The organism is Streptomyces sp. NPDC005931 (assembly GCF_042871235.1).
GTDB lineage: Bacteria > Actinomycetota > Actinomycetes > Streptomycetales > Streptomycetaceae > Streptomyces.
In genome coordinates, this window is sequence record NZ_JBIAIG010000001.1 from 564,934 (window position 1) to 622,604 (window position 57,671).

General features: G+C 73.6%; 47 protein-coding genes and 1 pseudogene. 34 read left to right on the forward strand and 14 right to left on the reverse strand.

The features are described 5' to 3' along the window. Positions 1–157: 157 nt before the first annotated feature. Complete coding sequence (locus ACFYOV_RS02570; RefSeq protein WP_389081833.1) at positions 158–652, reverse strand: DUF3145 domain-containing protein; 495 nt, start codon at positions 650–652, stop codon at positions 158–160. Positions 653–946: 294 nt separating this feature from the next. On the opposite strand from ACFYOV_RS02570, the gene ACFYOV_RS02575 reads away from it, so the two are divergent. Continuing rightward, on the forward strand, positions 947–1,855 hold the full coding sequence (locus ACFYOV_RS02575; RefSeq protein WP_389081836.1) for an SGNH/GDSL hydrolase family protein: 909 nt from the start codon (positions 947–949) through the stop codon (positions 1,853–1,855). A gap of 593 nt (positions 1,856–2,448) precedes the next feature. Further along, entirely contained in the window at positions 2,449–3,714 is a 1,266-nt protein-coding gene (locus ACFYOV_RS02580) for a pyroglutamyl peptidase (protein WP_389081838.1), read from the forward strand. Here ACFYOV_RS02580 and ACFYOV_RS02585 read toward each other — a convergent pair. Both ACFYOV_RS02585 and ACFYOV_RS02590 read right to left on the reverse strand, forming a co-directional pair. Then, positions 3,686–4,300: a LysE family transporter gene (locus ACFYOV_RS02585; protein ID WP_389081841.1), complete on the reverse strand. Its 615-nt coding sequence runs from the start codon at positions 4,298–4,300 to the stop codon at positions 3,686–3,688. The two genes, ACFYOV_RS02580 and ACFYOV_RS02585, sit on opposite strands and share 29 nt — an antisense overlap. Continuing rightward, positions 4,297–5,091: an EI24 domain-containing protein gene (locus tag ACFYOV_RS02590; RefSeq protein WP_389081843.1), complete on the reverse strand. Its 795-nt coding sequence runs from the start codon at positions 5,089–5,091 to the stop codon at positions 4,297–4,299. Before ACFYOV_RS02590 ends, ACFYOV_RS02585 begins: the two co-directional genes overlap by 4 nt. 127 nt (positions 5,092–5,218) lie before the next feature. Here ACFYOV_RS02590 and ACFYOV_RS02595 point away from each other — a divergent pair, with 127 nt between their 5' ends. Further along, positions 5,219–5,812, forward strand: a complete 594-nt coding sequence (locus tag ACFYOV_RS02595) for a hypothetical protein (protein ID WP_389081846.1) — start codon at positions 5,219–5,221, stop codon at positions 5,810–5,812. 188 nt (positions 5,813–6,000) lie between these two features. Here ACFYOV_RS02595 and ACFYOV_RS02600 read toward each other — a convergent pair whose 3' ends face one another. Beyond that, positions 6,001–7,014, reverse strand: coding sequence for an NADP-dependent oxidoreductase (locus ACFYOV_RS02600; RefSeq protein WP_389081849.1), 1,014 nt, complete (start codon positions 7,012–7,014; stop codon positions 6,001–6,003). Positions 7,015–7,116: 102 nt separating this feature from the next. On the opposite strand from ACFYOV_RS02600, the gene ACFYOV_RS02605 reads away from it, so the two are divergent. Then, positions 7,117–7,548, forward strand: a complete 432-nt coding sequence (locus ACFYOV_RS02605; protein ID WP_389081851.1) for a MarR family winged helix-turn-helix transcriptional regulator — start codon at positions 7,117–7,119, stop codon at positions 7,546–7,548. Between the two features lie 166 nt (positions 7,549–7,714). Here ACFYOV_RS02605 and ACFYOV_RS02610 read toward each other — a convergent pair whose 3' ends face one another. Next, entirely contained in the window at positions 7,715–8,224 is a 510-nt protein-coding gene (locus tag ACFYOV_RS02610) for a hypothetical protein (protein WP_389081854.1), read from the reverse strand. A 440-nt stretch (positions 8,225–8,664) separates the two neighbouring features. On the opposite strand from ACFYOV_RS02610, the gene ACFYOV_RS02615 reads away from it, so the two are divergent. The 8 genes from ACFYOV_RS02615 to ACFYOV_RS02650 all read left to right on the forward strand — a co-directional run bounded on the left by ACFYOV_RS02615 (position 8,665) and on the right by ACFYOV_RS02650 (position 19,299). Further along, positions 8,665–9,828 carry a mandelate racemase/muconate lactonizing enzyme family protein gene (locus ACFYOV_RS02615; RefSeq protein ID WP_389081856.1) on the forward strand — a complete coding sequence of 388 codons (1,164 nt, stop codon included), beginning with the start codon at positions 8,665–8,667 and terminating at the stop codon, positions 9,826–9,828. Further along, on the forward strand, positions 9,825–10,829 hold the full coding sequence (locus ACFYOV_RS02620) for a zinc-binding dehydrogenase (RefSeq protein ID WP_389081858.1): 1,005 nt from the start codon (positions 9,825–9,827) through the stop codon (positions 10,827–10,829). Before ACFYOV_RS02615 ends, ACFYOV_RS02620 begins: the two co-directional genes overlap by 4 nt. Before the next feature lie 116 nt (positions 10,830–10,945). Continuing rightward, positions 10,946–11,914, forward strand: coding sequence for a hypothetical protein (locus ACFYOV_RS02625; protein WP_389081861.1), 969 nt, complete (start codon positions 10,946–10,948; stop codon positions 11,912–11,914). Between the two features lie 188 nt (positions 11,915–12,102). Continuing rightward, positions 12,103–13,215, forward strand: coding sequence for a multiple monosaccharide ABC transporter substrate-binding protein (gene chvE, locus ACFYOV_RS02630; protein ID WP_389081863.1), 1,113 nt, complete (start codon positions 12,103–12,105; stop codon positions 13,213–13,215). Positions 13,216–13,258: 43 nt separating this feature from the next. Then, a complete protein-coding gene (gene mmsA, locus ACFYOV_RS02635) occupies positions 13,259–14,809 on the forward strand; it encodes a multiple monosaccharide ABC transporter ATP-binding protein (RefSeq protein ID WP_389081866.1) in 1,551 nt (516 codons plus the stop codon). After that, positions 14,806–16,050, forward strand: coding sequence for a multiple monosaccharide ABC transporter permease (mmsB, locus tag ACFYOV_RS02640; protein ID WP_389081868.1), 1,245 nt, complete (start codon positions 14,806–14,808; stop codon positions 16,048–16,050). The genes mmsA and mmsB overlap by 4 nt, the downstream gene beginning before the upstream one ends. Before the next feature lie 54 nt (positions 16,051–16,104). Next, entirely contained in the window at positions 16,105–17,259 is a 1,155-nt protein-coding gene (locus tag ACFYOV_RS02645; protein WP_389081871.1) for an aldose epimerase family protein, read from the forward strand. 234 nt (positions 17,260–17,493) lie between these two features. Continuing rightward, positions 17,494–19,299: an aminotransferase class I/II-fold pyridoxal phosphate-dependent enzyme gene (locus tag ACFYOV_RS02650; protein WP_389081873.1), complete on the forward strand. Its 1,806-nt coding sequence runs from the start codon at positions 17,494–17,496 to the stop codon at positions 19,297–19,299. A 665-nt stretch (positions 19,300–19,964) separates the two neighbouring features. On the opposite strand, the gene ACFYOV_RS02655 is transcribed toward ACFYOV_RS02650, so the two are convergent. Continuing rightward, on the reverse strand, positions 19,965–20,621 hold the full coding sequence (locus ACFYOV_RS02655; protein ID WP_389081876.1) for a DUF4360 domain-containing protein: 657 nt from the start codon (positions 20,619–20,621) through the stop codon (positions 19,965–19,967). Positions 20,622–21,102: 481 nt separating this feature from the next. On the opposite strand from ACFYOV_RS02655, the gene ACFYOV_RS02660 reads away from it, so the two are divergent. Then, complete coding sequence (locus ACFYOV_RS02660; protein WP_389081878.1) at positions 21,103–23,991, forward strand: beta-galactosidase; 2,889 nt, start codon at positions 21,103–21,105, stop codon at positions 23,989–23,991. 24 nt (positions 23,992–24,015) lie between these two features. On the opposite strand, the pseudogene ACFYOV_RS02665 reads toward ACFYOV_RS02660, so the two are convergent. Then, positions 24,016–24,230, reverse strand: a pseudogene (locus ACFYOV_RS02665) (alpha-L-arabinofuranosidase C-terminal domain-containing protein); the annotation flags it as partial. 160 nt (positions 24,231–24,390) lie between these two features. On the opposite strand from ACFYOV_RS02665, the gene ACFYOV_RS02670 reads away from it, so the two are divergent. The 5 genes from ACFYOV_RS02670 to ACFYOV_RS02690 all read left to right on the forward strand — a co-directional run bounded on the left by ACFYOV_RS02670 (position 24,391) and on the right by ACFYOV_RS02690 (position 30,044). After that, a complete protein-coding gene (locus ACFYOV_RS02670; protein WP_389081880.1) occupies positions 24,391–25,623 on the forward strand; it encodes an MAB_1171c family putative transporter in 1,233 nt (410 codons plus the stop codon). A gap of 106 nt (positions 25,624–25,729) precedes the next feature. Next, positions 25,730–26,233 carry a toxin gene (locus tag ACFYOV_RS02675; RefSeq protein WP_389081883.1) on the forward strand — a complete coding sequence of 168 codons (504 nt, stop codon included), beginning with the start codon at positions 25,730–25,732 and terminating at the stop codon, positions 26,231–26,233. Beyond that, entirely contained in the window at positions 26,230–27,411 is a 1,182-nt protein-coding gene (locus ACFYOV_RS02680) for an MAB_1171c family putative transporter (RefSeq protein WP_389081885.1), read from the forward strand. The genes ACFYOV_RS02675 and ACFYOV_RS02680 overlap by 4 nt, the downstream gene beginning before the upstream one ends. 55 nt (positions 27,412–27,466) lie before the next feature. Beyond that, positions 27,467–28,654 (forward strand): MAB_1171c family putative transporter, encoded by a 1,188-nt coding sequence (locus ACFYOV_RS02685; protein WP_389081888.1) that lies wholly within the window; start codon positions 27,467–27,469, stop codon positions 28,652–28,654. Further along, complete coding sequence (locus ACFYOV_RS02690) at positions 28,644–30,044, forward strand: FAD-binding protein (RefSeq protein WP_389081890.1); 1,401 nt, start codon at positions 28,644–28,646, stop codon at positions 30,042–30,044. The genes ACFYOV_RS02685 and ACFYOV_RS02690 overlap by 11 nt, the downstream gene beginning before the upstream one ends. A 15-nt stretch (positions 30,045–30,059) precedes the next feature. On the opposite strand, the gene ACFYOV_RS02695 is transcribed toward ACFYOV_RS02690, so the two are convergent. The 4 genes from ACFYOV_RS02695 to ACFYOV_RS02710 all read right to left on the reverse strand — a co-directional run bounded on the left by ACFYOV_RS02695 (position 30,060) and on the right by ACFYOV_RS02710 (position 33,658). Continuing rightward, positions 30,060–30,914 (reverse strand): SMP-30/gluconolactonase/LRE family protein, encoded by an 855-nt coding sequence (locus tag ACFYOV_RS02695; protein WP_389081892.1) that lies wholly within the window; start codon positions 30,912–30,914, stop codon positions 30,060–30,062. Next, entirely contained in the window at positions 30,911–31,684 is a 774-nt protein-coding gene (locus tag ACFYOV_RS02700; RefSeq protein ID WP_389081895.1) for an IclR family transcriptional regulator, read from the reverse strand. Before ACFYOV_RS02700 ends, ACFYOV_RS02695 begins: the two co-directional genes overlap by 4 nt. A 581-nt stretch (positions 31,685–32,265) precedes the next feature. Further along, positions 32,266–33,501, reverse strand: a complete 1,236-nt coding sequence (locus ACFYOV_RS02705; protein WP_389081897.1) for a PucR family transcriptional regulator — start codon at positions 33,499–33,501, stop codon at positions 32,266–32,268. A gap of 4 nt (positions 33,502–33,505) precedes the next feature. After that, positions 33,506–33,658: a hypothetical protein gene (locus tag ACFYOV_RS02710; protein ID WP_389081899.1), complete on the reverse strand. Its 153-nt coding sequence runs from the start codon at positions 33,656–33,658 to the stop codon at positions 33,506–33,508. A 235-nt stretch (positions 33,659–33,893) separates the two neighbouring features. Here ACFYOV_RS02710 and ACFYOV_RS02715 point away from each other — a divergent pair, with 235 nt between their 5' ends. The 10 genes from ACFYOV_RS02715 to ACFYOV_RS02760 all read left to right on the forward strand — a co-directional run bounded on the left by ACFYOV_RS02715 (position 33,894) and on the right by ACFYOV_RS02760 (position 45,984). Continuing rightward, positions 33,894–34,889 (forward strand): DUF3068 domain-containing protein, encoded by a 996-nt coding sequence (locus ACFYOV_RS02715; protein WP_389081902.1) that lies wholly within the window; start codon positions 33,894–33,896, stop codon positions 34,887–34,889. Positions 34,890–35,117: 228 nt separating this feature from the next. Then, positions 35,118–36,269 (forward strand): glycosyltransferase family 4 protein, encoded by a 1,152-nt coding sequence (locus ACFYOV_RS02720; RefSeq protein ID WP_389081904.1) that lies wholly within the window; start codon positions 35,118–35,120, stop codon positions 36,267–36,269. Further along, positions 36,266–37,006: a class I SAM-dependent methyltransferase gene (locus ACFYOV_RS02725; RefSeq protein WP_389081907.1), complete on the forward strand. Its 741-nt coding sequence runs from the start codon at positions 36,266–36,268 to the stop codon at positions 37,004–37,006. The genes ACFYOV_RS02720 and ACFYOV_RS02725 overlap by 4 nt, the downstream gene beginning before the upstream one ends. Continuing rightward, the gene (locus ACFYOV_RS02730; protein ID WP_389081909.1) at positions 37,003–41,328 is read left to right on the forward strand and encodes an alpha-(1->3)-arabinofuranosyltransferase family protein; all 4,326 of its coding nucleotides are present in this window, start codon (positions 37,003–37,005) and stop codon (positions 41,326–41,328) included. The genes ACFYOV_RS02725 and ACFYOV_RS02730 overlap by 4 nt, the downstream gene beginning before the upstream one ends. Next, positions 41,325–42,596: a condensation protein gene (locus ACFYOV_RS02735; protein WP_389081912.1), complete on the forward strand. Its 1,272-nt coding sequence runs from the start codon at positions 41,325–41,327 to the stop codon at positions 42,594–42,596. Before ACFYOV_RS02730 ends, ACFYOV_RS02735 begins: the two co-directional genes overlap by 4 nt. Continuing rightward, positions 42,593–43,330: a class I SAM-dependent methyltransferase gene (locus tag ACFYOV_RS02740; protein WP_389081914.1), complete on the forward strand. Its 738-nt coding sequence runs from the start codon at positions 42,593–42,595 to the stop codon at positions 43,328–43,330. Before ACFYOV_RS02735 ends, ACFYOV_RS02740 begins: the two co-directional genes overlap by 4 nt. Before the next feature lie 21 nt (positions 43,331–43,351). After that, the gene (locus ACFYOV_RS02745; RefSeq protein WP_389082440.1) at positions 43,352–44,266 is read left to right on the forward strand and encodes a hypothetical protein; all 915 of its coding nucleotides are present in this window, start codon (positions 43,352–43,354) and stop codon (positions 44,264–44,266) included. Next, positions 44,263–44,535, forward strand: coding sequence for a Trm112 family protein (locus ACFYOV_RS02750; RefSeq protein WP_389081916.1), 273 nt, complete (start codon positions 44,263–44,265; stop codon positions 44,533–44,535). The genes ACFYOV_RS02745 and ACFYOV_RS02750 overlap by 4 nt, the downstream gene beginning before the upstream one ends. After that, positions 44,532–45,410: an FkbM family methyltransferase gene (locus tag ACFYOV_RS02755; protein WP_389081919.1), complete on the forward strand. Its 879-nt coding sequence runs from the start codon at positions 44,532–44,534 to the stop codon at positions 45,408–45,410. The genes ACFYOV_RS02750 and ACFYOV_RS02755 overlap by 4 nt, the downstream gene beginning before the upstream one ends. Then, entirely contained in the window at positions 45,340–45,984 is a 645-nt protein-coding gene (locus ACFYOV_RS02760) for a hypothetical protein (RefSeq protein ID WP_389081921.1), read from the forward strand. The genes ACFYOV_RS02755 and ACFYOV_RS02760 overlap by 71 nt, the downstream gene beginning before the upstream one ends. Here the strand turns inward: ACFYOV_RS02760 and ACFYOV_RS02765 are convergent. After that, positions 45,932–46,834 carry a RimK family alpha-L-glutamate ligase gene (locus ACFYOV_RS02765; protein ID WP_389081924.1) on the reverse strand — a complete coding sequence of 301 codons (903 nt, stop codon included), beginning with the start codon at positions 46,832–46,834 and terminating at the stop codon, positions 45,932–45,934. The genes ACFYOV_RS02760 and ACFYOV_RS02765 overlap by 53 nt on opposite strands. 189 nt (positions 46,835–47,023) lie before the next feature. On the opposite strand from ACFYOV_RS02765, the gene ACFYOV_RS02770 reads away from it, so the two are divergent. The 3 genes from ACFYOV_RS02770 to ACFYOV_RS02780 all read left to right on the forward strand — a co-directional run bounded on the left by ACFYOV_RS02770 (position 47,024) and on the right by ACFYOV_RS02780 (position 52,002). After that, on the forward strand, positions 47,024–48,490 hold the full coding sequence (locus ACFYOV_RS02770) for an acyl-CoA synthetase (protein WP_389081926.1): 1,467 nt from the start codon (positions 47,024–47,026) through the stop codon (positions 48,488–48,490). Continuing rightward, entirely contained in the window at positions 48,483–49,865 is a 1,383-nt protein-coding gene (locus tag ACFYOV_RS02775) for a carboxyl transferase domain-containing protein (protein ID WP_389081929.1), read from the forward strand. The genes ACFYOV_RS02770 and ACFYOV_RS02775 overlap by 8 nt, the downstream gene beginning before the upstream one ends. A 1,099-nt stretch (positions 49,866–50,964) precedes the next feature. Next, entirely contained in the window at positions 50,965–52,002 is a 1,038-nt protein-coding gene (locus ACFYOV_RS02780; protein WP_389081931.1) for a rod shape-determining protein, read from the forward strand. A gap of 77 nt (positions 52,003–52,079) precedes the next feature. On the opposite strand, the gene ACFYOV_RS02785 is transcribed toward ACFYOV_RS02780, so the two are convergent. After that, positions 52,080–53,042: an anti-sigma factor RsbA family regulatory protein gene (locus tag ACFYOV_RS02785; RefSeq protein ID WP_389081934.1), complete on the reverse strand. Its 963-nt coding sequence runs from the start codon at positions 53,040–53,042 to the stop codon at positions 52,080–52,082. Next, positions 53,039–53,395, reverse strand: coding sequence for an STAS domain-containing protein (locus ACFYOV_RS02790; protein WP_389081937.1), 357 nt, complete (start codon positions 53,393–53,395; stop codon positions 53,039–53,041). Before ACFYOV_RS02790 ends, ACFYOV_RS02785 begins: the two co-directional genes overlap by 4 nt. Positions 53,396–53,722: 327 nt before the next feature. Here ACFYOV_RS02790 and ACFYOV_RS02795 point away from each other — a divergent pair, with 327 nt between their 5' ends. From ACFYOV_RS02795 to ACFYOV_RS02805, 3 genes are all read left to right on the forward strand, one after another. After that, entirely contained in the window at positions 53,723–54,433 is a 711-nt protein-coding gene (locus ACFYOV_RS02795) for an ANTAR domain-containing protein (RefSeq protein ID WP_389081939.1), read from the forward strand. A gap of 340 nt (positions 54,434–54,773) precedes the next feature. Then, positions 54,774–57,050 (forward strand): hypothetical protein, encoded by a 2,277-nt coding sequence (locus ACFYOV_RS02800; RefSeq protein WP_389081942.1) that lies wholly within the window; start codon positions 54,774–54,776, stop codon positions 57,048–57,050. 12 nt (positions 57,051–57,062) lie between these two features. Continuing rightward, positions 57,063–57,452, forward strand: a complete 390-nt coding sequence (locus tag ACFYOV_RS02805) for a DUF5955 family protein (protein WP_389081945.1) — start codon at positions 57,063–57,065, stop codon at positions 57,450–57,452. The last annotated feature ends 219 nt before the right edge of the window (positions 57,453–57,671 follow it).

Here is a 57,671-nt window from a genome sequence, read left to right on the forward strand (position 1 = left end):
TTGGGGGGGGGGGGGTTCCGTCGGTTCGGCCGGCCCGCCCCCCCCGGGGGGGGGCCCCGCCGCCCCCGCCGGCCGGCGGGCCACTCGCCGTTGCGGTGTCTCTGTCGTCCGCGGCGTCTGCGGCACCGGCGGTGTCGATGCCGTGGTGCTCCGCGTGTCACACCACCTGGTGCAGCCAGCGGACCGGGGCGCCCTCGCCCGCGTACCTGAAGGGCTCCAGTTCGTCGTCCCAGGGCTTGCCGAGGAGCTTGGCGATCTCGGCCTCCAGGTCGGTCTCGCCGCTCTGCGAGCGGACCAGGGCGGCGCGCAGCCGGTCCTCCGGGATCAGGATGTCGCCGTGGATGCCGGTGACGGCGTGGAAGATGCCCAGGTCGGGGGTGCAGCTGTAGCGCTCGCCCTCGGCGGTCGGGCAGGGTTCCGCGGTGACCTCGAAGCGGAGCATCTGCCAGCCGCGCAGCGCGGAGGCCAGTTTGGAGGCGGTGCCGGCCTGGCCCTGCCAGGAGAACTCCGAGCGCCAGGTGCCGGGGGCGGCGGGCTGGCGGATCCAGTCCAGGCTGACGCGCGTGCCGAGCACCCCGGCGACGGCCCACTCGACGTGCGGGCACAACGCGCGCGGCGCGGAGTGCACGTACAGAACTCCACGTGTCGTCACCGGAACCTCCGGGCAGAGCGGGACATCTTGGAACGGGCGGAACGGCCGTGACCGGGCGGGTCACGTTGATGGCGAGGCTACCGTGCGCCGGAGCAAGGAGTGTGACGTACCGTCGGTCCGGCTGCCGGGAAACATGCGCCATTCACCCGGCAGGACGCCTGTGCGGCCGTGAGCCGTTCCCTCCGGAGGCCCGGGAACCCTCGTGCGTTGTTAATGGTGGGGGGATGCCGGGGGATCGGACCGCGACATCTCACCACGACCACGACACACCGCGACCGCACGGGAAGGACGCACATGCAGCAGGCGACGCGGAGGCGGGGCCGCCGGTCACGGGCGGCGGTCGCCGTGACGGCGGCCGCCGTCCTGGGCATCACCGGCTGCGACGCCGTCGGCGGCGAGGCCCCCGCCCCGTCCACCGGGCCGAAGCAGGGCCGCCCGTCGCCGAAGCCCACACCGGTGTGGGACACCAGCCCGTCCTCGGTGGCCGCTGTCGGCGACTCCATCACGCGCGGCTTCGACGCCTGCTCGGTGCTGACGGACTGTCCCGAGGTGTCGTGGGCGACGGGCAGCAGCGAGAAGGTGGACAGCCTCGCGGTGCGGTTGCTGGGGCGGGCCGGGGCGGCGGAGCGGAGCTGGAACCACGCGGTGACCGGTGCCCGCATGGCGGACCTGCCGGGGCAGATGGCCCGGGCGGTGCGGCACGCGCCGCACCTGGTCGCGGTGATGGTCGGGGCGAACGACGCCTGCCGCGACACCACGTCGGCAATGACCCCGGTGGCCGGTTTCCGGGCGGACTTCCAGGAGGCGATGCGCACCCTGCGCGCCGCGCGGCCGAAGGCGCAGGTGTACGTGGCGAGCGTGCCGGACCTGAAGCGGCTGTGGTCGCAGGGGCGGACCAACCCGCTGGGCAAGCAGGTGTGGAAGCTGGGGATATGCCCGTCGATGCTGGGCGACGCGGACGCGCTGGACACCGCGGCCACGCTGCGGCGGGAGACGGTGCAGAAGCGGGTGGAGGACTACAACAGGGTGCTCGAGGAGGTGTGCGCCGAGGACGAGCGGTGCCGTTTCGACGGCGGGGCGGTGTACGAGTACCGCTTCGGCACGGACCAGTTGAGCCGCTGGGACTGGTTCCACCCCAGCATCGACGGACAGGCCAGGCTGGCGGAGATCGCCTACCGGACGGTCACGGCGAAGCGGCCGTGACCGTGCGGCGCGCCGGCGGACGTTCCGGCACCCGCGTCGACCTCCGGGTGGTGCACGAGCCCGGGACGGGGCACCGGTGGAGGTTCCCGAGCGCGGTGCTCCGGCCGAGCACGGTGTTCGTCCCGGAGACGGTGTACGGCTTCCGGCGCGCCGAATCCTGTCACCGATCCGGCCGCGCGAGCCCCGGCCCGGGGTCAGGGTCCCGGGCCGGGACTGCTCATGCGGGTGTTTCCCGTATCAGACGTTAATCGGCTCGACGGGCCCTCGGCCCGAGATCGGGCGCCCGGCCCGGATCCCGTACGAACCCTTCACACGAGCCCCGGAACCCGGGTTCCGTCATCCTGCCGGGAGGTGGGCCGGTCCGGCATGTCGTACCGTGCGCCGGGACCGCCCGGGCCAGGAGCGAGGAACGGCGGGCGAAGACCGTGCCGACCGCCGGGCGAGGTGATCGCCGAGGGCCGACCCACCGGGGTGCCCGCCCGGTCACCGCCCGTTTCGTCCGGCGATGCCCCATGGCGCCGCCCCTGCCCCGCACGCGATACTGCGGCCCTCCGACACCTCGTGCGCCCACTGCGACGGAAGGCCCGACTGCCTTGACCTCCTTACGTGTTCGGATCGGCGTCCTCGGTTCGGCCGCCCTGCTGACCGGTCTCACCGCCCCCACGACCGCCACGGCCGGAGAGGCACCGCCGCCCGCGCCCACCGTCGAGGAGCGGCGCCTCGAGGGAGCCGTCCCGCGCGAGATCCTGCGCCGTTCCGGATTCGTCACCGTGGCGCCGGAGTTCGCCCGCGCGCTCGACCGGGCACGTTCCTACGCGCAGGCCCTGCGCACCGTCGAGCGCACGGGCGGCGCGTTGTGGCGCAGGGCGGTCGACCGGGCGCAGGGGCGCGGACCGGCGGGCGGGGACCTGAGCCGGGACGACGACCGGCCGCTGTACTGGGCCAGGCTCGGCATGACCCGCGAACTGCGCACCTGGCAGCCCGGGTTCGTGCTGACCGAGGAACAGCGGGTCCGGCTCCTCGACGCCCTGGAGCGCACCTCGCGGGGCCAGAGTTCGATCCGTTACCCGCACGGCGACGGGATGAAGCGGGTCCTGGTCACCGGCTTCGACCCGTTCACCCTGGACCGGGACATCCGCATCTCCAACCCGTCCGGCGCGACCGCGCTCGCCCTGGACGGCACGGTGATCGAGACGGCGGCCGGCCCCGCGCGAGTCGAGACGGCCGTGTTCCCGGTGCGCTGGGGGGACTTCACCGACGGGACGGTGGAGCGGGCGCTGCGCCCGCACCTGCCCGAGGTGGACCTGTTCGGCACCGTGAGCCAGGGGCGGGTCGGCCGCTTCGACCTGGAGCGGACCAACGGGGCCTGGCGGGGTGGTTTCCCGGACAACGACACCGTCGGCCGCACCGGCACGATCCCGGTCGCCGACCCCGCCTCCCAGCCACAGTGGACGACGACCACCCTGCCGTACGCGGCCGTCGTCGCCGCGGACACGGGGCGCTTTCCGGTCTACGACAACACGAGCGTGACCGAGATACCGGCGGGGGGCGCACAGCCCGTCGTCCGGCCCGACGGGCCGACCCCCGGGTCGCCGGCGCGTGCGGGCGGCGGCGGTGACTACCTCTCCAACGAGATCGCCTACCGGGCGACGCTGCTGCGTGACCGCCTCGGCCTGCGCGGCACCCTGCCCGGCGGCCATGTGCACACCCCGGTCCTCCGGTTCGGCGCCGGAAACACCGATCCGGCGACGGGTGCGGTCACAGACCCGGAGTTCGTGCGCAACCGGCTGGACATCGTGGCCCAGGTGCGGGCGATCGTGGCCGTGGCGGTCAGTGCGACGGAGCGAACGCGAGGCTGATGCCGAGCCCGGCCAGGAGGGAGCCGATCACCTTGTTGAGGACCTTCTGGCCGCGCAGCATCAGGGTGCGCATGCGGTCGTGCGAGAAGAACACGGCGACGACGCCGAACCACAGCAGGTGGGCCAGCGACATGAACAGCCCGTAGCCCGCCTGCTGGACCAGTGGCGTGCCGGGGCCGACGACCTGGGCGAAGGTGGAGACGACGAACAGGGTCGTCTTGGGGTTGAGCACGTTGGTGAGGAAGCCCGTGCGCAGGGCCGCGAGGGGGGTCAGCCCCGTCCTGTTCCCCAGGTCCACGGTGACCTCCCCGCGGGTGCGGAAGGTGCGCACGCCGATGTACACGAGGTAGGCCGCGCCGACCAGCTTGATCACCGTGAACAGGAAGGTCGAGGAGGCGATCAGCAGCCCGACGCCGAGCATCGTGTAGGTGACGTGCACCAGTACACCGGCGGCGACACCGGCCGCGCCGAGCAGTCCGGTGCGGCGGCCGTAGAGGTAGCTGTTGCGGACCACCATGGCGAAGTCGGCGCCGGGGGCGATCACGGCCAGGACGGTGATGAGGGCGACGGCGGCGAGCTCGGTCACGGGGCGACGCCCTCCTGCCGGGCCTTTTCGGCAGCGCCGTCGGCGATTTCCTCGCCGAGCAGGTCCCGCGCCATGAGGGTCGCCCCGGCGACCGCGCCGGGCATCAGGAACACCGCGACGAAGGGGATCAGGAAGGCCAGCCCCAGGGGCGTGCCGAAGCCCCAGACGAGGGTCCTGCGGGCGCGCAACAGGGCGAGCCGGTCACGCAGTTCGACCCCGCGCCGCTGGAGCGCGACGGCGGTGAGTTCCTCAGTGAGGAAGAAGCCGGTGACGAAGACCCCGAGCACCGGGACGACGGTCTGGCCGACCACGGGCACGAAGCCGAGCGCGAAGAGCAGCACGGCCCAGCACGCGGCGCGCAGGACGACACGGAGGCTGTCGCGTCCTGAGATCCACAGCTCCCGCCACAGCGGCAGGTGCGACTCGGGCGCCGTGCCGTCCGGGGAGACGTCCCGGTCGACCCGCTCGGACAGGCTCTCGTAGAAGGGCTGCCCGACCAGCAGCGTCACCGCGGTGAAGGTGACGACGGACAGCAGCAGGCCCAGCGCGAAGAGCACGGCGGTGAGGAAGCCGCGGAACAGCCCGAGCCAGGGGCTCGACCAGTCGTCGGCGAACGGCGTCGACCAGGTGACCAGGTCCTCGCCCCACAGCGCCAGCGCCACGAGCGCCGCCGCGTACAGGACGAGGGTGATCAGCCCGGGCAACAGCCCGAAGCCGTACTGCCGGCCGTGCCGGGCCACCCACCGCTGGCCCTTCAGGAGATACCTGAAACCCACCCCGAGATCGCGCATGGGGAAGACTCTAACCGGGGCTCGCCCGCACCCGGACCGAGGAGACCGGACGCCGGGTGCGGCGGGGGCGGCGGGGGCGGCGGGGGCGCGGGTAGCCTCACCCCCGCATCCGACGAGGGGGAATCGAATGACGGCCGTCCACTTCCAGCTCGCCCATGTGCGCGCCGAGCGCGAGCGTCTGCGCTGGCGGCGCACCCACACCTGGGCCGGGACCGTGCCCGGTGCGGGGCAGGTGGAGCTGCTGTGCCCGGCGGACGAGGACCGCAGCCACGACCTGCTGATCACGCGGGTGTCGGGCCGGGCCGTCCCGCCGATGTCCTTCGGCGGCATCGCGTTCCGCGGGCTGCCGCGCATGGCCCGCATGCGGCTGGTCGCCGACGGGCACACGGCGGACCTGGGGCGGCGTCATCTGGCGGTCACCCGGCAGGGCCGCGCCCTGCGCATCGCCGTCGCCGGACGCTCCTACCGCTACCGGGTGCTGGGCAGCGACCTCCGGCACGAACTGGCCCGCGAGGGGGCGGTCGTGACGACGACCCGCTCGGGCCGGCGTCACCCGCGCACGATCTCCGGGGTGGCCCAGGGCGGTGCGGACGCGCTGGACATCGGAATCGCGCTGCTGCTGGAGGGCGCCTACACGCGCAACCTCTCCTTCGGCGGCGCCGTCTACTCCTGGCCGGGGCGCTTCCTGAGCCGGCTGGACCTGGATTTCCTCGACATCTGAGTCGAACGGGCTCGTGTCCGGTTTCAGGAGCGCCGTGCGCTCCTGAGCCGCGCCGATCGCCGCCGCGCGGCCGCGCTTCACCTCCCCGCCGGGCCCGGCCCCGGAGAACACCCGGCCGGCCGGGGCGGCCCCACAGGGCGGCCTGGCCGGGTGACCCGGTGCGAGCATGTGCCGCGGGCGGGGAGCCGTCAGAGCTTGACGATCATCTTCCCGGTGTTGTCGCCGCGCAGCACCCCGAGGAACGCCTCGAGGTTGTTCTCGATGCCCTCGACGACGGTCTCGCGGTACTTGAGCCGGCCGGCCCGCACCCAGGGCCCGACCTCCTGGACGAACTGCGGCTGGAGGTCGTAGTGGTCCCCGACCAGGAAGCCCTCGATCCGTCCGCGGGTCTGGATGAGCCGGGCGAGGTTGCGCGGGCCGGGCGCGGGCTCGGTGTCGTTGTAGACGGAGATCATCCCGCACACGGCGATGCGTCCGCCTTCGTTCAGCGACCCGATGGCCGCCTCCAGGTGCTCACCGCCGACGTTGTCGAAGTAGACGTCGATCCCGTTCGGGGCGGCGGCCCTCAACTGCTCCGCGACGGGCCCGTCCTTGTAGTTGAAGGCGGCGTCGAACCCGTACTCCTCGACGAGCAGTTCGACCTTCTCCTTGGACCCCGCCGACCCGATCACCCGGGAGGCGCCCTTGAGCTTGGCGATCTGCCCCACCTGGCTGCCCACGGCTCCCGCGGCCCCGGACACGAACACGGCGTCGCCCTCCTTGAAGGCGGCGGTCCGCAGCAGTCCGGCGTAGGCGGTGAGCCCGGTCATCCCCAGCACCCCGAGGTACGCCGGCAGCGGGGCGGCCTGCGGGTCCACCTTGACGGCGTGCGCGGCGGCCACGACGGCGTACTCGCGCCAGCCGAAGAAGTGCAGGACGTGGTCCCCCACGGCCAGCCCTTCGGCGTTGGAGGCCACGACCTCGCCCACGGCGCCGCCCTGCATGACCTTGCCGAGCTCGAACGGCGCGACGTACGACTTGGCCGCGCTCATGCGTCCCCGCATGTAGGGGTCGACCGACAGGTACGTGTTGCGCACCAGCACCTGACCCTCACCGGGGGCCGGGACCTCCGCCTCGACGAGAGCGAAGTCCTCGGGCTTCGGCCAGCCCACGGGCCGGTTGAGCAGATGCCATTCGCGGCTGACCGCGGGGAGGTCTGACATGGGGGGAGCACCCTTCCTGGACTGCTGAATTTACTTCACTACCTGAAACAACCATGCTCCTACATATTTCATGATGTCAAGCAAGTGGGTACCCTGGACCCCATGGCCCCACGCACTCGCCCCGACGCACTGACCCTGGAGGTCATCGACCTCATCGGCTCGGTCGTCGCCCGCTACCACGAGGAGTACGAGGAGGCCGCGGCCGAGCACGCCCTGACCGGGGCCCAGGCGAAACTCCTGAGCCTGCTCGCCCTCGACCCGCTGCCCATGCGCAGGCTGGCGCAGCGCCTGCGGTGCGAGCCGTCCAACGTCACCGGCATCGTCGACCGCCTGGAGTCCCGCGGTCTGGTCGAACGCCGCCCGGATCCGTCCGACCGCCGCGTCAAACTGGCGGCGGCCACCGAGGAGGGGCGCCGCGTGGCCCGGAGCCTCCAGGAATCCCTCCGCTTCGCCCGCGAGCCCCTGGCGGGCCTCACGGAGGAGGAGCGCCTGTCCCTGCGGGACGCACTGCGGAGGATGCTGGGCACGGACTGACTCCGCCGGGCGGGGCGGAGGGGTGGGACGAGGGGAGCGGGCGGACGGGCGCGACGCCCGGCCGACGCGCCGCGGTCGGGCGAGCGTCGCCGGGAGGGCGGCGGGAGCGTCACGGCGCCGCCGCCGAGCCCGGCGGGTGAGGACCGGTCGGTCCGCGACAGGCCCTCTAGGCGCACCACCACAGGATCCGGTCGCAGGTTTCCGTGGGTTCCGGTTCGGGCTTCGGCCGGGGCTTCTTCGTCGTGGTGGGTTCGGAGGTTTCCGGTTCCGGGGCGGGCGCCGGTTGCCGGGTCGCCGTCGGTGCGGGCGCGGGTGCGCTGGTGGACGCCGGCCGCACCGTCTCCTCGGTGCCGTCCTCGGCTCCGCTCGACTCCTCCGGGGATCCGGAGGGCGACGGGGAGCCGGACGAGGGTGCGGGCGGGGACGCGAGGGAAGGGCCCGTGCTGCCGCCCGCGCCGGTACCAGTGTTCGGGGAGCGCGTCGGTTCCGGTTCCTCCGCGCCACCGTCCGTGGTCTTCTCCCCCGCCGCGGCCGGCTGCGGCGACGAGTCCGGTGCGTCCGTGCCGAGTTCCGCGAGACTCAGCCCGCCCGCCGCCAGCACGAACCCCGCGGCGATCAGCAGCGTCCGACGCCGCCGTCGGCGGTGCGCCGCGGCCTTGCGGTCCCGTCGGCTCACAGCCGCCACGGGCTCCCTCACGTCCGGCGCTTCAGCGGCTCCCGCCGTCTCCCCGGCGTCCGCCGCTCCGCCCACCTCCGCCGACTCGTCCGCGTACGCACGCGCCTGCGCGCGTATGGTCTCGACAGCGGCTCCGCACCCCGGGCACGCGAGCGCGCCGTTGAGGTGCCGTCCGCACGGGTGGCAGTAGTCCATGACGCGGGAAGACTAGGTTCCGTTCCGGGCGAAGTCATAGGGTCTGCTGTGAAGGTTTGGTAGGGACCAACAGTCGGCCACCCTTTCGAAAACTGCCGAAACCGTTATACGCCCGACCCATTGACACCCACACCACCCCCTCCTTACTGTCACGCCAGCATTTCGAACGTGGGCCGAAATATCGAACACGTCGAACTGTGGCCACCGAAGAAGAGGTTCCACAACCGCAGCGAGGGGCAACTGCCGTGCGCATCACCGGAATCAGCACACACGTGGTCGGGACGCCGTGGCGCAATCTGACGTACGTCCAGGTGCACACCGACGAGGGGATCACGGGAGTCGGCGAGACCCGGATGCTGGGCCACACCGACGCCCTCCTGGGTTATCTCAAGGAAGCCGAGGTCAACCACATCCTCGGCTCCGACCCCTTCGCCGTCGAGGACCTGGTGCGCCGGATGAAGTACGGCGACTACGGCCGCGCCGGTGAGATCGTGATGTCCGGCATCGCCGTCGTGGAGACGGCCTGCTGGGACATCAAGGGCAAGGCCCTCGGCGTCCCCGTCTGGCAACTGCTCGGCGGCAGGGTCACCGACAAGGTCAAGGCGTACGCCAACGGCTGGTACACCACCGAGCGCACCCCCGAGGCGTACCACAAGGCCGCCCGAGCGGTGAGGGAGCGCGGCTACCGGGCGCTCAAGATCGACCCCTTCGGCACCGGCCACTTCGAGCTGGACCACCAGCAGACCCTGTACGCCGTCTCCCTGATCGAGGCGGTCCGGGACGCCATCGGCCCCGACGCCGAGCTGATGCTGGAGATGCACGGCCGCTTCTCCCCCGCCACCGCGGTCCGCCTGGCTAAGGAACTCGCCCCGTTCCAGCCGGCCTGGCTGGAGGAGCCGGTCCCGCCGGAGAACCTCAAGGCACTGGAGAAGGTCGCCGCGAAGGTCGACGTGCCGGTCGCCACGGGTGAGCGCATCCACGACCGGATCGAGTTCCGGGAGTTGTTCGAGAGCCAGGCCGTCGACATCATCCAGCCGGACGTCGGCCACATCGGCGGCATCTGGGAGACCCGCAAGCTGGCCGCGACCGCCGAGACCCACTACATGCTCGTCGCCCCGCACAACGTGGGCGGGCCGGTGCTGACCGCCGCGTCCCTCCAGGTCGGGTTCACCTCGCCGAACTTCAAGGTCCTCGAGCACTTCAACGACTTCGCGGACGCGGAGATCAAGAAGGTCGTCAAGGGCGCGCCGCAGGTGGACCCGGAGGACGGCTGCTTCCACCTTTCCGACGCGCCCGGTCTCGGCGTGGAACTGGACGTCGACGCGGCGGCCGAGTTCCCGCAGCAGCAGGCCCGGTTCGACCTGTGGGCCGAGGGATGGGAACAGCGCAAGCCGAAGGCCACGAAGTGAGCACCGCCGTCGTCGTCGAGGCGCCCGGCGTGCACCGGCTCGTCCCGCACGAGCCACGTGAGCCCGGCCCCGGCGAGGCCCTGGTGCGGGTGCACTCCGTCGGCATCTGCGGCAGCGACCGCGAGCTGTACCAGGGCAACCGGCCCGAGGGCTACGTGCGGTACCCGCTCACCCCCGGCCACGAGTGGTCCGGGACCGTGGAGGAGGTGGGTGCGGGGGTACCGGCCGCCCTGGCCGGCCGCAAGGTGGTCGGCGAGGGCTTCCGCAACTGCCAGGTCTGCGACCGCTGCCACGCGGGCGAGACGACGCTGTGCTCGGCCGGGTACGAGGAGACCGGGTTCACCCAGCCCGGGGCCATGGCGCCCACCCTGACGCTGCCGGCCCGCCTGCTGCACGTCCTGCCGGACGACGCCGACCTCACCGCCGCCGCGCTGCTGGAGCCGGCCGCCTGCGTCGCCGCCGCAGCGCTGAAGGCCGGCGCCGTGCCCGGTGAGCGGGTGGCGGTGGTCGGCACGGGCACCCTCGGCATGTTCGCCGTGCAGTTCCTGCGCGCGAACTCCCCCTCGGAGCTGCTGGTCGTCGGTACCCGGGGGGACCGTGCGGCGCTGTCCCGGCGGTACGGAGCGACCGACTTCCGCACCAAGGACGAGGAGTTCCCCGACGGCTTCGACACCGTGATCGAGACCGCCGGGTCCGCGGACGCGGCCCGCACGGCCGCCGCGCTGCTCCGGCGCGGCGGGCGGCTGGTCCTCACCGGCATCCCGGCGCCCGGTGCCGACGGGCTGGACCCGGCGGACCTGGTCGTGCGGCAGCTGGAGGTGCACACCGTCTTCGGGGCGCCACCGGAGGCCTGGGCGCACACGGTGCGGGTGTTCGCCGCCGGACTGCTCGATCCGGTGCCGCTGGTGACGCACGAGCTGCCGCTCGCGGCGTTCTCGCGCGCCATCGAGCTGGTGGGGTCCGGTGATCCGAAGGTGGGCAAGGTCCTGCTGCGCCCCTAGACGTGCGCCGGCGCGGAGACGACCTGACGGCCTCCGGGCCGGCGTACCCCCGTCCCGACCCACCCGCGCCCCGAGCTGCGAACTTCGTCCGACATATCGAACACGAAGGACACCTTGTGACCGATGCTTCCGTCCCGGCAGCCCGCAGGCCCGGCGAACAGGCGCTCAGCGCGCTCGGCCTCGCCGCGCCCGCCCTCGATCCCGCCGACGCCTCGCCGTACTCCTTTCCCGGCGGCGGCCGCTGGCGCACCGAGATTCCCTCGTGCGAGGGGCCCGAGGCACTGGCGGTGGTCCTGAAGGAGGCCTCGCGGCTGCACGTGCCGATCCACCGGATCAGCCAGGGCAGCGGCGTGTGGATGCTCACCGACACCGAGATCACCGAGATGGTCGAGGCGACCGCCGAGCGGGACATCGAGCTGTGCTTGTTCACCGGCCCCCGCGGAACCTGGGACATCGGCGGCTCGACCCGTACCGACTCGCGCGGCGCGGGGCTCAGGGCCCGCGGCCACGACGCGGTGGCCGGGTGCGTCGAGGACGCCGTGCGGGCGACGGAGCTGGGCGTGAAGTGCCTGCTCGTCGCCGACGAGGGCGTGTTGTGGACGCTGCACCGGGCGCGGGCGGTCGACATCCTCCCGGCGGACACCACGCTGAAGGTCTCGGCGCTCGTCGGACCGGTCAACCCGGCCTCGTACGCGGTGTACGAGCGGCTGGGGGCCGACTCCATCAACGTGCCGAGCGATCTGACACTGGACCACGTCACCGAGATACGGCGGGTTTCGGCCACTCCCATGGACATGTACATCGAGGCGCCCGACGACCTGGGCGGCTATGTGCGGATGTACGAGGTCGCCGAGCTCATCCGGCGCGGCGCGCCGCTGTACCTGAAGTTCGGCCTGTCCAAGGCGCCCGCGATCTACCCGTACGGCCACCACTTGCGGGAGGTCACGCTGGCCGGCGCGAAGGAGCGGGTGCGGCGCGGCCGGCTCGCCCTGGACCTGCTGGCGCGCCACGGCGTCGACGGCGACATGGCACCGCTCGGCTCCCGGCTTCCGGGCGATCCTGTCCGGTTCGACATCGCGTCATAACGTTCCGGAAACTCGACTTCACAGAAGACGACACAGTCGCGCACAATCCCACACAGTCGTTCTCGGCTCCTCTCAACTCCCTCTCCACTACTCCCCCCGGACTCCCGACTCGCGACTCCCGACTCCCGACTCCCGGCCAGCACACTCCGCACCGCGGCCCACCCGCACCCACATCAAGGATGATGATCATGCGTAACCGCAGAGCCGCCCTCGCCGCCACCGCCGCGGCCGCCTCCCTCGCCCTCACCCTGTCCGCCTGCGGCCAGAACAGCGAGGGCGGCAGCGAGGAGGACAAGGGCAGCTCGAAGGGCGCCACCATCGGCATCGCGATGCCGACGAAGTCCTCCGAGCGCTGGATAGCCGACGGCGACAACGTCAAGAAGGACCTGGAGTCCAAGGGCTACAAGACCAAGCTGGTCTACGGGGAGGACGACCCCGACCAGCAGGTATCCCAGATCGAGAACCTGATCACGCAGGGCGTCAAGGCACTGATCGTCGCCGCCATCGACAACAAGTCGATGAACAACGTCCTCCAGCAGGCCAAGGACGCCGGCATCCCGGTGATCTCCTACGACCGGCTCATCCTCGGCACCGAGAACGTCGACTACTACGCCTCGTTCGACAACGAGAAGGTCGGCGAGCTCCAGGGCACGTACATCGTCGAGAAGCTGGGCCTGAAGGACGGCAGCAAGAAGGGCCCCTTCAACATCGAGCTGTTCGCCGGCTCCAACGACGACAACAACACCCGCTACTTCTTCCAGGGCGCGATGAACGTCCTGAAGCCGTACATCGACAAGAAGCAGCTCGTCGTCAAGTCCGGTCAGACCGCGCTCAACCAGGTCACCACCCTGCGCTGGGACGGCGGCACCGCGCAGAAGCGCATGGACGACATCCTGACCTCGGCGTACAAGAGCGACCGGGTCGACGCGGTGCTCTCCCCGTACGACGGCATCTCCATCGGCATCCTGTCCGCGCTGAAGTCGGACGACTACGGCTCCAAGAGCAAGCCGCTGCCCGTCGTCACCGGCCAGGACGCCGAGGTCGCCTCGGTGAAGTCGATCATCGCCGACGAGCAGTCGATGACCGTCTACAAGGACACCCGCGAACTCGCCGAGGTGGCCTCCAACATGGTCGACGCACTGCTGAACGACAAGAAGCCCGAGGTCAACGACTCCAAGACCTACGACAACGGGGCGAAGGTCGTGCCGGCGTTCCTGCTCGAGCCGGTCGCCGTGGACAAGGAGAACTACCGGAAGGTCGTCGTCGACTCCGGCTACATCGAGGCGAGCGACCTGAAGTAGCCGCCACCCACCGACGATTCACCACCGACTGGAAGGCACGACCATGGCGGGACCCGTCCTGGAAATGCGCTCGATCGTCAAGACCTTTCCCGGCGTCAAGGCGCTGTCGGACGTCACTCTGACCGTCCGGCGGGGCGAGGTCCACGCCATCTGCGGGGAGAACGGCGCCGGCAAGTCGACCCTGATGAAGGTCCTCTCCGGCGTCCATCCGCACGGCACCTACGAAGGGGAGATCCTCTTCGAGGGAGAGGCCTGCCGGTTCAAGGACATCCGGGCCAGCGAGCAGCATGGCATCGTTATCATCCACCAGGAACTGGCCCTGGTGCCCTACCTCTCCGTCGCGGAGAACATCTTCCTCGGCAACGAACACGCCGCGCGCGGGTTCATCGACTGGAACGAAACGCTCCGGCACGCCACCGAACTGCTGCGCCGGGTGGGGCTGGAGGAGCACCCCGAGACCCGGGTCGCCGACATCGGCGTGGGCAAGCAGCAACTGGTGGAGATCGCCAAGGCGCTCTCGAAGAAGGTGAAGCTGCTCATCCTCGACGAGCCGACGGCGGCGCTCAACGACGAGGACAGCGGCAAACTCCTCGACCTGATCCTGCAGTTGAAGGAGCAGGGCATCACCTCGATCATCATCTCCCACAAGCTGAACGAGATCCGCAGGGTCGCCGACTCGGTGACGATCCTGCGGGACGGGCGGACCATCGAGACGCTCGACGTGAAGGCCCCGGAGACCACCGAGGACCGCATCATCAGCGGCATGGTCGGCCGCGACCTGGAGCACCGCTTCCCCGAGCGGACACCGCACCGGCCCGAGGAGGGCGCCGCCCCCGCGCTGGAGGTCCGCAACTGGACCGTGCACCACCCGATCGACCAGCAGCGCAAGGTCGTCGACGACGTGTCGCTCCAGGTGCGGCGCGGCGAGATCGTGGGCATCGCGGGTCTGATGGGCGCCGGCCGCACCGAACTCGCGATGAGCCTGTTCGGCCGCACGTACGGCCGGTGTGCGGGCGGCACGGTCCTCAAGGACGGCAAGGAGATCCGTACGAAGACCGTCCCGGAGGCGGTCGCGCACGGCATCGCCTACGTCACCGAGGACCGCAAGCACTACGGCCTGAACCTCATCGACACCATCGGCCGCAACATCTCGCTGAGCGCCCTCGGCAAGGTCGCCAGGCGGGGTGTGGTGGACGAGCACGAGGAGCGGCGGGTCGCCGAGGGCTTCCGCAGGTCCATGAACATCAAGGCGCCGACCGTGTTCGAGCCGGTGGGCAAGCTGTCCGGCGGCAACCAGCAGAAGGTCGTCCTCAGCAAGTGGATCTTCGCCGGTCCCGATGTGCTGATCCTGGACGAGCCGACGCGCGGCATCGACGTCGGTGCCAAGTACGAGATCTACACGGTCATCGACCAGTTGGCCGCCCAGGGCAAGGCGATCGTCTTCATCTCCTCCGAGCTGCCGGAGCTGCTCGGCATGTGCGACCGCATCTACACCATGGCCGCCGGGCGGCTGACCGGTGAGTTCTCGCGGGCCGAGGCCTCCCAGGAATCGCTGATGCGTCAGATGACGAAGGACAAAGAGGTATCCCGATGAGCACGGAAGTCACCGACAGAACCCCGGCCGCAGCGCCGCCGGGCAGGAACGGGGCGGGCACGGGTGACGGACTGCTCCGGCTGATGCTGGACGGCATGCGCCGCAACATGCGGCAGTACGGCATGCTGATCGCCCTCGGCCTGATCGTGGCGCTGTTCGCGGTGTGGACCGACGGCGACCTGCTGCTGCCGCGCAACGTCTCCAACCTGGTGCTGCAGAACAGCTACATCCTGATCCTCGCGATCGGCATGATGCTGGTCATCATCGCGGGTCACATCGACCTGTCGGTCGGCTCCCTGACCGCGTTCGTCGGCTCCATGGCCGCCGTCTTCATGGTCAAGAACGACCTGCCGTGGCCGGTCGCGGTCCTGCTGTGCCTGGCCGTGGGCGCCCTCGCCGGCGCGATCCAGGGGTGGTTCATCGCCTACGGCGGCATACCGTCGTTCATCGTGACCCTCGCGGGCATGCTCACCTTCCGCGGCCTCACCGAGATCTTCCTGGAGGGCCAGACCCTCGGTCCGTTCCCGAAGGGCCTGCAGAAGGTCGCCAACGGCTTCCTGCCCGAGGTCGGCCCGGAGACCAACTACCACAATCTCACCCTGCTCCTGGGGCTCGCGCTGATCGTGTTCGTGGTCCTCCAGGAACTGCGCGACCGGCGGCGCCAGCAGGAGTTCGCCCTGGAGGTGCTGCCGGCCAAGCTGTTCGCGCTGAAGCTGGTCGCACTCGCCTGCGCCGTGCTCACCGTCACGCTGCTGCTGGCCAGTTACAAGGGCACCCCGATCGTGCTGCTCATCCTGGGGGTGCTGCTCGTCGGCTTCGGCTACGTGATGCGCAACGCCGTCATCGGCCGGCACATCTACGCCATCGGCGGCAATCTGCCCGCGGCCAAGCTGTCGGGCGTGAAGGACAAGAAGGTCACCTTCCTGGTCTTCCTGAACATGGGCATGCTCGCGGCCCTGGCGGGTCTGGTGTTCGCGGCCCGCTTCAACGCGGCGTCTCCCAAGGCGGGCCTCAACTTCGAGCTGGAGGCGATCGCGGCCTCGTTCATCGGCGGCGCGTCGATGAGCGGCGGTGTCGGCACCGTGCTCGGCGCGATCATCGGCGGCCTGGTCCTGGGCGTGCTGAACAACGGTATGAACCTCGTCGGTATCGGCACGGACTGGCAGCAGGTCATCAAGGGCCTGGTGCTGCTGGCGGCGGTCGGGTTCGACGTGTGGAACAAGCGCAAGGTCGGTTCGTAGTCGGCTCGGGCCCCGCCGCCACGGCGGGGCCCTCGTACTCCACGGAGCTGTTGTATGGAACTGAGCAGACGCACGGTAATGGCAGGAGCCGCGGCCGCCTCGGTCGCGGCCGCCACGACGACCGGCGGCGCCGCGCATGCCGCGGGAGGCAGGGGGAAACCGGTGAGGACACTCTTCGGCAGGCTCGCCGACGGCACCAAGGTGCACAGCTGGTCGCTGGAGAACGGCGGGACCCGGATGAGGGTCCTGTCCTACGGCGGCATCGTCCAGTCCCTGGAGGTCCCCGACCGCCGCGGCCGGTATGCGAACGTCTCCCTCGGCTTCGACACCCTCGAGGACTACGTCGCCTCCAGCCCCTACTTCGGCGCGCTGATCGGCCGCTACGGCAACCGCATCGGCAAGGGCCGCTTCACCCTCGACGGCACCGCGTACCAGCTCTCCGTCAACGACGGCGACAACAGCCTGCACGGCGGCGCCCGGGGCTTCGACAAGCGGGTCTGGGACGTCGAGCCGTTCGCGGCAGGCTCGGACGTCGGTCTGCGCCTGCACCACACCAGCGCCGACGGCGAGATGGGCTATCCGGGCACGCTGCGCACGACCGTGACGTACACGCTCACCCGGAAGGGCGACTGGCGCATCGACTACGAGGCCACCACCGACCGGGCGACGGTCGTCAACCTCACCCACCACGTGTACTGGAACCTCGCCGGCGAGAGCAGCGGCACGGTCCTCGACCACGAGCTGTCGATCGCCGCCTCGCACTACACGCCGGTCGACTCGGGGCTGATCCCCACGGGCGACCTGGCCAAGGTCGCGGGCACGCCCTTCGACTTCCGCAGGGCCAAGCCGGTCGGCCGGGACATCCGCACCGCCCACCAGCAGATGCTGTACGGCAAGGGCTTCGACCACAACTGGGTCCTCGACAAGGGCGCCACCGGGCGTCCCGAGCACGCCGCGATGCTGCGCGACCCGGCCTCCGGCCGCACCCTGCGGATCGCGACCAACGAGCCGGGCCTCCAGTTCTACTCCGGCAACTTCCTCGACGGCAGCCTGGTCGGCACCGGCGGCCGGGTCTACCGGCAGGGCGACGCGCTGTGCCTGGAGACCCAGCACTTCCCGGACTCGCCGAACCAGCCGGCGTTCCCGTCGACGGTGCTGCGGCCGGGCGAGACGTACCGGACGACCACGGTCCACTCGTTCGGCGTCTGAGCCCCCGCTGCGGGCAGGCGCGGGGAATCGGCGTCACGCGCCCCGCGCGGACCCGGGGCGCGTGACGCATGGCACGCGCCCCGGGTTCCCGAAGTCACACTTCTTTCACACTGGTTGAACGTCTTCACGCCCCCCTTCGTATGAAAGGGCGGCCCGTGCTCCCCCGCACGGGCCACCCAAGCGAGACGGACCCGGACCACCTCCCCGCCCGGGCCCGCCCCCCACGGAGGTTCCATGGCCGACAACGTCACCTCGTTGTTCCGCAGCACCGCGGCGCACAGTCCGTCGATGGCGGCGCTGACGCGGGAGAGCGACGGGGCCGGGCCGGTGGACTTCTGCATCCCCTGCAATCCGTACTTCCCCACCCCCGCCATGTTCGAGGAGATGGCGGCCCGGCTGCGCGACATCATCACGTACTACCCGAGCAGCGCCGACACCATCACGGCCGAGCTGTGCAGCCTGCTCCAACTGCCGCCGCAGTGCGTGGCGATGGGCAACGGTTCCACGGAGCTGATCACCTGGATCGATCACCTGCTGGTCCGCGAGTCCCTCGCCGTCCCCGTCCCCACCTTCGGCCGCTGGACCGACCAGCCCATGGAGACCGGCAAGCGGGTCGACATGTTCCCGCTCCAGGAGTCCAGCGGCTTCGCCCTCGACCTCGCCCAGTACGCCGAGTTCATCCGCGCCCGCGGGACCCGGGTCGCCGTCATCTGCAACCCCAACAACCCCGACGGCGGCTTCCTGCACAAGCACGCGGTCGTGCAGTTCATGGACGCCATGGCCGACCTCGACCTGGTGGTGATCGACGAGTCCTTCCTGGAGTTCGCCGACGCCGAGGCCGAGCCGTCGGTGGTGCAGGAGGCGATGCTGCGCCCCAACGTCGTCGTGCTGCGCAGCCTGGGCAAGAACTTCGGCCTGCACGGCATCCGCTTCGGTTACCTCGTCGCCAACCCGGCGCTCGCGGGCCGGGTGCGCTCGATGCTGCCGAAGTGGAACCTCAACTCGTTCGCCGAGCACGTGGTGTTCATGCTCAAGGAGCACGGGGCCGAGTACGCGCAGAGCCTCCAGCAGGTCCGCCGCGACCGCCTCGACATGTCGGGCCAGCTGTCCTCACTCCCCGGGCTGACCGTCTACCCCTCGCAGGGGAACTTCCTCTTCGTGCGCCTGCCCCTGGGCGCCGAAGGCACCGTGGTCCGGGACCGGATGCTCACCGAGCACCGGATCCTGGTCCGCGAGTGCGGCAACAAGATCGGTTCGTCCAGCCGCTTCCTGCGTCTCGTGGTGCGTCCCCAGGTGGACGTGCGTCGCCTGGTGTCCGGCCTGGAACAGGTGCTCTACGGGACGAACAGGAGGGGAGCCGCCGTGCCCGAGCGGGCTACAGGGACCAGCTACAGCTCGGGCACGGCGGCAGTCGACCGCCTGGTGAGCGAGACCAACGGGGCCGGCACCCGGGGCCTGGCCGCTCAGGCCGCCGGTGCCGGCGCTCCGGGGCTCGCCGCCGCTCCAGCCGTCGGCACCGGCATGCCGCTCCCCGCCGCCGCGTCCGCTTCCCCGGTGGACGCGGGCGGCGGGATGCCGATGCCGGCGGCAGCTTCGCCGGGCGGGCAGCACGGGGTGTCGTCGATGCCCCAGCCGGTCCCCCGGTCCGTTCCGGCACCCCAGCCGGTTCCGGAGCCGGTGGGTCGGCCCCTGCCGGTACCGGCCCAGATGCCCCAGCCGCTCGCCCCCGCGGCGCAGGCGCCGTCACCGTTCCCGGAACCGACGTCGCCGTTCCCGGAACCGACGTCGCCGTTCCCGGAACCGACGTCGCCGTTCCCGGAACCGACGTCGCCGTTCCCGGAACCGGCGATGCCCGCGACGGCGGCCTTCCCGGCGCCGATGCCGGCGCCCGCCGGCCCCACCCCGCCCGGCGTCCCGGCCCGCGGCGGCCTGACGGCCGCCCAGGTCAGAGGCACCAACGGCCTCTCCACGGCCCCCGCGACCGGCTGGCCCGGACCGCAGGGCTGGCCGAACGCGGCGGGCATGGACCAGGCGGGCTGACCGGCCCCGGCTTCGGGCATCTCGGCTCCTTCGAGGTTGAGCAAGGGCTGCGGGAGCATCTGCGACGACGTGTGGAACTGGCCGGTGGCCGCGGCTTCGGCATGCGTCCAGAGGTTGGCGTCGCCCATGCCGTCGATGCCGGTCGGCTGGTCCCCCTCGGGCGTGGCCTTCAGCTCGTCATCAGGCGTGGGTGACGCTTGCGGCCTGCGGTGCGGGGGGATCCCGCGGCGTGGCGGCTTCGTTCGGTCTCGTGGGCTGGTTCTGCTCCGGTCTGGGGGAAGGTTGCGGTGCGGCGGACTCGTTCGGCGCCGCGGATCCGGACGGGCCGCCGGGTTGCGCGGGTAAGGGGTCTGCCGGGGCGGTGGGAGTCATGGGGGCGCCTGACGGCGTGGGCGGAGCGGTCGCGGCCGAAGCGGAAGCCGCTGTCGGCACGGCGAGCAGCAGTGCCGTGGCAGCGCCGAGCGTCGCTGCGCGTAAGACGGTGTGTAAGCGCCGGGGCATGGAACTCTCCCTGTGCGTGCGTCACTTGCACGAGCAAGAGGGAGCCCTGACCTCGACCGTTGCCTGACTCACACGGCCATGTCCCGCCGTCTTCACACCACATCCGACGAGGAGCGCGTGGCCCCGCGGGCATCTCGGCATCCGCGGGGCCACTCCTCACCTCCTCATGACTTCGTCTTGCCCGGGCACTCCTTCCACGCCAGGTGGTACACCGTGCTGATCTCCCCGTCCGTCGAGTCCATCGTCATGAAGCTGACCTGGGAGTTCGAGCTGCCCGCGCTCACCCGCAGCTCCGTGTTGACGTTGAAGTTGCGCTGCACTCCGCACGGCGCCCAGACCAGCTGGGCCCAGTCGGTGGAGTCCGTGGCCTGCCAGTTGTTCTCGTAGGGGCCCGAGTAGACGTGACTGCGGTACTCCGTGTTCGGGGAGCCCTGGAAGTAGTACGAGGCCCGCTGGGTGCCCTTGGCGCCGGGCTGGAGTGAGGCGAAACCCCGGTAGTCGGCGCTGGCGACCGCGTACGTGAAGCCCTGGGGCACGTGGACGATCAGGCTGAGCTGGCAGTTCTTGCGGAACGCCGTCGGGTCGGAGTTGGCGCCCGCCTGCGCGAGGTAGTCGCTGTACGTCACCGTGAACGCGGTGTTGTCCTCGGAGACGGCGACGGCCGTCGTGCCCCGGGGGCAGCCCGAGCCGTTCACCGTGGCGACCTTGATGACGATCTTGTCCGGGGGCGGGTCCTCGAAACCGGAGGAGGGGTCGTGAGCGGGTACCGCGGCGGCGAGGAGCGCGGCCACCGCGCTGCTCATGAGCAGGCCACCAGCCATGGTTCTCCCATCCGTTCAGTGGGGGGTGAGGTGGTGCGGGTCGGCTGCTTCCGTGCGTCCGTACGGATGGCGTCCACCCCTCAGGTCATGCGCATGCCAAGCACATGAGCCCTGGTCGTGAAGGAGGCATGGACACGAGGTGAAGACCGGAAGCGGTCGCATCGTATGCAGCGGGGATCGGTGCGGCCAGGGTGAACTCCGGCCATTCCCCGACACCTTCCGCATCCGCCCGCCCCCGGCCCACCTTCCGCCCGCCTCTCGCAGGACCGCGCCCCGGGCACCGACGGCGCCACGGCCGCCGCCCTGCGCCGGACCTCCGCACCTCACCGCACCACACCTCACCCATAACGGTCATCCGTATCGGACAAAACGGATGTACGGGGAGTCTCGCGTGACCACGACGGGGCCGGTCCGTGGACAATGGCCCGCCAGTGATCAACCGTCGGCCCCCTGCACCGCAGGCACCACAGGAGGCGCTCCCTTGGAGTTCAGCAGGCGTACCTTCACCGCTCTGGCCGGCACGGCGGCGCTCGGACTCGCGCTGACCGGGAGCGGCCGGGCGGCGACCGGGACGCGCGTGGCGCGCACCGTGCCGACGGGTCCGCCGCCCCCGCCCCCCAGCGCGGACGGCAGACGGCACGAGATCGGGTTCGACCGCCACTCGCTGCTGGTCGACGGCCGGCGCCTGGTGCTCTGGTCCGGGGAACTGCACCCCTTCCGCCTGCCCAGCCCCTCCCTGTGGCGGGACGTGCTGCAGAAGCTGCGCGCCCATGGCCACAACGCGGTCACCGTGCCCGTCGCCTGGAATCACCACTCCCCCGCGCCCGGCGCACACGACTTCACCGGCGTGCGCGACCTCGACCTCTTCCTGCGCATGGCCGCCGAGGAGCACCTGTACGTCGTCCTGCGCCCGGGGCCGTACATCGGTGCCGACGTCGACGCCGGCGGCCTGCCGGGGTGGCTCGGGGCCACCGGGAGCGGGGTACGCACCACGGATCCGGCGTATCTGCGGCACGTGGACGCGTGGCTGGGCGCGGTCGACGCCATCGCCGTCCGGCATCTGTTCACCCGGGGCGGTGGCACGGTGCTGCTCTGTCAGCTCGAACCGGGCCCCGGCGTCCCGGCCGACGACCCGGACGGGCGCGCCCGCCTGGCCCACCTGTACGCCAAGGTGCGCGCCGACGGCATCGACGTACCGCTGTTCCACAGCGCCGACGGGGCCCAGGCGCTGTGGCTGCCGGGGGCCCTCCGCGCCCGCACCGGGCGGCCCGCGCCCGGGTTCGCGACCGGGACCGGTGACGGGGCGCCCGATCCGTGGGGCGGGGTCACCTCCGGGGGCAAGGGGTACGCGGAGGTGCGGCGGGTCCGGGACGCGGCGTACGAGCGGCGCACCCACCTCGACCGCCTCGCCGACGGGATCACGGCGCACACCGTGCGGATGGCGTTCGGCGGGACCTCGTGGGGCTGGCTGCCCTCGCCCGGCGGCTACACCTCGTACGACTACGGGGCGCCCCTCGACGAGGGCCGCCGGCCGACGGCCAAGGCCGCCGCGCTGCACCAGCTCGGGCACCTGCTGCGGACCGTGCCCGACCTCGCCCGGCTGAATCCGGCGCGGGGCGAGGTACGGGCCGGGGACGAGCGGCTGCGGGTGCGCCACCTGACCAACCCGGACACCGGTGCCGAGGTGTACGTGCTGCGCAACGACTCCGCCGAGGAGGTCACCTCGACGCTGCCGGGCACCGCGATCGACGTGCCCGTCACCGTCGGCCCCCGGGACGCCAAGCTGCTCGCCACGGGACTGGAACTGGGACGCCGCAGGCTGGCGTACTGCACCGCACAGCCGATGCTGAGCATGACCGCCGGGCGGACGGACGTCGCCGTGTTCGCGGGACGGCGCGGCGAGACGGCGCAGGTCGCGCTGGACTGCGAGGTCCAGCCGGTCACCACCCGGCTGGACAACGAGCCCGCCTGGTCCTACGACCGGGGCAGGCTGAACGTGGTCGTGCCGCTCGGGGTGGGCTGGCTGAGCCGGGTGCTGGTGGAGGGCGGCGACTCCGACACGCCGATGGTGCTGCTGTTCACCGACGACGAGACGGCACTGCGGCTGTGGCCCCACGACACCCCGTCCGGTCCCCTGCTGGTGTACGGCCCGGCGCTGTTGCGCTCGGCGACCCTGCGCGATGCCACCGTCCACCTCACCGGCGACACCGTCGGCGAGAGCGGGCTGAAGGCGCTGGAGGTGTGGGGGCCGCGCGGGATCACCGCCGTGACCTGGAACGGGCGGCCGGTGCGGGTGCGGGTGAGCCGGGCCGGGAGCCTGGTCATGGAGGGGACGCTGCCGGGCGCGCCCGACCCCGCCCTGCCCGCGCTCGGCGGCTGGCGGCGGCGCACCGGGGATCCGGAGGCCGAGACCGGCTTCGACGACTCCGCGTGGCCGGCCGCCGACCGGACCGCGCCGCGCAGGTCCACGCCCGCGCCCGGGGGAGGGCCCGTGCTGCTCGCCGACGACCACGGCTTCCCCTACGGCGACGTCTGGTACCGGGGCCGGTTCGAGGACGCGAGCGGCACCCAGGCGGTGTCCCTGTCCTACCGCACCGGTACGCAGGGGCTGTTGATGGCCTGGCTGGACGGACGGCCGCTGGGCACGCACCGCATGCCGGTGCCGGACGAGCGGACGGCCGGCCGGGGCACATGGACCGCCACGGCGGCCTTCCCGGTGCCCGGGAAACTGCGCACGCGGGGGCCGCACGTGCTGTCCGTACTGGTCCGGCCGATGCAGCACGACGTCCCCGCCGTGGGCGGTGACGGTGCGGGGCGGGACCGGCTCCCGGCGGCCCGCGGGCTGACGTCCGTGGGCTTCGAGGGCGCCTCGCCCGAGGTGCGCTGGCGGATCCGTGGGGCGGGGGCGGCGGACCCCGTGCGCGGGGCGCTGAACAACGGCGGGCTGTACGGGGAGCGGGAGGGGTGGCACCTGCCCGGGCCCGTCGGCGACGCATGGGAGGCCGTGGAGTTCCCGCGCGCCGACCGGCGGCAGGGGGTGGTCTGGTACCGGACGGAGTTCCGGCTGGACGTCGATCCGGGTCTGGACGCGTCGATCGGGCTCACACTCGACGACGACCCGGAGCGTGCCTACCGCGTCCAGATCTTCCTCAACGGCTGGAATCTGGGCCAGTACATCAACGACGTAGGTCCGCAGCACACCTTCGTCCTGCCGAACGGGATCCTGCGCACACGTGGCGTCAACACACTGGCCCTCGCGGTCCTGTCCGACGGGACCACACCCTCGGGTCCGGGGGACGTCCGGCTGGCGCTGCTGGGGGCGGTGCAGGGCGGCGTGCCCGTGGAGGAGGTGGACTCACCGGGACGGTGAGTCCACCTCGAGAACGGCGATCGCTCAGGCCGGGCGGATCACGTTCCAGGGCAGCGGCTCCAGGACGGCGGTCAGCCCGCCGTCCCTCAGGGTCGTGCCCCCGACGGGGGGCGGGGTGACCCGCTCGGGATCGTCGAGGTGTTGCGGGCGTCCGGGTCGGCGTCGGCGAGGGCGCTGTGCTCCACGACCGAGGTCGGGTCCAGTCCGTCGAGGGCGACCTCGAGCGGCAGCGTCTCGGTACTTCGAACGGGACCGTAGGGGGCGAGCGTCGGCACGGCAATGCTTCGGACGAGAACCGGGGGCCGGACCTTCCCGGCCGGCTCGCATGACGGGGACACGTCCGGCCGCGTAGTCTCGAACGGCCTTGTGTACGGCGGCGAACGAGAGCGAGGGGACGCGATGGGGTTCGCGGACGCGGCCATGGGTCCGGCCTCGTTCCTGAGCGAGTTCTACACGTCCTTCTGGTGGATCCCCGCCGCGGTCCTCGCCGCCGCCCTGGCCATCAAACTGCCGACGATCATCCGGCTCTGGAAGGACCCGCTGCTGCGCGCCGTCGGCGGACTGCTGCTGCTGGCCTGCGCGGTGTTCGTGTTCGTCGCGCCCTCGACCATCGCCTGGGTCAACCGGGTCACGGGCGTGCCCAACATCTCCGCGCCGTGGGTGTACTCCCTGCTGACCGCCTTCTGCGGCTCCTGCCTGGTGCTGATCATCGCCTGGCGCAACGGGCTGTCCGACCGCTCCGCCGCCACCCGCCGCGCCACCCGCTGGGTCGTCGCCGGGTACGGCGGTGTGATCGTCCTGCTGTGGGTGCTGTTCGCCCTCGCGGACGTTCCGGTGGAACGGACCCGGGATCTGGACACCTACTACGCCAACACGCCGTTCATGCGCGAGGAGATCCTGCTCTACCTCCTCGCGCACACCACCGCGGTCCTGATCACCTCGAAGCTGATCTGGAACTGGATCCGTACCGACGGACTCGACGCCTGGCTCCGCTGGGGACTGAAGTTCCTCGGCATCGGCTACGGGCTCAACCTGGCCTTCGACGCCGCCAAGCTCACCGCCGTCACCGCCCGCTGGGCCGGCCGCGACCTGGACTGGCTGAGCCTGAACGTGGCACCGGCCCTGGCCTGTCTGTCGGCGGTGTCGATCGCGGTCGGCTTCATCCTCCCGCACGCCGGCCAGTACCTCCACGAACGCTGGCGGATCCGGGTGGCGCACCACCGACTGCGGCCGCTGTACGCGCTGATGAAGTCCGTGCACGGCGGCGGTGTGCCGTTCGTGCTGCGGGCCAGTCCCGAACTGCGCCTGACCCGCCGCGAGACCTTCATCCGGGACGTGCTGCTGCCGCTGGCCCGCCGTATCGACGAGGAGCTGCGCCACCGCTGCCACACGGCCGCCCTCGCGCTGGGACACGCACCCGAGCGGGCCAAGGCGCTCGCCGCGGCCGTGGCGATCCTCGACGCCGTCGCCGCCGGATCCGCCGCGGACGGCGGGGGCGACGGCCCCGATCCCGACACCACGGACCTGCTCAGGGAGATCGGAGCCGTCTCCCGGGCCCTGCGCCGCCCCGACGACATCCGGGCGGTGCGCAGCCGCGCCGACGCCCGGGGGACCGTGGCGGTCACCGAGTGACCGTGTGCGGGAAGGTGGCCGGAACCACACCGGTCTTGGCATATTGCACAGGTGACCGAGCGACACCCGGGGGAGCAGGGAGACAACGGTGCGGACCAGGAAGGAGATGCGTCGTCTCGCTGACGCCCTCATCGACCCCATCCGGGTGCCCGTCCCGGCCGACCCCGAGGTGCTGTTCGACGCGCTGGTCGCGTCCGTCAGCGCCTGGCGCGGGCGGGAAGTCGTCGTCCACCGGGCGGCGTTCCCGCCGCACACCGCGAGCGGGCTGTGGCTGGAGCGCGAGAGCCACGACGACGTGGTGGTGGACGAGCGGGCCGCCGTGTGGCACCAGATCGTCATCCTCTGCCACGAGGTGTGGCACATGAACCGCCGGCCGGCCGACCCGCTCGCCGCCGCGGCCGGGCAACCCGTGGCCGCGCGCACCGACTTCAGCCTGGCCGAGGAGCAGGAGGCCGACCGCTTCGGCATGCTGATGGGCCGTCGGCTGCGCACCTGGCTGGAGGCGACCACCGACTCGGTGTTCGCGGCACGGGGCGGTGACCCGCAGGACCCGACGGACCTCGCCGGACGCATCGGGGCCGCACTCAACTACCGCGGGACGCAGAGATGAGCGGCCTGATCAACTACGTCAGCTGCGGGGTCCTCTGGCTCGGCCTGGTGATCAAGGCCCCGGACCTGCTGCGGCACCGCGGCGACCCCTACCTGCGGGCCATCTGCGCGGTGCTCGGACTGGCCGGGCTGTGCTTCTTCCTGGGCGCGCCACCGACCGTCGGCACCATCAACCGGATCGGCGGGGTGCCCAACCTCGCGGCCCCGCTGACCTACGCCGCCATCACCGCCTACTGCGCCGCCTCCCAGGTCCTCGTCGTCCACTGGCGGGGCGGGCCCCGGGTGCACCGCACCGCCCGCCGCTGGATCCTCGCCTACGCCTGCGTCGTCCTCGGCATCGCGGTGACCTTCGCCCTCGGTGACGCCCCGGAGGAACGGCGCACCGATCTGGACACCTATTACGCCACGACCCCGTTCATCGCCGAGATGATCATGCTGTACCTGGTCGCGCACCTCACGGCGGTCACGGTCACCACGGTGTCGTCGCTGCGCTGGGCGCGGCAGGTGCACGGCGGGCTGCGGGCGGGGCTGACGATCCTCGGCGTCGGCTCGCTGTGCAACGCCGGGTACAGCGTGGCCAAGCTGGTCGCGGTCGTCGCCCGCTGGTGCGGACGGGACTGGTCGGCGCTCGGCACCACGGTCTCGCCGGCCGCCGCGGGGCTCGGGGCGCTGCTCACGGTCGTCGGGGTGCTGGTCCCGCTGCTCGCGCCCCGGGCGGCCCAGTGGCGGGAGGCGAGGCGCACCTACGCCCGGCTCGGTCCGCTGGAGCGGGCGCTGGACGACCTGCTCACCCGCCGGGCCCTGCGGCTGCCCCGGCCCCGGTTCGCCTCCCCCGCCACCCGGCTGGTGTGGCGCCAGACCAGCATCCACAACGCGCTGAGTTACCTGGACGCCTACTTCGACCCCGCCCTCTACGAGCGCACCCGGGAGGCCGGGCTCGCGGCGACGGGCGATCCGGCGCGGGCCGAGGCCGCCGCCTGGGCCGCCGTGATCACCGCCGCGGTGCGCGAGGAGGCGGATCCGCGGCGGCACGCCCCGCCGGCCGCCGGCGCGGTCCGGCTCCTGGACCGGGTGCCCGGACCGGCCGGCCTCGCGCGCATCGCCGACGCGCTGTCCCGCACCGCCCCCGTGCCGGCGCCCGCCGTGGCCGGCACCACGACCACGCCGGGCTCCGCATGAGAGGCGATCCGACCGACCGCACGCGCCTGCTGCCCGGGGAAGGGAGGTGCCGGGCGTGAGTCTCGTCGTGTACGCCGCGGCGCTGGTGTTCGGGATGTCCTGCGTCCTGTTGCTGCGCCGCCCCCACCCTGCGGCCGGGCCGGGCCCGCTGACCCTGTCCACGTGCGTGGCGGCCCTCCTGGGCGCGCTGGTCTTCGTGTGCGCCGCGCCGCCCACCCTGGCCGCCGTCAACTCCCTCACCGGCATCCCCAACTTCGGCGCGCCGCTGACGTACGGCGTGCTCTCGGCGTACAGCTGCGCGGTGCTGGTGCTGCTGATCAACTGGCGGGGCGGGCCCCGCGAGCGGGTGCGGCGCAGGGTGTGGCGCACCATCGGCGCCTACGCGGTGCTGGTCGTGGCCATCGTCGTGCTGTTCGCGCTGGCCGACGCGGACACCGAGCGGCTCACCGACCTCGACACGTACTACGCCAACACGCCGTTCATGCGGGAGATGATCCTGCTGTACCTGCTCGGGCACAGCGCGGCGATGCTGGTGGTGTGCGCGGTCTGCGTCAGGTGGGCCCGTGAGGTCACCGGTCTGCTGCGCACCGGGCTGCGGCTGATCCTGCTCGGCGCGCTGCTGGACGTGTTCGGGTTCCAGCTCGCCAAGTACACCGCGCTGGTGGCGCGTTGGTCCGGGCACGACCTGGACGCGCTGTCCACGAGTGTCGCCCCGCCCATGGCGGCGCTGGGCGCGCTGCTGTTCTCGGCGGGGTTCGTGCTGCCGCGGCTGCTGCCGTCGGCGGTCGCGCACTGCCGTGGACTGGGCGACTACCGGCGGCTGGCCCCGCTGTGGTCGCTGGTGCGGTCGGCGTCGACGGCCCCCAGACCGCCCGCGTCCTGGTGGCAGTTGCCGCTGGCCCGGCTCCAGTGGCGCGAGGTGTCCATCCACGACGCCCTGCTGGCGCTGGCGCCGTACTTCGACCACCGGGTCCGGGAGCGGGCCCGGGACGCCGCCCTGCGCGCGGGCCGCTCCCCGCACGAGGCCCGGCTGGCGGCGGAGGCGGCCATGCTGGCGGACGCCGCGCGCCGGGCCGCCGCCCGTGAGGAACCACCGCAGACCACCGCCACCTACCGGCTGCACGCCACGGAGGTGTCCGGTACGAGCGGACTGGTGGACCTGGCCCGTGCGCTGGGCCGCCCGCCCGCCGCGCCCCCACCGTCCGTGGCCGTGACCGAATCCGAGGAGCCCCATGTCGCGTAGAGCTGTCGTCATCGGCGCCGGGCTGGCCGGCATGCTGGCCGCGGCCGCCCTGTCCGGGGCGGGGGTGGACGACGTGGTCGTGCTGGACCGCGACGACCTGCCCGAGGGGCCGGAGCACCGCCGGGGTCTGCCCCAGGCGCGGCACGCGCACCTGGTGATGGCCGGGGGCGCGGCCGCCATGGAGGAGCTGGTGCCGGGCGGGAGCCTGCGCAAGCGGCTGCTGGCCGCCGGGGCGCACGAGGTGTCCCTGGGCCGGGGCATGCTGGTCCGCACGCCGGACGGCTGGTTCCGGCGGTGGCGGCACGAGGGACCGGTGATGCTCACGTGCAGCCGTGCGCTGCTGGACTGGGAGGTGCGCTCGGCGGTGCTGGGGCACACCACGGTGGAGATCCGCAGGGCGGCGGCGGTGGGCCTGACGGGGTCCGCCGACCGGGTGCGCGGTGTCCGGGTGGCGGTGCCCGGCGGCGAGGCGGAGCTCGCCGCCGACCTCGTGGTCGACGCGAGCGGGCGGGGCTCGCGGTTCGTCGCGTGGCTGGACGCGCTCGGGGTGTCCGGTGTGCGGCAGCGGACCGTGGACGCCGGGCTGGTCAACGCGACGCGGATCTACCGGGTGCCCGAGGGTGCGGAAAGGTTTCCGCTGACGGTCGTGCAGGCCAATCCGTACGTGTCCCGGCCGGGGCGGAGCGGGATGGTCATGCCGATCGAGGACGGCCGGTGGATGGTGAGCCTCGGCGGCTCGCGCGGCGGTGAGCCACCGTCGGACCCGGAGGGGTTCCTGCGGTACGCGCTGGAGCTGCCGGACCCCGTGGTGGGGCGGCTCATCTCCGGGGCGGAGCCGCTGACCGGGGTGCACGTCAGCCGGTCGACCAGCAACGTGCGGCGGTATCCGGAGAAGGCGCCGCACTGGCCGGAGGGCCTCGTCGTGCTCGGGGACGCGCTGGCCGCGTTCAACCCGGCGTACGGGCAGGGCATGTCGGTGGCGGCGTTCGGGGCGCGGGTGCTGGCGGCGGAGCTGGAGCGCGGCGGGCCCACCGCGCCCGGTCTCGCCCGGCGGGTGCTGCGCGGGGCGGCGCGGTCGGTCGACGCGGCGTGGTCCATGGCGGTCACCCTGGACCTGCTCTACCCCGGGGTGCGCGGCGGGCGGCCGGGGGTCGCCGACCGCCTGGTCACCGCCTGCACGCGGCGCATGATGAAGGCGGCCACGGGCTCCTATCCGGCGGCCGCCGCGATCTGGGACGTCACCAGCATGCGCACCCCGCCGACCCGGGTGCTGCGCCCCGGCGCGGTCCTGGCCGCCCTGACCGGCTCGCCGCTGCCGCCCTCGACCGAGCCGCCGCTGACCCGGGGCGAGCGGGAGATCCTGCGCGGGCTGGACCGCACGGGCGGGTGAGCCCCCGGCCGGGCCTCAGCCGGCGAAGGCCGGCTGGGCGACGCCCCGGCCCGCGCCGGGGATCACCAGCAGCGAACCGGCCAGCGGGTGGGGTGCGCTCGGGCCGGTGCGGGCGGTGGTGACGTACAGGTCGGTCAGGTCGCCGCCGCCGAAGGCACAGGCCGTGACCCGGGGGACGGGGAGCGGGACCACCCGGTCCAGGTTCCCGGCAGGGGTGTAGCGGCGCAGGGCGCCGCCCTCCCACAGGGCGACCCACACACAGCCGTCGGCGTCGACGGTGAGGCCGTCGGGGAAGCCCGCGTCGTCCTCGACGACGGCGAAGGTCCGGCGGCCGGTGACCCGGCCGGAGTCCGGGTCGTGGTCGAGGACGTCGACGCGGCGGGTCGGGGTGTCGGCGTAGTACATCAGGCGGCCGTCGGGGCTCCAGCCGGTGCCGTTGCTCACCGCCACGTCGTCGAGGGCGACCTCGACGGTGCCGTCGCCGGTGACGCGGGAGAGGGTGCCGCCGCCGGGGGCCTCGTCGTAGCGCATGGTGCCGGCCCACAGGCTGCCGTCGGGTGCGACGGCAGCGTCGTTGGCACGGCGGCCCGGGACCGGGTCCCGGTGCAGCCAGCGGAAGGTGCCGTCGGGGTCGAGCAGGCGGATTCCGTCGCGCAGGTTGAGCACGAGGCCGCCGCCGGCGCGGGGCTTGGCGGCGCCCACGTGCTGCTCCGTGCGGCGCAGGGTGCGTCGCCCGGTCCCCGGGTCGTAGGTGTGGATCCGGCAGCCGAGGATGTCGATCCACAGCAGCCGGCCGGCCTGAGGGTCCCAGGTCGGTCCCTCGCCGAGGGCCGCCTCCGCCCGCACCGCGACCTCGTACGCCGCCGTCACGCCCCGCTCCGGTGGCCGAGGCGCTCGGAGAGCTCGGCGGCGCCCTTGACGGCGAGTTCCTCCAGCTCGGCCAGGCGCTCCTCGCTCCAGCGGATCATCGGCACGGAGATGGACAGCGCCGCCACCACGTGTCCGGTGCGGTCGCGCACGGGGGCGGCCACACAGCTGACGTCCGGGTTGGACTCGCGGCTCTCCACCGCGATGCCGCGGGCACGGATCTCGGCGAGGGCCTCGCGCAGCGCGGCCGGGTCGGTGATGCTGTTGGGGGTCATCGCGACGAGGTCGGCGTCGTCGGGGATGCGCGCGGCGAGCTCCGGCTCGGGAAGGGAGGCGAGCAGCATCTTGCCGACGGAGGTGCAGTGGGCGGGCAGTCGGCGCCCCGCCGCGGACACCATGCGGACCGCGTGCGTGGAGTCGACCTTGGCGATGTAGATGACGTCGGTGTCCTCCAGGATCGCCACGTGCACGGTCTCGTCGCAGGTCTCGGCGACGGAGCGGGCGACCTGCTGGCCCTCGGCGGCGAGGTCGAGGTGCTCGGCGTAGCGGGCGCCGAGCTGGTACGGGCGCACACCCAGCCGGTAACGTCCGGGCTGGCCGGCCAACGGGACGATGTACTTCCGCGCCGCGAGGGTGGTCACCAGCTCGTGGACGGTGGTGCGCGGCAGCTGGAGCCGGCGGACGATGTCGGGGGCGGAGAGTGTCCCGTCCCCGTCCAGGAAGAGCTCGAGAATGTCGAGAGCCCGGGTCACGGCTGGTACGAGGCGTCCCACGACCGGCCCCCTCCCTATGTGTTTCAGGCGTCTGCCTCCATCCTCGCGTTCGAGATTTCAACAGACGATCGACATGACGAACATAGGCTAGGCACAGCGCGTTCGCCCGGGCAATGGGTGCGCCCGAGGTCCGGTGTGCCTGGGCCCGCCCCCGCACCCGCGGGGATCGCGAGGACAGGGCGCGGTTCTCCGGTCATCTGTGTGTGCTTCCCCGGGGGATTCGGTTCCGATGCGTGCGCTTCCCCGGGGATTCGGTTCCGATGCGTGCGGTTCCCAGGGGGTTCGGTTCCGATGCGTGCGGTTCCCAGGGGGTTCGGTTCCGATACGTGCGCTTCCCCGGGGGTTCGCTTCCGATACGTGCGCTTCCCCGGGGGGTTCGGTTCCGAGCCGTGGAGTCGAGCACGGATCCAAGCCGCTCCGTGCCCGTTGCGCACGAGGTGCGGCCACCGCCGCCGTGCTCGCGCCCGGCACCACCGGCGGCCGGGCGAGCAGTCCCCCCGTCCGCGGACGCGTCTCGAGGGTCGCCGCCCAGCCCCGCCCGGGGCGCGCCGCGCCTGGGGTGGTCCGCGGCCGCGGCCTTCTCACCGGCGTACGTCGCCGAGTGCGCCGCGCAACCGCTGGGCCCGCAGCACCAGCTCCAGTTCGAAGCGGCGGTCGGGGTCGTCGATCTCGTCGCCCCACAGTTCCCGGATCTGGCGCAGGCGGTAACGGACGGTCTGCGGGTGGACGCCGAGGCGGGCCGCCACCTCCGGGGCGCCGCCGCGGGTCTCCAGCCAGGCCAGCAGGGTTTCCGCGAGGCGGCGTCCGTGGGTGGGGCCGCAGTGGGCGAGCGGGGCCAGGCACCGGTGCGCGAGGTCGTCGATCAGTTCCTCGGGCTGCAGCAGGACCAGCGCCTCGGTGTGCTCGGTGCAGTACAGCACCTCACCGGCCGGCAGCAGCCCCCGTTCCATCAGCCGTACCGCCGCCTCCGCCCAGCGCAGCGACTTCGCCGCGTCGGCCAGCGGAACGGGTGGCCCGATCGCCCCCGCCCAGCCGGTCAGCGCGCGGTGCAGCAGCTCCGGGCGGCCGGCCGCGTCCGGCTCGGGCACGACCATGCGGGGCTGCTCGTACTCCATGTCCAGCAGCACCTCCTGCCCCACCGCGGGCGCCACCGCCTCCCGGGCCGGGCGCAGCAGCACGCCCACCGCGACCCGCTCGGGCAGCGGCCAGCCGATCCGGGCGGCCCGTTCGGCGAACGCGTCGGACGGATCGCCGCGGTGGTGCTCGGCGAGCAGCAGTTCCATCAGCCGGCGTTGCAGCCGCAGCCGCTCCCCGGCCTGACGGGCGGCGGCCTCCGCGTAGCCGCGCACGGACTGGTCGACGAGGCCGTCGAGGTACTCGTATCCGGCGTCGACCAGCTCGTACATCGCGGGCGGCGGGATGTCGACGCGCTGGCCGATGTCGGCGAAGCAGCGCCAGGCCAGGCGCACGCCCATGCGGTAGGTCGCCTGGAGCGAGTCCAGCGACCGTCCGTTCAGGCCCTCGCCGCGGCCGAACTCCTGGAAGACGCCGGGCGGCACCGTCGGCCTGCCCTCGGAGTGCTCCAGGTGCTGCACGAAGACCTCGATGGCGCGGCGGATGCCGACGAGGGCCATGGGCTCGCCGGAGTCGTCGAGGACGACCGGCAGGTGGGGGTACTCGCGCTGGATCTCGCTCATGATCTGTTCGGCGAGCGCGGGTGCCTCCGCCATGGCGATCTCGGCGAACCGGCGCACCTGGTAGCGCGGTACGTCGTGCCAGGCCGAGCGGGCGCTGACGACGGTTCGGGAGGCCGTCACGGGCTCAACTCCCCTGACCGGCCTGCTCGTAGGTGATCAAGGGGGTGTCGGGCTGTTCGGGCGTGGCTTCGAGCAGCGCGACCACGCCGAGCGCGGCGCCCACGGCGAGGGCGGCGCCGAGCACGACGGTCAACGCGGCGGCGAGCAGTCTGGACATCGCAGGGTCAGCCTCTCTGTCCGGAGGTCGTCCCCACCCCCGGGCCCCGTCCCACCCCTGCCGGTAGTGCCCCACAGTGTCGACATGACATTGACAGTCCGTCAAGGGGCGCCTACGGTTCCCGGCCCATACGGGTGCCGTCCGGATCAGCCCGGCACCCCCTTCCCGCAGCGCACATTCCCCCACGGTGCCGACCGGACCGCGTCGCGCCGTCCCGAGCCCCTGGAGTGCCCGGATGCGCCGTACAGCCTCTCCCTTTTCCCTGGTCCTACTGGGTTTCGGCACGTTCTTGCTGGTGCTGGCACCGCTGTTGGCGTGGTACGTGCAGCCACGCGCGGCGGTGAACCCGATCGACATCGACACCACCGCGGTCTACACCGGCCGGGGCAGCGTCTTCGACACCGACCGGATCGAGACCGTGCCCGATCAGCGGATCACCGTGACCCAGCGGGTGCGCGGCGACGTCGCCGACAGCGAGCGCAGCGGGAACGCCGTGTGGGACGTCACGACCACGGTCGACACGGACCGGACGCTGCCGGCCGCCGATCCGCACGACGCGCTGGACTTCAAGCCGCACCGCTGGGTGCTGGACCGGAGGACCACCAAGCCGGTGCACTGCTGCGAGGAGACCCCGCACATCGAGGGCGAGGCGTATCTGAAATTCCCCTTCGACGTGCAGAAACGCTCCTACCAGTGGTGGGACAACACGCTCGGTGACACGGTCGTGCTGCGCTACCGGGGCACCGCGAAGGTGCAGGGGTACACGGGCTACCGGTTCACCGGATCGGTGCCGCCCACCAAGGCCGGCACACGGCTGGTGCCGGGCCGTCTGGTCGACGCGCCGGACCGGCCGCAGGTGCTGGCCGAGGAGTGGTACGCCAACCACGGCATCGAGCTGGTCGTGGACCAGCGCACCGGCCGGGTGATCTACGCCCAGACCGGCCCGAAGCGCACGCTGCGGGCGCCGGGCGGGGAGCGGGACGCGGCGGTGCTGCTGGACGCCGAGAAGATCGCCTTCACCACGGAGACGCAGCGGGCGGCCGTGCGCCAGGCCGAGCGCGACAGCGGTCAGCTGCGCCTGCTGGGCGAGGTCCTGCCGGTCGGGGCGGGTGCGGCGGGGCTGGTGCTCGCCGTGGCCGGCGGCGTTCTGGTGGCGCGCGGACGGAAGGAATCCGTGACGCCCGATATGTCGGATACGCCGGATACACCCCGACCGACCCTCATGAAATGACCAGTCGTCAGCTTCAATCCAACCCTAAATTGTCACATCCGTGAGTAGCCGTGACGAACGGCTGGGCGAAAACTGTCCAATCCCCACCCCAGCAACATTCCCTTAACACCCCACGCCCAGAACTCAGGGCCCCGTCGACCACCCCGCCGGTCCGACCCTCCCTCCTCCCTATCGCGTCCCGCGGTTCCCCACGCTGAGTTCCGCACCCCGAGACGAGTTGGAGCACCGATGCCCCAGCACGTACCGTCCTCGCTGCAGTCCGCGCGCCCCAGCGCGGCGCAGCACCCTCCGGCGCTGCCCCCACATCCGCGCCGGATCGTCTTCCTCGCCCACCGCGACCTCGACAACCCCTCCGCCGGCGGCTCCGAGCTGCTGGTCGACCGCCTGGCGGCCGGCCTGACCCAGCTCGGCCACCAGGTCACCCTGCTGTGCGGAGGGCCCGCGGCCTTCCGGGACTACCGGGTGGTGTCGGCGGGCGGCACCTACGGCCACTACCTGCGCGCCCGTTCCGCCTTCGCCCGCCAGGTCGGCGACTGCGACCTGCTGGTCGAGGTGTGCAACGGCGTGCCCTACCTGGCACCGCTGTGGCATCACGGGCCCACCCTGTGCCTGGTCAACCACGTGCACACCGATCTGTGGCGGATGCGCTTCGGCGGTCCGCTGGCTCCGGCCGCGCGGATCGGGCGAAGACTCGAGCACTGGGCGCTGACCGGACCGCAGCAGCGCGGCCTGCTGGTGGCCGTCTCCCCGTCGACCGCGCAGGCGCTGCGCGGGATCGGGGTGGAGCGCGAGCGGATCCGGGTCGTCCACAACGGTGTCGAGGAGCCCGGTCCGCGCGCCGACCGCTCCCCGGACCCGCTGTTCGTGGCCGTGGGCCGGCTCGTCGAGTACAAACGGATCGATCTGCTGCTGCGGCTGTGGGAGCGGGTGCGGCCGGTCACCGGCGGCCGACTGGTGATCGTCGGCGACGGTCCGGAGCGCGAGCGGCTGGAGCGGATGGCGGGACCCGGTGTGGAGTTCACCGGGCACGTCTCCGAGGCGGAGAAACACCGCCTGCTGTGCGCGGCCTGGCTGCTGCTGCACCCCTCCGCGGTGGAGGGGTGGGGCCTGGTGGTCACCGAGGCCGCCGCGCGGGAGACCCCGGCCATCGCCTTCGACGTCCCCGGCCTGCGGGACTCGGTGGTGGACGGCGAGACCGGTGTACTGGCCCACGGTGAGTCCTCTTTCGCCGCGGCCTGGTGCACGCTCGCGCTGTCCGCGCACCGCAGGGAACTGATGGGCAAGGCGGCCCGGGACCGCGCGGCCCGCTACCGCTGGCACCGCACGGTGCGCCAGTTCCGCGCGGTGGCGGCCGAGGCGGTGCGGAGCCGGCAGCCATGACGCCGCGACCGCCGGGCGATCCTTCGATACGCCGCTCCCTGGCCCTCTTCCGCGCCTTCCTGCGGGAGCAGGAGGACCCGGACGCCTGCTACGCGCTGCTCGCCCGGGACGCCGCCGACCAGGTCGAGGCGTACGACGGGCCGGTGGCCGGACGGGTCGTGGTGGACGTGGGCGGCGGCAGCGGCCACTTCACCGAGGAGTTCCGTGCCCGCGGCGCCCACGCCTACCTGTTCGAGCCGGACGCGCGGGAACTGGCCGAGAAGCCACCCGAGGGCACGGTGATCGCCGACGGCTACCTGCTGCCGCTGACCGACGGGGCCGCGGACGTCACGTTCTCCTCCAACGTGCTGGAGCACGTGGCCGATCCCCAGACCTTCCTCAGCGAGCTGGTGCGGGTGACCCGGCCCGGCGGGCTGATCTACGTGTCGTTCACCAACTGGCTCTCCCCCTGGGGCGGTCACGAGTGGGCGCCCTGGCACTACCTCGGCGCCGAGCGGGCCCGCGCCCGCTACCGGCGCCGCACCGGCAGGCCCGCCAAGCACACCCTCGGCGAGAACCTGTTCCCCGTGCACATCGGCAGCACCCTGCGGCAGGTGCGCGCCCGCGACGACGTGCGGATCGTCTCGGCGCGCTCCCGCTACTGGCCGTTCCTCACGGAGACCGTGGTCAAGGTGCCCGGTCTGCGTGAGTTCGCCACCTGGAATCTCCTCCTCATCCTCCGGCGGTGTCCCGTATGACAACCACGGTCCAGGCGCCTCCTCCGGCAGCCGTCCCCCTCACCGCGACCGCCGCGGGCCCTCCCGAGGGTCCGCGGTCGCGGCGCTGGCTGCTGGGCTTCTGGGCGGTGGCGTTCGTACTGTTCCTGGCGGTGCGGCCGGGTCGGCAGACCTTCGACACGAAGCTCGGCGTCACCGTCGACCCCGGCCGGTTCCTCGCCGACCTGGGCCAGTTGTGGCACGACCGCGGCTCCTTCGGCGGGATCCACGACCAGTACGCCGGCTACCTGTGGCCGATGCTGCCGTTCCACTGGCTGTGCGATCTCGTGCACGTCCCGGTGTGGCTGGCGGAGCGGCTGTGGATGTCGCTGATCGTGTCGGTCGCCTTCTGGGGCGCGCTGCGCCTCGCGGAACGGCTGGGCGTGGGCAGCGGTGCCTCCCGGCTGCTCGCGGCGGCGGCGTACGCGCTGTGGCCGGTGTTCACCACCGTCGTCGGTTCCACCTCGGCCGCCGCGCTGCCGGGCGCGTTCCTGCCGTGGGTGCTGCTGCCGCTGGCCGACGAGCGGTACACGGCCCGGGTCGCCGCGCTGCGCTCGGCCCTTCTCGTGCCGTTCATGGGCGGGGTCAACGCGGCCTCCACGCTGGCGTCGCTGCTGCCGGTGGGCCTGTACCTGCTCTCCCGCCCGCCCGGTCCGCGGCAGCGCAAGCTGATCGCCTGGTGGGCGCCGGCCGTGCTGGTGGCGACCGCCTGGTGGTGGATCCCGCTGCTGCTGCTCGGCGTCCACGGGGAGAACTTCCTGCCCTACATCGAGACGTCGCGGACCACCACCGACACGATGGCGGCGACCGAGGCCCTGCGCGGCGCCGGCAACTGGGTGGCGTACCTGCACTTCGGTGAGGCGTGGCTGCCCGCCGGCTGGGCGGTGGCCTCCTCCGTGGTGGTGATCGTCTGCTCGGCGCTCGCGGCGGGGCTGGGCCTCGCCGGCCTGGCGCGGCGGGACATGCCGGAGCGGCGCTGGCTGGTGCTGACGGTGCTGGTGACGGCGCTCGTACTGCTGGCCGGGTACGGCGGCGCGTTCGGTGCCCCGTTCCACGGGGTGGTGCAGGACTGGCTGGACGGCTGGCTGTCGCCGTTCCGCAACATCTACAAGTTCCAGACGGGGCTGGCGCTGGCGCTGGTGCTGGGCCTCGCCCATCTGGTGGGCCGGGCGGCACTGGCGCGCGGTGGCCGCCGGGCGGACGGGGGCCGCCGGGCGCGCGGGCGCGCTCTCGCCCCGCTGGCCGCCGCGGTGCTCGTCCTGCCCGGTCTGCTGTGGCCGTACCTCAACGGCTCGATCCTGAGTCCCGGTTCGTTCCGCGAGATCCCGACGTACTGGCAGGCCACGGCCGACTGGCTGGAGAAGTACTCCCCCGACTCCCGCGCCCTGGTCGTACCGGCCACCGCCCACGGCATCCACACCTGGGGCTCGACCATCGACCAGCCGCTGGACGTGCTCGCCGAATCCCGCTGGGCGCAGCGCGACTACGTGCCCTTCGGCACCCCCGGCAACCGGCGCGCCATGGACGCGGTGGAGCAGGCCCTGCTGACCGGGTCCGAAGTACCGGGACTGGCCGACTACCTGAGCCGGGCGGGCGTCCACTACGTCGTCGTCCGCAACGACCTCGACCCCGACCAGATCGGCCAGGTACCGACCACCCGGGTCAAGCGCACCCTGGAGCAGTCCGGGTACGAGCGGGTCACCGGGCTCGGTCCGGTGACGACCGGCGGCCGGATCGCACAGGGTACCCCGCTCCAGGTCGAGGGCCTGTATCCGCGGCAGCGGGCGGTGGAGATCTACCGTCCGGCCGGTGCGGACGTGCCGCGGCCGGGGCAGGCCGGGCTGGCGCCGATCGCCGACACCGCCGTGGTCTCCGGCGGGCCGGAGGCGCTGCTGCCGCTGGCGAGCGAGCTGCGTGGCAGGCCGGCCGTGCTGACCGGCGACCGTCACCCCGGGCTGGGCACCCCGGCGGTCCAGGTGACCGGCGACGGGATGCGGCGCGCGGACACGCGGTTCGGCCTGGTCAACGCCAACACGTCGTACACGTACACGCGGGACGAGCGCAATGCTCCGGACGCGTCGCAGGATCCGGGCGAGCAGCCGCACCAGATCCTCCCGGTGGAGGGCACGGGGCACCAGACGGTGGCCGAGCTGCGCGGCGCCCGCTCGGTGACCGCCTCCTCCTACGGCAACTGGCTCTTCCACCTGCCGCAGTTCGACCCCGTCAACGCCTTCGACGGCAACCCGGACACCGCATGGGCAGAGGGCTCGGCCACCTCCCCGGAGGGGCAGTGGCTGCGCATCGGCTTCTCCGGCACCTACGACATGCCGGACTCCATCGGCATCACCCCGCTGCCGCAGGAGGGCGTGCGGGCGGCGGCCACACGGGTGCGGGTGGAGACGGAGAACGGCTCCGCCACCAGCTACCTCCAGGCCAACGGGACCAAGCAGCGCATCAAGGCCCCCGCGGGCTCGACGGGCTGGATGAAGCTGACCGTCGTGGACGCCACGGCCGAGCGCTCCGGCCTGACCGGGGCGGGCTTCTCCGAGATCGACCTGCCCGACGTCCAGGTCACACGGCTGCTGCGGCTGCCCACCGACGCCGCGAAGTCGACGGCCGCCGCGCAGGTCGTCTCGCTGCACCGGGCCGCCGACCCGACCGGGCTGTCCCCCACGGGCACCGAGGCCGGGCTGCACCGCCGGTTCACCACCGGCACGGCGGGGACGTACGAGGTCACGGCGAGCGCGGTGCCGGTACCGGGCGCGGAACTGGACCGGCTGCTGTACGAGGTGGCACCCGGGCAGCAGAACCGGATCGTCGCGACCGCCGACTCCACCGCCCGTCTCGGCGCCGGCCTGTCCGCGCGCAATCTCACCGACGGCGACCTGACCACGGCGTGGATCGCGGGCGCCCGGCCGACAATCCGGCTGAGCTGGAACGGCAAGCAGCCGGTCGGCGAAGTGGTGCTGGCCCCCGCGGGCGGGCTGTCCGCCCGGGCCGCCGAGGTGCACATCGCCTCCCCGGACGGCGCGACGGTCGCGGGCGTCGACGAGAACGGCATCGTCCGCTTCCCGCCGATCACCACCGACCGGCTCGACATCACCATCACCGGAACCGCCCCGCTCACCCTGCACAACCCGGTCGTCGACGCGGACCTCCAGCTGCCGGTGGGTCTGACCGAGGCGTACGTCCCGGCCCTCGACCAGTACCGCACCCCGCAGCCGTCCGGCGCCCGGGAGTTCTCGCTGCCGTGCGGCAAGGGGCCGGTGGTCGCCGTGGACGGTGAGCTGTACGGGACGGGTGTCAGGGGGACGGTGCGGGACCTCAGGGAGCGGCGGCCGGTGGAGGTGACCCTCTGTCAGGAGGGCCGCGCCGCCCGGCAGCTGGAGCTGTCCGCGGGGACGCACCGGATCGAGGGCGGGGACGCGGGCCCACTGGCGCTGACCGGCGTCACCCTGACCCGCGGAAGCGTCCCGGAGGCCGCCACGACCGGGCGTGAGCTGCGGATCCGGGACTGGCTGGGCGACCGGCGCGAGGTCACCGTCGGCTCCGGCGCGGCCTCCTACCTCACCACGTACGAGAACCACAACGAGGGCTGGAAGGCCACCCTCGACGGCAAGGAGCTGACCGCGCTGCGGCTGGACGGCTGGCAGCAGGGCTGGCTCGTCCCGGCGGGCGCGGGAGGCACGGTGACGCTCTCGTACGAGCCGGCCACGACGTACGACGCCGGGCTGATCGGCAGCGCGGCCGGGATCGTGGTGCTGATCGGGCTGGCGCTGTGGCGCCGGAACGCCGCCAACCCCGACGCGCCGCAGCCCGCCCCGCCGGCGCCCGGTGTGTGGCTCGGCGCGGTGGCGCTGACGCTGGTCGCCGTGGTGATCGCGGGCTGGTGGGCGCTGCTGGTCCCGGCGCTGGCGCTGCTGGCGTCGCGCAGGGCCGCGCTGCTGGCGCCGGTGGCGTTCGCCGCCCTCGCGGGCGCGGGCGTGATGGCGGCGACCGGGGCCGGGGAGCCGGTCGGCGCGGGCGAGGGAGCCTTCGGGCGCCTGGCCCAACTGCTGGCGCTCATTGGACTGTTCGCGGCACTGGTGAGCCTGGGCGAACCGCGCGGCGGGCGGCGCCGCGGGACGGACCGGGACGGGGACGACGGCCGGCAGCCGGGGTCCACGGCGGTGCTGCCCCCGGTGCCGGCGAGCGGCCCGGTGCCGCCCCCCGCCACCGCGCCCGCACCACCGCCGGGCACTCAGGCACCGCCCCGGCACCTGCCCGGCACGCCGGGCGGCACGGGACGGGGGGACACCGTATGACGGCACCCGCGCGCATTCCCTTCCCGGTGGTGGACGAGGTGGCGCGGCACTGCCTCCAGAGGGAGGAGCCGGAGACGGTCCACATCGAGGTGCACCTGCCCGGAGCCCTGGAACCGGCGCGTCTGCGCAAGGCGTTCACGGAGGCGCTGCGCCGGCACCCGCGCATCCTGGTGCGGGAGGCCCCAGGCCCCTGGTACCGGCGCCGCTACGAGTGGCAGCCGACCGACGGGCCGGACGTGGAGGTGGTGTCCTTCCCGCCCCCGCGCCCCGGAGCCCTGCGCGACGCCCGCACCCGGGCGCTGGCCCAGGCGCCCCCGCTCACGGCGTCCCCGCCGGTCCGCATGGAGGTGGTGACCGGCGAGGACGCGCCGGACGGGGGGACCGTGCTGGTCCTCACCCTCAACCACACGGCCCTGGACGGCCCCGCCTGTCTCCGCGTCCTGGCCACCGCCGCCGAGCTGTACGGCGGGCGGGACAACGCGCCCGCCGCGCCTCCCGCACGGCCCGCCGAGGCACCGCGGGAGGCGCCGGACATGCCCTCCCACTGGACGCCCCCGGCGCGGGTGGCGGCCGGTGCGCCCGACGCGTCCCCCGGCAACGGCATGCTGGTCACCGAGCTGCCGCTGCCGCACCGGCCCAAGGGCGCGCCCTACACCGTGAACGACCAGCTCATGGTCGCCACGGCCCTCACGATCGCCCACTGGAACCAGGAGCACGGGGCCGCTCCCCGGCCGCTGCGCATCACCATGCCGGTCGACGACCGGCCCCGCGACACAACGATGCCCATCGGCAACGGCACCCGTCTGGTCGAGGTGCCCTTCGCTCGGGAGGAGCTGGATCCGGCGGCGATGCCCGAGTTGCTGCGCCGCACCGCGCTGCGCACCCGCGCGCTGAAGTCGCTGCCCCGCCCCCAGCTCGGCCACGGCGCCGCCCTGCTGACCTCGCCCTGGGCCCCGGTCGTCTGCCGTGCCGCGCTCACCCGGGCCCTGCGCAGGGCGGCGGCTCCCTGGACGTCGACCACGCTGCTGAGCAACATCGGCCGGATCCCGTACCCGCTGGACTTCGGCGAGGACGCGGGGCGGGCGCACGCCGTGTGGTTCTCGGCGCCGGCCCGGATGCCCCGGGGACTGACCGTCACCGCCGCCTCCACGCGGGGCCGGCTGCATCTGGCCCTGCGCTGGTCCCGCGCGCTGCTCGGCCACGGTGACGGCGCCCGGCTGCGCGACCTGTTCGAGCACCATCTGCACACCACGGAGGCGACCGAGTGACGAGCACCGCGTCCCCGCCCCGCGATCTGCGCGACTTCTACGAGAACCCGGCCGTCCCCGTGGCCTCCGGTGCCCCGCGCAGCCGCCGCCAGGCACGGATGCTGGCGCGGGCGCTCGGCCCGGCCGGCGACGCGGGGCCGCGCACGATCCTCGACATCGGCTGCGGGGACGGCACCGCGGCCGCCACCGCCGCACCCCTCCTGCGCGGCCACCGCATCGTCGGCGTCGACTGGTCCCAGGACGCGCTGGCCCGGGCCCGCACCCGGATCCCGTACGCCGTGCGCGGCGAACTCACCGACGGTGGGCTGCCGTTCGCCTCCGGCGCGGCCGACGCGGTGTTGTTCAGCGAGGTGATCGAGCACCTCGTCGACCCGGACGCTGCGCTGGACGAGATCCGCCGGGTGCTGCGGCCCGGCGGGCACCTGATGCTGTCCACGCCGAACCTGGCCGCCTGGTACAACCGGGTGCTGCTGGCGGCCGGGGTGCAGCCGGTGTTCTCGGAGGTCAGCCTGCGCGGCATCCACGGCCGGCCCGGCGCGGAGGTGGTGGGACACCTGCGGCTGTACACGGCCCGGGCGCTGCGCGCGTTCGTCGCCGCGTCCGGTTTCACCGTGGTGCGTCTGGAGGGCGCTCCCTTCCACGGCGTGCCGCGTCCGCTGCGCCCGCTGGACCGGCTGGCCTGCGCCAGACCCCCGCTCGCGTCGATCCTGCTGCTGCACGCGCGAAGGACGTAAGGGGGGCACATGTGGGTGGGAGTGGCCGCGGCCCTGCTGGCGAACGTCCTGTACAGCGGCGGGTTCGTCCTGGAGAAGCGGGCGCTCGGCGCCCTGCCCGCGGTGACGATCCGCCGGCCGGCCAGACTGCTGCGGCTGGTGCTCGGCAGCCCCCTGTGGATCGCCGGCTCACTGGCGCTCGCGGCCGGTTTCGCCGCCCAGCTCGCGGTGTACCGCACGCTGCCCATCGCCGCCGCGCAGGGCATCTTCGTCTCCGGTCTGGTGCTGCTCGTACTGCTCTCGGCCCGGCTGCTCGGCGAGGAGACCAGCGGCCGGGAGCGGTACGCGCTCGGCGCGATCCTGCTCGCGCTGCTGATGGTGGTGCTGTCGCTGCGCGAGGGCGGCGCGGGCGCCGACACCGTGGGCCATGAGGCGCCGTATCCGCTGATCCTGCTGGTGTGCGTGCCGTCACTGGCGGCCGGGGTGTGGCTGTACGGCTCCGCCGAGCGCCGCGCCCGCCGCCGGCACCGGCTGCCGACCGCCGGAGTGGAGTACGGCGTGGCCGTCGGCCTGCTCTACGGCGTCAGTTCGCTGGCCATCAAGGGGGTGTCGAGCCAGCTGACCACCGGCGGCGTCGGCGGCGTGGCCCTGGACCTGCTGCGCTCGCCGTACCCCTATCTGCTGCTGTTCACCGGCGCGTTCGGTCTGGTGATGTCGCAGGCAGCGCTCCAGCGCTGCCGGGCGTCGCTGATCGTGCCGGTGTGCACCACCGTCACCTGTCTGTTCACGGCGGTGCTCGGCACCCTGTCGTTCGGCGAGGAACTGCCCGACGAACCGCTGCGGCTGGCCCTGCGGGTCGCGGGCACGGTGCTCGCGGTCGCGGTGCTGCTGGCCATGCCGAAACACGACACCGCCCCGCGAAGCCCCACCCCCGCCAAGGAGTTGACCCCACCGTGAAAGCCGACGACCCGCTGCTGAGGATCCTGGCCTGCCCCCTCGACAAGGGCCCGCTGCACCTGCTCGCGTCCGACCCCGGCACCGGCCGCGATGAGGCGCTCTACAACCCGCGCCTGCGCCGCCGCTACCCCGTCGTGGACGGCATCCCGCAACTGCTGCCGTCCTCCGGGGAGCAGGTCCTGGAGGACGAGCACGAGGAGCTGCTGGCGGTGATGTCACCGGAGCCCGACGGCCCGGCACGGTCCACGGCGCCCGGGGCGACTCCGTGACGCCTTCCGCGGGTCCCGCCTCCTCCACCCTCGGTGCCCGCGCGGCCTCCGTCCTGCCCACGCGCCTGGTCGCCGCTGCGGCCCGCGCGGTCTACCCCCGGTTCGAGCCCGAGCTGGCCCGGCTGGCCGAGCTGTGCCCGGCGGACTGCGGTACGGCCGTGGACGTCGGCGGCTGGTACGGCCCGTGGACGCGGCGGCTGGCCGGCCGGGCCCGCCGGGTGGTGACCGTCGAGCCGGTCCCCCACCTGGCCCGGCTGCTCACCGCCACCTCCCCGCCGAACGTGCGGGTGGTCCGCGCCGCGGCCTCGGACCGCCCCGGCATCGCCCGGCTGTGGCTGCCGCCGGGTGACGGCGGCGACCGGGGCGTGTCGTCCCTGGTCCGCCGGGACATCCACGGGCAGGCCCTGGACGTCACCTGCGTCACGCTGGACGAGCTGGGGTTGCGGGACGTCGGTTTCATCAAGATCGACGTGGACGGCAACGAGTCGGCGGTGCTGCGCGGGGCGACCGGGATCCTGGCCCGGGACCGGCCGGCGCTCTTCGTGGAGCTGGAGTCCCGGATCCAGCCGATCGCGCCGGTGGTGACCTACCTGGCGCTGCTCGGCTACGACGGCTGGGTGCTCCCCGCCGGCAGTTGGGTCCCGCTGTCCCGCTTCCCGCTGGAGGCCCACCAGGCCGGTGCCTCGTACGTGGTCGCGCACGGTCTGCTGCGCCGCGTGCTGCCGTTCCGGGGGCCGCGTTACGTCAACTCGGTGCTGTTCCTGCCGGACGGCCGGCGCCCGGGAGGGGCTCCGGTGGGCGACGATGGGTCCCGTGTCTCCCGAACCTCCCGCGCCGCCCGGGCGTCCAGGGCGTTACGGAAAGCGCCCCGCTAGCCCCTTCACCGTCCGCCACTTCCAGCTCGTCCTGCTGCGCCGCATGGCCGACCACAACCCCGGCCCGGTGGACGCCCGCCGCGTGCTGGGCGCCTCCCTGGCGGACCTGCGCGAGGCCAACAAGCGCTGGCAGGCGATGGTCCGCTCCCCGCGCCGCCGCCCGGCCCTCTCCCGGTACCGCTCGGTGCTGGGCGAGCCGGAGTCCCGGGCACCGCGCAGGATCGGGGACCTCGACTGCGAGGCGTGGCAGTGGCCGCTCCCGCTCTGGCCCGACCTGCGCTTCGAGGTCCTGACCGGGCCGGAGGGCGCGGTGTGGAACGAGTGGCTGGTGCGTGCCCCGGGCGCCGCCGGCCCCGTCCTGCGCACCGTGGAGGACCTGGCCCCCTGGTCCTGCACCGTCGACGAGGCCGCCCGCGCGTTCCCCCCGGCCCGCCCCCTGGAGGGCACGGCACCCACCCGCTGGGGCCTGGCCTTCCGAGCGCCGGACGCGCGGGGCGAACTTCAGGACGTGGTCGCGGAGTTCACCTGGGGGCTGCTTCAGCGGACGGCGGTCGGCCGACCCGGGCGGCCCTGAGGATCTCCGCGGCCACGCGCGGCACCGAGTCGGGGTGCAGCGCCAGGAAGAGGTTCGGCTCGACCAGCTCCAGTTCCATGAGCACCGGCTGTCCGTCGTCCCCGTCCACCAGGTCGACCCGCGCGTACAGCAGCTCGGGCGCCCCGGGCACCGCGGCCAGCGCCCGCTCGGCGAGGGACTGTTCGGCCGGGGAGGGGGTCCAGGGGGTCAGCCCGGGATGGGGGAACCGGTCCGCGTCGTAGGGGGTGCCGGGCTCCAGCACCGCACCTTTGCGGCTGGCGTGCAGCAGGCTCCCGCCGAAGAACTGCAGCGCCCGCTCCCCGGCGGTGTCGATGTTCTCGACGTAGGGCTGCACGATCGCGGTGAGCCCCTCCGCATGCATCCGCGCCACGTGGGCGACGGCGGTGTCGTGCTCGCCGGGCACGTAGCGGGCGGCGAGCCGGGCGCCGGCGCCCAAGGCGGGTTTGACGACGAACTCGTAGTCACCGGGCAGGCGGATGTCGCCGCCGGGCGCGATGTACCGGGTTCGCACCACGGGCACCCCGGCCTCCGCGAGATCACCCAGGTAGCGCTTGTCGGTGTTCCAGCGCACCACCTCCGCCGGGTTGGCCAGCCGTGTCAGCCTGCCGCACCGCTGCGCCCAGGCCGTGAACTCCTCGGCCCGCCGGCTGTAGTCCCAGGTCGACCGGATCACCGCGAGGTCGAACGCGGCCCAGTCGACGTCGTCGTCCCACGCCACGGCGGACGCCTCGGCCCCGGCCTCCTCCAGCGCCCGCACCAGTCCCGGCAGGTCACGGTCCTCGGCGACCTCGGGTCCGGGCCGGCAGGTCACGAGAGCGATACGGGGCACCTCGGGCTCCATCCATCCGTGTACGGGACCGTGCGGGACATGGATACGAACGGCTGATCGACCGGCAGGCTAACAATCCCCCGCCGGCCGGGACAGCGAATTTGGGATCGTGGTCGTGGCCGCGCTGGGTAGATACCCACCGGTAACGACAGCCGCCCGACCGGCGCCGACAGCCAAGGAGTACGCCGCGTGTCCTCACTCTTCCCGGCCCTCACCGCAGGACCGGCCGCCGACCGGCCCGCCCTCCGGTTCGGCGAGCGCTCACTGACGTACGCGGAACTCGCCGCGGCGGCCGGCACGGTGGCCGGGGCCGTCCGGCAGGCCCGCCGGGTCGCCGTCTGGGCCACGCCGGACCTCTCCACCACGGTCGCGGTCACCGGGGCCCTGCTCGCCGGGGTGCCCGTGGTGCCGCTGAACCCCAGGTCGGGCGAGCGGGAACTCGGGCACATCCTGGCCGACAGCGCCCCGGACCTGGTGCTGGCGGCTCCGGGCCAGGACCTGCCGGCCCCGGTGCGGGGCCTGCCCCGCCTCGACGTCGATCCGGCGGGCGGGGACGCGGGAGCACCGCCCGCAGGGGGTGACAGCCGCGACGACCGCGACGAGGACCCCGCCCTGATCGTCTACACCTCGGGCACCACCGGCCCGCCGAAGGGCGCCGTCATCCCCCGCCGGGCGATCGCCGCGACCCTGGACGCGCTGGCCGACGCCTGGCAATGGACCGACGACGACGTGCTGGTGCACGGCCTCCCCCTGTTCCACGTGCACGGCCTGGTGCTGGGCGTCCTCGGCCCGCTGCGCCGGGGCGGGTCCGTGCGCCACCTCGGCCGGTTCACCACCGAGGGCGTGGCACGGGAGCTGAACGCCGGCGCGACCATGCTGTTCGGCGTGCCGACGATGTACCACCGCATCGCCGAGGCGCTGCCGCGGGAGCCGGAGCTGGTGAAGGCGCTGGCCTCAGCGCGGCTGCTGGTGTCGGGCTCCGCCGCGCTGCCCGTGCACGACCACGAGCGGATCGCGGCGGCGACCGGGCGCCGGGTGATCGAGCGGTACGGCATGACGGAGACGCTGATGAACACCAGTGTCCACGCCGACGGGGAGGCCCGCCCCGGCACCGTGGGCGTGCCGCTGCCGGGCGTGGAGCTGCGGCTGGTGGAGGAGGACGGCTCGCGGGTGACGGCGTACGACGGGCAGAGCGTGGGCGAGATCCAGGTGCGCGGCCCGAACCTGTTCACCGGGTACCTCGGCCGGCCCGACGCCACGGCCGCCGCGTTCACCGCCGACGGCTGGTTCCGCACCGGCGACATGGCGGTGTGCGAGCCGGACGGGTACGTCCGCATCGTCGGCCGCAAGGCCACCGACCTGATCAAGAGCGGGGGGTACAAGATCGGCGCCGGGGAGATCGAGAACGCGCTGCTGGAGCATCCGGCGGTGCGCGAGGCCGCGGTGACCGGCGAGCCGGACGCCGACCTGGGCGAGCGGATCGTGGCGTGGATCGTGCCGGTGGACCCGCAGTCACCGCCCACGCTCGAGGAGCTGGCCGGTCATGTGGCCCGGCGGCTCGCCCCGCACAAGCGGCCCCGGGTCGTGCACCACCTCGACGCGCTGCCCCGCAACGACATGGGGAAGATCATGAAGCGGGCGCTGAGCCATGACTGACCGCCCGTCCGCCCGCCAGACCATCGCCCTGGTCACCGACGCCTTCACCGAACTGCCCTCCCCCACACCGCAGTCGGCGCCCGACGGACCGCTCGGCTGGCCCGGCTACGACGCCGCCCGGGCCCGTGCCGCCGCCCGCACCGGCGAGCGGGAGTCCGTGGTCTGCGGCACCGCCGAGGTCGAGGGCACCCGGGCCGTGCTGATCGCCTTCGAGTTCGGCTTCCTCGGCGGCTCCCTGGGCCGGCGCACCGGCGACCGGCTGGAGGCGGCGTACGCGTACGCGCGCGAGCACCACCTGCCGGTCGTGCCGCTGGTCGCCACCGGCGGCAGCCGTATGCAGGAGGGCATGCTCGCCCTGACCCAGCTCCAGCGGGTGGCCCGCGCGTCGGCGCTCACCCGGCAGGCGGGACTGCCGCAGATCGCGGTCCTGCGGGATCCGACGACCGGCGGGGGCTGGGCCACCCTCGGTGCGGGGGCCGACGTCGTGCTCGCGCTGCCCGGCGCGCAGGTCGGCTTCGCCGGCTCCCGGGTCCGGCCGGCCGACGCGGACCCGGCCGCCTACACGGCGGAGGCACAGGTGGCGGTGGGTGCGGCGGACGCGGTGGTGCGGCCCGGCGAACTGCGCGCCACCCTGGGGCGCTGGCTGCGGCTGCTGACGTCCCGCTCCACCGCGCCGGCCCCGCCGCCCGCGGCTCTCGGCACGCCCGCCCTGCCGGCCACCGGCTGGGACGCCGTCCGGCGGGCGCGGGCGCCCGAGCGGCCCCGCGCGGCGGCCTATCTGGACGCCTATTTCACCGAGCGCGTGGCGATCGGCGGCGACCGCTGCGGCGGGACAGATCCCGACGGCATGCTCTGCGGCTTCGGCGAGCACGGGGGCCGTACGGTCGCCTACGCCGCGCAGACGGGGGCGGCGACACGTCCCGCCGGGTTCCGCACCGCCGCCCGGCTGATCCGGCTCGCGGACCGGCTGGGCATCCCGGTGCTGACCCTGGTGGACACCCCGGGCGCGGCCAACGACGCGGAGGCGGAACGGCAGGGCGCGGGCGCGGCCATCGCCGACCTGTTCGGCGCGGTGGCCGCGGCCCGTACCCCGGTCACCACGCTGGTGATCGGCGAGGGCGGCTCCGGGGGCGCCCTGGCGCCCGCCGCCCCGGGCAACACCTGGGCCACGCCCGACAGTTACTTTTCGGTGATCGCCCCGGAGCTCGCCGCGGCCATCCTCAAGCGCCCGGCGCACGAGGTGGAGCGGACCGCGGACCAGCTCCGCATCCGCCCGCAGGACCTGGTGGAGCTGGGGGTGGTGCGGGGCGTCGTGGAGACGGCCGCCGGAACGGGCGGTGGAGGAGACCGGCCGGGCGGGGGCCCTCCGGTGTGAGGGGCCGCTACGAACGCCCGATGTCCAGGCGGCCCGCACCTTCGAGGCGGCCTGGACGGCGTGCGGGCGACGGCCGGGCCGACGCTGCGGGTCTTCCACGACGGCAGCCTCGAGCCCGATGCCGTGGAACTGGAGTGCGACGTCGGGCCGACCGCGGAGGGCCGGGCCCGGTGACCGCCAGGGCACGGCGGAGGGCCGGGCCGGTGACCACCAGGGCACGGCGGAGGGCCGGGCCGGTGACCGCCGAGGGCCGGCGGAGGGGCGGGCCGGTGACCACCAGGGCACGGCGAAGGGCTCGGCGGAGGGCCTTCGGGCCGTCCGCCTCAGCCGGTCACCGGGCCCGTCGGCCCCGGAACCGGAGACCGCCGACCGTACCTGGGCGACGCCCGCCCCACGCCCGCGGCGCGGTGCGGGACGAGGCCGGCGCGGGCGGGGCGTCCCGGTCTCCGCGCGGCAGGCACCCACGCGCCCGTACGTCATGACACAACACACGGGGCGGGGCCCACTGGCACGTACGTCCCGGCACGGCGCATCAGCCCACGGGCACGTCCGTCCCGGCACGGCGCATCAGCCCACGGGCACGTCCGTCGTGACGCACGGTGCGGCAGGTCCACGGGCATCTGCCTCCCGACACACGGCGCGTCAGCCCACAGGCACCCGCATCCCGACACACGGCGCGTCAGCCCACAGGCACCCGCATCCCGACACACGACGCGCACGCCGCTGTGACCGTGGGACGGCAGCGGGAGGCCGACGGCCGGCTCCCCCCTGGAGCCGCACCCGGGACCCACGTCCTCCGGACCGACTGCTCGCAGCGGTGCCCGTGCCCAACCCCGCCCGCCCGAACCCCCGGACACGCCCGGACGGCGCCCGGAGCACGGGGCACCACCACACACGGCGACGTCCACCGCGGGTACTGCCCGCGGCCCCCCTGCCGCGCCGTGTCACCCGCTCGGCGCCCCCCACCTCGCGGAGCCCCCGTTCGGCGGCCCCCCACCCGGCCCCCCAGAAAGGGCGGCGCTCGCCGCACGCGCGCACGATGCCTGTGAGGTCCGCCGCCCGGCGGCCCGTGAGATCCGCGCACTCGGGAGGATCTGCCGTGACCGCCAGTCTGGAGCAGTTGCGCCGCTGCCACTTCGCCGTCGACCTCGGGGCGGCCCGCACCCGGGTCTACGTCAAGGGCGCCGGGCTCGTCGTCGACCAGCCGTCCACCGCCGCGGTGAACACCCGAACCGGCGCGCTGATCGCGGTCGGTGAGTTCGCCGAACGGATGACGGGCCGCACACCGGGCTACATCCGCGTCGTGCGGCCCGTCTCCGGCGGCACCGTCGTCGACATCGACATGGCCCAGCGCATGCTGCGGCACCTGATCGGCGACAAGATGCGCCGCACCCTGCGCCGCAGGCCCCGGCTGCGGGCCGCCGCGTGCACCCCGCACGACGCCGATCCGCTCGCCCAGCGCGCCACGATCGAGACCCTCGTCGGTCTCGGCGCCCGCCGGGTGGAACTCGTCGACACCCTGATCGCCGCCGCCATCGGCTGCGGCCTGCCGGTGGAGCGGGCCGAGGCGACCATGGTCCTGGTGTGCGGGGCGGCGGCCACACAGGTGGCCGTGCTCTCGCTCGGCTCGATCGTGACGGCCGAGCGGATCCCCGTGGGCGGGGAGGCCGTGGACCACGCGATCGTGCAGCACCTGCGGCACCGGCACGAGCTGATGCTGCCCAGCCAGTCGGTACGGCCGCTCCAGCTCGCCCTGTCCGGCAACGGGCTCACCCCGAAGGGCCCGGAGGCGACGGAGATCCACGGCCGGGACGTCGCCACCGGCCTCGCCCGCTCGGTCAAGGTCGACACGGCCGCCGTGCGGGAGGCCATCCAGACGCCGCTGACCGCAGTCCTCGACGGCATCGGCAAGGTACTGCGCGACTGCCCGCCTGATCTGGTCGCCGACCTCGCCGACCGGGGCATCATGATGGTCGGCGGCAGCGCCCTGCTGCCGGGCCTGGACCAGATGCTGCGCCAGGCGACCGGCATGCCCGTCCACATCGCGGAGCGCCCGGACGTGTGCGCGATCCAGGGCCTCGGCGCCATGCTGGAGGGAAAGATCGCCCCGCTCGTGCTGGACCCGACGGCGGACTGAGTCACGCCACCCGCCGGCGGCCGGAGGCGGCACCCCGCGCCGCCCCGCCGCCCGGCGGTGGGCCGGGGCTCACGGTCTCACGGCGCGAACCAGCACCGCACGGTCGTGCCCTCGGGCCCCGTGTGCACCCGGACCAGGTCGGCGATCATGTTGACCAGCAGCAGCCCGCGCCCGCCGCGCTGGTCGCGGGAGGCGGGCCGGCGGCCGGCGAGCGGATCGGTGAGGCGGCCCCGGTCGCGCACCTCGCACAGCACGTGACCGTCCTCCTCCCAGACCCGCAGCACCCCGGAGCCGCCGCCGTGCACCACGCTGTTCGTGGTCAGCTCGGCCGTGGCCAGCGCCAGGTCCTCCAGCCGGATGCCCTTCAGCCCGAGCCGCCGGCCCTCGTCGGTGGCGATGTGCCGGGCCCGGGAGAGCGTGTCGGACACGAAGGGGAAGGTCAGCGCGCCCGGCACCGGCGGCAGCGGCCGGTTCCAGCGGGCGACGACCTCCTGGGGAGCGTACGCCTCACTGTCCCGTATCGGGCGGGAGGCGTCCGGGATGACGGTCGGATGGGTGGCGTGGGCCTCGGCGAGGACGTCCTCGGGCAGCCGCACGGCGTCGTACGGGCACAGGATGGTGGCGCTGCGGCCCCGGAACGCGGCGTTGATCAGCGCCTCGTGCTGGACGCAGGCCGGGTACTCGGCCGGCGAGCGGCCCGCCCAGATCGGCTCGCCAATGATCCGCACGTGCCTTCCCTCCGGCTGTGCGTCGGCGAAGGCGCGCAGCACGCCGGGGATGATCCGGCCGGGGTTGCGCCCGGCCTCCTGCATGTCCAGCATCCGCACGGCGACGGCGTCGGCGCCGAGCGCGTCCCGGATCAGCCGCAGGTTGGCCGCGGGCACGGCGACGGCCACGGGGTCTCCGGCGGCCAGTCCCTCGCGGACGAAAGAGACGGTGCCGTCGAGGTACTCCCGCTCGTCGCGGTAGAAGAGCGCGGGGTGGGCGAAGGGGTGCTGCGGGGCCCCGGGCCGCTCGGGACTCACGGACGTGGCACTCATGGCGTCAGCACCTCGATCGCCGGAAGGTCGGGCCAGAACATGTCCAGAACCCGTCGCAGGGCGGGTGGCGTCCCGTGCACCACGAACCGCCGGCCGTCGCCCAGCCGCTCCGCGGCAGCCGCGAGTGCTCCGGCTCCCGCGATGTCGACGAACGTCACGTCCGACAGTTCCAGGTAGTACACGCCCTCACCCTCGCGCACCGCCTGCTCGAGCGCGCTCTCCCAGATCATGTGTGTGGCCAGGCCGATCTCCCCCGCGGCACGAACGCCGCGGCAGCCGTCCAGCGGGTGCACCGTCAGGCCCGGCACAGGCTCCGCCGGCCAGGCCGGCGTCCGACGCCGAGTGGTCAACACGGCCTCCCCGCTTTTTCGAGTCCCAGCGCGTCTTCCCCGCCCGATCCCGGCCAATCCACCCCGAGCGGTGTGTACCGCGTCGCAGGGCGGGCAGGCGCACCCGCAGCGCGCCGCCGGGACCTGGGCAGCCTACCGCCCCGGCCACCCGCGGCGACGGGGGCACCCCGCACGGACCGGCGAACGCCCGACGACCACCCATGAACGACACGGACGACGGACCACCCGCGGCGGCCGCGCGGAGGGACGGGCACGAGCGGGGACGGCGCACGAGGACAGGCACGAGGGACAGCACCAGCGACCACCATCGAGGACCGGCAAGGCGGTGACATGACATCCGCGGCACCACCCCCCCACCCCGGAAGGCCGAACACCCTGGGCATGGGCACCCGGGGCACGGGCACCCTGGTCATCGGCGTCCGCATGGACACGGACCGCGCGCTGCTCACGCCGCGCGGCGAGCTCGTCCACGGGTGCGCGGACGTCCTGACCGGGGCGCTCGAGCGGCTGCCCGCCACGACGGCCCGAGTCGTCCTGGACATGAGCGGCGTGCACTTCATGGACACGGCCGGGCTGGAGTTCCTCGACGTGCTGGGAGACTTCGCCCGCCGACGCGCGCTGCCGGTCACGGCCGGGCACTGGGACGGCCAGCCGCGGCGCATCCTGGAGCTCGCCGGGCTGGACACCGACGACCCGCTGCGTGCCCCGGCCCGTGGTCCCGCCGCGCGCGACGCACCCGCGGCCTCGGCGGTGGCGCTGGAGCGGGCGGAGCGGCTGCGCCTGCTCCAGGAGGAGGTCGAGCAGCTGCGGCACGCGATGACCTCCCGGCCCGTCATCGACCAGGCGCGCGGCATCCTCATGGCCACCCAGGGCTGCACCTCGGACGAGGCCTGGCACATCCTGCGGGAGGCGTCCCAGCTGTCCAACACCAAGCTCCGCGCGGTCGCCGCCGCCCTCACCGCCGGGGCCGGGGAGCGGGCCGCTCCCCCGCCCGCGGTCCGCACGGCCCTGGCCAGGGCACTGGCCCGGCGCCGGCGGTGAGGCAGCGGGGCCGCCGGACGCGGGCACCGGTCCGCCGACGTGGGTGCGGGGCCGCACCGGCCGGCCGCCCGCGCCGGGGAGCGCCCACCGGCGCCTCACCGGGGCATCGGCTCCCGGCCGCCGGATCCGCCGGCTCGGCGGTCCTCCCCGGGGAGGATCTCCCGTCGCCTCCCGGGCCGGCGGCGGGCAGCGTCTCGCGCCCGTCCGATTCGGGGTCGTGCGGAGTGGGGATGCCATAGAGTGCGGCCACTGATCCGGGCCTCGGGGATGGGGGACCCCAGTGTTGCTGACGCGTCAACAGTCAACGGACCGACGACCCTGCTTACGGGGCCGCGCGGCGATGATCGTGCTGCTGGTCGCCGTGGGCAGCCCCTGGGTGCAGCGGCCCCTGTTCGACCACTACGTCGAGCACTACTACGACGGTGAGACCCAGCGCTGGCTGCTCCAGGCGGCCTTCCTGCCGGCCTGGGACCTGTCCCCCGACTACTACGGCGGCGTCGGCCACCTGATCGCCAACATCGGCGCCGTCGCGCTGCTGTTCGGGGGCATCGTCCTGCTCCCCTCGTGGCTGCCGGGTCTCCTGCCGAGGTGGGTCCGCTGCGCCGTCGCGGGCGTGCTGGTGTCGGAGTGCGTGAACCTGATGACGTGGGCCGTTCCGGAGCTGTTCCGGCCGGGCGCCGACGAGTTCAGGTACTCCGGCGAGGCGCTGAAGGCGATGACCCGCGCGGCCCTCTTCTTCGGCCTGGCCGCGGGCCTGCTGTTCGCGCTGCTGACCGCGGTGCTGGCCGCCGGGTCGAGCGCCGGATCGACCGGATCGCGCGCCGCCACGTCCGTCGACGCCGCGACGGCGTCGTTCCGCCGGAGGAGCAAGGGAGAGCTCGGGATGACGACCGCACCGGTCCACATGCCGGTCGGCAGCACGCCGGGTGACGTCACCCGCTATCTGTGCGCCGCGGCCTACGTCGACGAGCGCTTCGCCGACCGGGTGCTGGAGGACGTCCTGGCCGACGAGGCCAGTGCCGTGGCCCCCTCGCCCGGGGTCGACCTGGTGGCGGTCGTGCGGCACTGCCTGACGGCCCGTGAGATGCGCCACCGGCGGGATCTGCGGCTGACGGCCGCCTTCGCCGTCGTGGCCCTCGTGGCGCCGCTGTGGCTGATCGCGTCCCTGGCGTTCCTCGGGGTGACCGGGAGGACCGGCCCGCAGCCGACCCTGGCCACCCGCGGCCGGCCCCATCCCGGGAGGAAGGTCCTGGTGGGCGCCGGCGTCGCGGCCGGGCTCATGCTGCTCCTCGCCTTCGCCCTGGGCGCCGCCGTCTCCGCGCTGCCCGCGCCCGGGCCGGTGAGCTGGTTGCTCGGCGCCTACCTGGGCGGGGTGCCGGCCGTGCTCGCGTCCGCCGGCGCGGCGGCCTGGGCGTACGCCACGGTCGTCCGCCACGACCTCGACGTCGACCGGCTGCTGCGCACCACCATGACCCGTGAGGCGTTCGCCCGGCAGCCCCGCCCCACGGTGCCCCGGCGACGCTGGGTGGCCGACCGGCTCGCGGCCATCAGGGAGGCACAGGACGGGAACGTCACGGTGTACAGCGGATATACGCCCTGGATCGGCTACGCGGCCACCGACGCCAAGTGGTCGCTCACCGTGCCGCTCCTGCCCGCCGACGACCCGGCGGGCGGGCGGGGGCGCCCCGCCGTGCCGCGGCCCTTCGAGGTCACCGAGCTCGTCGGCCACGTGCGCCGGCGGCTCCAGGGGGTCGCCGCCGGCGGCATGACCGACGGACCGGCCGGGTCCGGCGAGGAGGCGCTCGCCACCCTCGTCGTCGAGGACCGGGTCTTCGCGAGCGGCACCACCGTCGGGGACGACGAACGGTTCATCAGGCCCACGTCCCTCGCCCCGGCCGCCCGGCTGTCGGCCGAGGCGGTGGAACAGATCATGCTGCGGCCGACCGGCACCGTCCGCCACTGCCTGGCGATCCACGTGCCGATGTGGGGCGGCGACGTGGTGCCGAGCGTGTTCCTGCACGTCTCGACCGCGGGCAGGTCGCTCCACCTGCACCTCGACATCCATGTGCTGGGCCCGGTGCGCGCCGCCTACCACGTCGTGGACCGCCTGCACGGTCCCCTCACCCCCGAGGCGAGACGCGGGCAGCTGGCGGAGGCGCTGCGGCACACGGGCCGGGCCTTCGCCGGAGCGCCGTTCCGGGCGAGACGGCAGGCCCGCTTCGAAAGCCGCCACAACCGCCGGATGATGGACGAGCTGAGGGCCGTGGAGCAGGACCCGGTCTACGACTTCGGCGCCCGGGTGAGCGTCCGGGAGCTGGCGCTGAGCCCGAACTACCACAACTACTTCCAGGTCGTGGACGCCGAGCGGATCACCGCCCTGGTGCAGCGCCACACCTTCGCCGCCGTGCGCGCGTTCCTCGACGCGCACGGCTACGACACCACCGACTTCCGCGCCCAGCAGCAGACGATCCTCAACCAGGGCGTGATCCAGCAGGGCGGGACGAGCATCATCGGCAACCAGGCGATCGGCGCGGGCGCCACCGCCACCCAGACCGTTCCGCGGCAGTCCGGCGCGGCCAGGCCGGCCGCCGCCGGCGGCGGCGGTTCCGACAAGTAGGGAGTCTCCTTCATGCGCGACGACGGCATCCGCCAGGACCCTCCGGTCAACAACGGCGTCATGATCAGCGGCGGCACGCACCACGTGGGCAACCAGGCGGTGGGCCAGGGCGCTCGCGCGTACTCCGGCTCGGTCTCCTTCCAGCCCGGGGACGCCGAGCGGACGGCCGCGCTCCTCGCCGAGGTCGAACGGCTGCTGGAGGAGCACCGCGCGGAACTCGCCGACCCCGCGGCCACGGCCCGGGAGGTGCGCCGACTGCGCGAGGAACTGGAGGAGCGGGAACCCCAGTCCACGGTCCTGCGCCGGGCCCTGGACCGCCTGACCGAATTCGTCCAGCCCGTGGCCCCGCTGGCCGTGGCGGTGGGCCAACTGGCCCAGTCGGTCCAGGGCTTCCCGGTGTGACGCCCTTCCTGCTCACCGCCGAGGGCGAACACCGCCGTGCGGCCCCCGTCGACCTGCTCGTCGCCGCCTCCGCGGAAGAGGCGGGGTTCGACCCTGCTCCCCTGCGACCGCGACGCCGAGACGATCGCCCGCACGACCGGACAGCCGGTACGCATGGCCGATCTCAGGAAGTGATCGGCCGGCCGCAGCTACGCGCCCAGCCGAGCGCCTCGGCCGGCC

Bases quoted from the DNA above. Each gene is read 5' to 3' on its own strand.
- ACFYOV_RS02730 (WP_389081909.1), top strand. From the start codon at position 37,003: ATGACAACCACGGTCCAGGCGCCTCCTCCGGCAGCCGTCCCCCTCACC.
- chvE (WP_389081863.1), top strand. From the start codon at position 12,103: ATGCGTAACCGCAGAGCCGCCCTCGCCGCCACCGCCGCGGCCGCCTCC.
- ACFYOV_RS02800 (WP_389081942.1), top strand. From the start codon at position 54,774: ATGATCGTGCTGCTGGTCGCCGTGGGCAGCCCCTGGGTGCAGCGGCCC.
- ACFYOV_RS02600 (WP_389081849.1), bottom strand. From the start codon at position 7,014: ATGTCAGACCTCCCCGCGGTCAGCCGCGAATGGCATCTGCTCAACCGG.
- mmsA (WP_389081866.1), top strand. From the start codon at position 13,259: ATGGCGGGACCCGTCCTGGAAATGCGCTCGATCGTCAAGACCTTTCCC.
- ACFYOV_RS02725 (WP_389081907.1), top strand. From the start codon at position 36,266: ATGACGCCGCGACCGCCGGGCGATCCTTCGATACGCCGCTCCCTGGCC.
- ACFYOV_RS02715 (WP_389081902.1), top strand. From the start codon at position 33,894: ATGCGCCGTACAGCCTCTCCCTTTTCCCTGGTCCTACTGGGTTTCGGC.
- ACFYOV_RS02795 (WP_389081939.1), top strand. From the start codon at position 53,723: ATGACATCCGCGGCACCACCCCCCCACCCCGGAAGGCCGAACACCCTG.
- ACFYOV_RS02675 (WP_389081883.1), top strand. From the start codon at position 25,730: ATGCGTCGTCTCGCTGACGCCCTCATCGACCCCATCCGGGTGCCCGTC.
- ACFYOV_RS02805 (WP_389081945.1), top strand. From the start codon at position 57,063: ATGCGCGACGACGGCATCCGCCAGGACCCTCCGGTCAACAACGGCGTC.
- ACFYOV_RS02775 (WP_389081929.1), top strand. From the start codon at position 48,483: ATGACTGACCGCCCGTCCGCCCGCCAGACCATCGCCCTGGTCACCGAC.
- ACFYOV_RS02575 (WP_389081836.1), top strand. From the start codon at position 947: ATGCAGCAGGCGACGCGGAGGCGGGGCCGCCGGTCACGGGCGGCGGTC.
- ACFYOV_RS02710 (WP_389081899.1), bottom strand. From the start codon at position 33,658: ATGTCCAGACTGCTCGCCGCCGCGTTGACCGTCGTGCTCGGCGCCGCC.
- ACFYOV_RS02670 (WP_389081880.1), top strand. From the start codon at position 24,391: ATGGGGTTCGCGGACGCGGCCATGGGTCCGGCCTCGTTCCTGAGCGAG.
- ACFYOV_RS02735 (WP_389081912.1), top strand. From the start codon at position 41,325: ATGACGGCACCCGCGCGCATTCCCTTCCCGGTGGTGGACGAGGTGGCG.
- ACFYOV_RS02645 (WP_389081871.1), top strand. From the start codon at position 16,105: ATGGAACTGAGCAGACGCACGGTAATGGCAGGAGCCGCGGCCGCCTCG.
- ACFYOV_RS02720 (WP_389081904.1), top strand. From the start codon at position 35,118: ATGCCCCAGCACGTACCGTCCTCGCTGCAGTCCGCGCGCCCCAGCGCG.
- ACFYOV_RS02680 (WP_389081885.1), top strand. From the start codon at position 26,230: ATGAGCGGCCTGATCAACTACGTCAGCTGCGGGGTCCTCTGGCTCGGC.
- mmsB (WP_389081868.1), top strand. From the start codon at position 14,806: ATGAGCACGGAAGTCACCGACAGAACCCCGGCCGCAGCGCCGCCGGGC.
- ACFYOV_RS02650 (WP_389081873.1), top strand. From the start codon at position 17,494: ATGGCCGACAACGTCACCTCGTTGTTCCGCAGCACCGCGGCGCACAGT.
- ACFYOV_RS02785 (WP_389081934.1), bottom strand. From the start codon at position 53,042: ATGAGTGCCACGTCCGTGAGTCCCGAGCGGCCCGGGGCCCCGCAGCAC.
- ACFYOV_RS02605 (WP_389081851.1), top strand. From the start codon at position 7,117: ATGGCCCCACGCACTCGCCCCGACGCACTGACCCTGGAGGTCATCGAC.
- ACFYOV_RS02760 (WP_389081921.1), top strand. From the start codon at position 45,340: ATGGGTCCCGTGTCTCCCGAACCTCCCGCGCCGCCCGGGCGTCCAGGG.
- ACFYOV_RS02655 (WP_389081876.1), bottom strand. From the start codon at position 20,621: ATGGCTGGTGGCCTGCTCATGAGCAGCGCGGTGGCCGCGCTCCTCGCC.
- ACFYOV_RS02690 (WP_389081890.1), top strand. From the start codon at position 28,644: ATGTCGCGTAGAGCTGTCGTCATCGGCGCCGGGCTGGCCGGCATGCTG.
- ACFYOV_RS02590 (WP_389081843.1), bottom strand. From the start codon at position 5,091: ATGCGCGATCTCGGGGTGGGTTTCAGGTATCTCCTGAAGGGCCAGCGG.
- ACFYOV_RS02595 (WP_389081846.1), top strand. From the start codon at position 5,219: ATGACGGCCGTCCACTTCCAGCTCGCCCATGTGCGCGCCGAGCGCGAG.